Annotated in this window: 51 protein-coding genes and 2 tRNA genes (2 of these 53 running past the window's edge); 35 read left to right on the forward strand and 18 right to left on the reverse strand. The window is 33.0% G+C overall.

The features are described 5' to 3' along the window. The 4 genes from AXG55_RS10335 to AXG55_RS10350 form a co-directional block, all read left to right on the forward strand. Window positions 1–99: the 3' portion of an efflux RND transporter permease subunit gene (locus tag AXG55_RS10335; RefSeq protein WP_148698047.1), read on the forward strand. It extends 3108 nt beyond the left edge of the window; only the last 99 of its 3207 coding nucleotides appear in the window; the start codon falls outside the window, past its left edge; it ends in the stop codon at window positions 97–99. Beyond that, window positions 99–1211, forward strand: coding sequence for an efflux RND transporter periplasmic adaptor subunit (locus AXG55_RS10340; RefSeq protein ID WP_148698048.1), 1113 nt, complete (start codon window positions 99–101; stop codon window positions 1209–1211). Before AXG55_RS10335 ends, AXG55_RS10340 begins: the two co-directional genes overlap by 1 nt. Window positions 1212–1217: 6 nt before the next feature. Next, a complete protein-coding gene (locus AXG55_RS10345; protein WP_148698049.1) occupies window positions 1218–2633 on the forward strand; it encodes a TolC family protein in 1416 nt (471 codons plus the stop codon). Window positions 2634–2774: 141 nt separating this feature from the next. Next, window positions 2775–3251: a hypothetical protein gene (locus tag AXG55_RS10350; RefSeq protein WP_148698050.1), complete on the forward strand. Its 477-nt coding sequence runs from the start codon at window positions 2775–2777 to the stop codon at window positions 3249–3251. Between the two features lies 1 nt (window position 3252). On the opposite strand, the gene AXG55_RS10355 is transcribed toward AXG55_RS10350, so the two are convergent. Continuing rightward, a complete protein-coding gene (locus AXG55_RS10355) occupies window positions 3253–4068 on the reverse strand; it encodes an alpha/beta hydrolase (protein WP_148698051.1) in 816 nt (271 codons plus the stop codon). A gap of 135 nt (window positions 4069–4203) precedes the next feature. Between AXG55_RS10355 and AXG55_RS10360 the strand changes: the two genes are divergently transcribed. Then, window positions 4204–5118 (forward strand): class I SAM-dependent methyltransferase, encoded by a 915-nt coding sequence (locus tag AXG55_RS10360; RefSeq protein WP_233231148.1) that lies wholly within the window; start codon window positions 4204–4206, stop codon window positions 5116–5118. A 2-nt stretch (window positions 5119–5120) separates the two neighbouring features. On the opposite strand, the gene AXG55_RS10365 is transcribed toward AXG55_RS10360, so the two are convergent. Both AXG55_RS10365 and msrA read right to left on the reverse strand, forming a co-directional pair. Continuing rightward, entirely contained in the window at window positions 5121–6491 is a 1371-nt protein-coding gene (locus tag AXG55_RS10365; RefSeq protein ID WP_148698053.1) for a phenylacetate--CoA ligase family protein, read from the reverse strand. Between the two features lie 261 nt (window positions 6492–6752). After that, entirely contained in the window at window positions 6753–7241 is a 489-nt protein-coding gene (msrA, locus tag AXG55_RS10370) for a peptide-methionine (S)-S-oxide reductase MsrA (protein WP_148698054.1), read from the reverse strand. Window positions 7242–7608: 367 nt separating this feature from the next. Here msrA and AXG55_RS10375 point away from each other — a divergent pair, with 367 nt between their 5' ends. The 5 genes from AXG55_RS10375 (at window position 7609) to AXG55_RS10395 (ending at window position 13239) form a co-directional block, all read left to right on the forward strand. Continuing rightward, window positions 7609–8862: a LeuA family protein gene (locus AXG55_RS10375; RefSeq protein ID WP_148698055.1), complete on the forward strand. Its 1254-nt coding sequence runs from the start codon at window positions 7609–7611 to the stop codon at window positions 8860–8862. Window positions 8863–8890: 28 nt separating this feature from the next. After that, window positions 8891–10288 carry a 3-isopropylmalate dehydratase large subunit gene (leuC, locus tag AXG55_RS10380; RefSeq protein ID WP_148698056.1) on the forward strand — a complete coding sequence of 466 codons (1398 nt, stop codon included), beginning with the start codon at window positions 8891–8893 and terminating at the stop codon, window positions 10286–10288. Between the two features lie 18 nt (window positions 10289–10306). After that, window positions 10307–10915, forward strand: coding sequence for a 3-isopropylmalate dehydratase small subunit (gene leuD, locus AXG55_RS10385; protein WP_148698057.1), 609 nt, complete (start codon window positions 10307–10309; stop codon window positions 10913–10915). After that, window positions 10912–11988: a 3-isopropylmalate dehydrogenase gene (gene leuB, locus AXG55_RS10390; RefSeq protein WP_148698058.1), complete on the forward strand. Its 1077-nt coding sequence runs from the start codon at window positions 10912–10914 to the stop codon at window positions 11986–11988. Before leuD ends, leuB begins: the two co-directional genes overlap by 4 nt. Before the next feature lie 174 nt (window positions 11989–12162). Then, window positions 12163–13239 carry a DUF1254 domain-containing protein gene (locus AXG55_RS10395; protein ID WP_148698059.1) on the forward strand — a complete coding sequence of 359 codons (1077 nt, stop codon included), beginning with the start codon at window positions 12163–12165 and terminating at the stop codon, window positions 13237–13239. 86 nt (window positions 13240–13325) lie between these two features. On the opposite strand, the gene fliW is transcribed toward AXG55_RS10395, so the two are convergent. Beyond that, on the reverse strand, window positions 13326–13847 hold the full coding sequence (gene fliW / locus AXG55_RS10400; RefSeq protein ID WP_148698060.1) for a flagellar assembly protein FliW: 522 nt from the start codon (window positions 13845–13847) through the stop codon (window positions 13326–13328). Between the two features lie 541 nt (window positions 13848–14388). On the opposite strand from fliW, the gene AXG55_RS10405 reads away from it, so the two are divergent. The 6 genes from AXG55_RS10405 to AXG55_RS10430 all read left to right on the forward strand — a co-directional run bounded on the left by AXG55_RS10405 (window position 14389) and on the right by AXG55_RS10430 (window position 24875). Next, the gene (locus AXG55_RS10405) at window positions 14389–14745 is read left to right on the forward strand and encodes a hypothetical protein (protein WP_148698061.1); all 357 of its coding nucleotides are present in this window, start codon (window positions 14389–14391) and stop codon (window positions 14743–14745) included. Window positions 14746–14875: 130 nt separating this feature from the next. Beyond that, window positions 14876–16096 carry an MdtA/MuxA family multidrug efflux RND transporter periplasmic adaptor subunit gene (locus AXG55_RS10410; RefSeq protein ID WP_233231149.1) on the forward strand — a complete coding sequence of 407 codons (1221 nt, stop codon included), beginning with the start codon at window positions 14876–14878 and terminating at the stop codon, window positions 16094–16096. Then, a complete protein-coding gene (locus AXG55_RS10415; protein WP_148698063.1) occupies window positions 16093–19236 on the forward strand; it encodes a multidrug efflux RND transporter permease subunit in 3144 nt (1047 codons plus the stop codon). Before AXG55_RS10410 ends, AXG55_RS10415 begins: the two co-directional genes overlap by 4 nt. Further along, window positions 19233–22352 carry a multidrug efflux RND transporter permease subunit gene (locus AXG55_RS10420; protein WP_148698064.1) on the forward strand — a complete coding sequence of 1040 codons (3120 nt, stop codon included), beginning with the start codon at window positions 19233–19235 and terminating at the stop codon, window positions 22350–22352. The genes AXG55_RS10415 and AXG55_RS10420 overlap by 4 nt, the downstream gene beginning before the upstream one ends. Further along, window positions 22333–23763 (forward strand): efflux transporter outer membrane subunit, encoded by a 1431-nt coding sequence (locus AXG55_RS10425; RefSeq protein ID WP_233231150.1) that lies wholly within the window; start codon window positions 22333–22335, stop codon window positions 23761–23763. The genes AXG55_RS10420 and AXG55_RS10425 overlap by 20 nt, the downstream gene beginning before the upstream one ends. Before the next feature lie 89 nt (window positions 23764–23852). Then, window positions 23853–24875: a trypsin-like serine protease gene (locus AXG55_RS10430; protein ID WP_148698066.1), complete on the forward strand. Its 1023-nt coding sequence runs from the start codon at window positions 23853–23855 to the stop codon at window positions 24873–24875. 3 nt (window positions 24876–24878) lie between these two features. Here AXG55_RS10430 and AXG55_RS10435 read toward each other — a convergent pair whose 3' ends face one another. From AXG55_RS10435 to dapA, 6 genes are all read right to left on the reverse strand, one after another. Next, on the reverse strand, window positions 24879–26402 hold the full coding sequence (locus AXG55_RS10435) for an amidohydrolase family protein (protein WP_148698067.1): 1524 nt from the start codon (window positions 26400–26402) through the stop codon (window positions 24879–24881). A 161-nt stretch (window positions 26403–26563) separates the two neighbouring features. Continuing rightward, a complete protein-coding gene (locus AXG55_RS10440; RefSeq protein WP_233231151.1) occupies window positions 26564–26881 on the reverse strand; it encodes an AzlD domain-containing protein in 318 nt (105 codons plus the stop codon). Next, a complete protein-coding gene (locus tag AXG55_RS10445) occupies window positions 26868–27572 on the reverse strand; it encodes an AzlC family ABC transporter permease (RefSeq protein ID WP_148698069.1) in 705 nt (234 codons plus the stop codon). Before AXG55_RS10445 ends, AXG55_RS10440 begins: the two co-directional genes overlap by 14 nt. A 17-nt stretch (window positions 27573–27589) precedes the next feature. Further along, on the reverse strand, window positions 27590–28975 hold the full coding sequence (locus AXG55_RS10450; protein ID WP_148698070.1) for a class I SAM-dependent methyltransferase: 1386 nt from the start codon (window positions 28973–28975) through the stop codon (window positions 27590–27592). Between the two features lie 184 nt (window positions 28976–29159). Then, window positions 29160–30071 (reverse strand): adenylate kinase family protein, encoded by a 912-nt coding sequence (locus AXG55_RS10455; protein WP_148698071.1) that lies wholly within the window; start codon window positions 30069–30071, stop codon window positions 29160–29162. A gap of 12 nt (window positions 30072–30083) precedes the next feature. Continuing rightward, window positions 30084–31025: a 4-hydroxy-tetrahydrodipicolinate synthase gene (dapA, locus tag AXG55_RS10460; RefSeq protein ID WP_233231152.1), complete on the reverse strand. Its 942-nt coding sequence runs from the start codon at window positions 31023–31025 to the stop codon at window positions 30084–30086. 128 nt (window positions 31026–31153) lie between these two features. On the opposite strand from dapA, the gene AXG55_RS10465 reads away from it, so the two are divergent. Together AXG55_RS10465 and AXG55_RS10470 are read left to right on the forward strand one after the other, a co-directional pair. Continuing rightward, window positions 31154–31230: transfer RNA gene (locus AXG55_RS10465), tRNA-Ile, on the forward strand. Between the two features lie 293 nt (window positions 31231–31523). Further along, entirely contained in the window at window positions 31524–32570 is a 1047-nt protein-coding gene (locus tag AXG55_RS10470) for an NAD(P)H-dependent flavin oxidoreductase (protein WP_148698073.1), read from the forward strand. A gap of 70 nt (window positions 32571–32640) precedes the next feature. On the opposite strand, the gene AXG55_RS10475 is transcribed toward AXG55_RS10470, so the two are convergent. Further along, window positions 32641–33129: a glutathione peroxidase gene (locus tag AXG55_RS10475; protein WP_148698074.1), complete on the reverse strand. Its 489-nt coding sequence runs from the start codon at window positions 33127–33129 to the stop codon at window positions 32641–32643. 160 nt (window positions 33130–33289) lie between these two features. On the opposite strand from AXG55_RS10475, the gene AXG55_RS10480 reads away from it, so the two are divergent. Next, window positions 33290–33366 (forward strand) — tRNA-Val (locus AXG55_RS10480). Window positions 33367–33382: 16 nt separating this feature from the next. Further along, window positions 33383–34102 carry a ubiquinone/menaquinone biosynthesis methyltransferase gene (locus tag AXG55_RS10485; RefSeq protein ID WP_148698075.1) on the forward strand — a complete coding sequence of 240 codons (720 nt, stop codon included), beginning with the start codon at window positions 33383–33385 and terminating at the stop codon, window positions 34100–34102. On the opposite strand, the gene rfbB is transcribed toward AXG55_RS10485, so the two are convergent. Beyond that, entirely contained in the window at window positions 34081–35091 is a 1011-nt protein-coding gene (rfbB, locus tag AXG55_RS10490; RefSeq protein WP_148698076.1) for a dTDP-glucose 4,6-dehydratase, read from the reverse strand. The two genes, AXG55_RS10485 and rfbB, sit on opposite strands and share 22 nt — an antisense overlap. A gap of 42 nt (window positions 35092–35133) precedes the next feature. Further along, a complete protein-coding gene (gene rfbA / locus AXG55_RS10495; RefSeq protein WP_148698077.1) occupies window positions 35134–36006 on the reverse strand; it encodes a glucose-1-phosphate thymidylyltransferase RfbA in 873 nt (290 codons plus the stop codon). A gap of 178 nt (window positions 36007–36184) precedes the next feature. Between rfbA and groES the strand changes: the two genes are divergently transcribed. The 6 genes from groES to AXG55_RS10525 all read left to right on the forward strand — a co-directional run bounded on the left by groES (window position 36185) and on the right by AXG55_RS10525 (window position 41759). Then, window positions 36185–36481 carry a co-chaperone GroES gene (gene groES, locus AXG55_RS10500; protein WP_148698078.1) on the forward strand — a complete coding sequence of 99 codons (297 nt, stop codon included), beginning with the start codon at window positions 36185–36187 and terminating at the stop codon, window positions 36479–36481. Between the two features lie 59 nt (window positions 36482–36540). Further along, window positions 36541–38217: a chaperonin GroEL gene (groL, locus tag AXG55_RS10505; RefSeq protein ID WP_148698079.1), complete on the forward strand. Its 1677-nt coding sequence runs from the start codon at window positions 36541–36543 to the stop codon at window positions 38215–38217. 105 nt (window positions 38218–38322) lie between these two features. Further along, the gene (locus AXG55_RS10510; protein WP_233231153.1) at window positions 38323–39630 is read left to right on the forward strand and encodes an NCS2 family permease; all 1308 of its coding nucleotides are present in this window, start codon (window positions 38323–38325) and stop codon (window positions 39628–39630) included. A gap of 251 nt (window positions 39631–39881) precedes the next feature. After that, window positions 39882–40286 (forward strand): antitoxin Xre/MbcA/ParS toxin-binding domain-containing protein, encoded by a 405-nt coding sequence (locus tag AXG55_RS10515; protein WP_148698081.1) that lies wholly within the window; start codon window positions 39882–39884, stop codon window positions 40284–40286. Beyond that, entirely contained in the window at window positions 40283–41065 is a 783-nt protein-coding gene (locus tag AXG55_RS10520) for an RES family NAD+ phosphorylase (protein WP_148698082.1), read from the forward strand. The genes AXG55_RS10515 and AXG55_RS10520 overlap by 4 nt, the downstream gene beginning before the upstream one ends. Window positions 41066–41246: 181 nt before the next feature. Further along, window positions 41247–41759, forward strand: coding sequence for a hypothetical protein (locus AXG55_RS10525; RefSeq protein ID WP_233231154.1), 513 nt, complete (start codon window positions 41247–41249; stop codon window positions 41757–41759). Window positions 41760–41885: 126 nt separating this feature from the next. Here the strand turns inward: AXG55_RS10525 and AXG55_RS10530 are convergent, their stop codons facing one another. Beyond that, a complete protein-coding gene (locus AXG55_RS10530) occupies window positions 41886–42998 on the reverse strand; it encodes a glycosyltransferase family 9 protein (protein WP_233231155.1) in 1113 nt (370 codons plus the stop codon). Between the two features lie 254 nt (window positions 42999–43252). On the opposite strand from AXG55_RS10530, the gene fba reads away from it, so the two are divergent. Continuing rightward, a complete protein-coding gene (fba, locus tag AXG55_RS10535; RefSeq protein WP_148698085.1) occupies window positions 43253–44290 on the forward strand; it encodes a class II fructose-bisphosphate aldolase in 1038 nt (345 codons plus the stop codon). Beyond that, window positions 44283–44873, forward strand: a complete 591-nt coding sequence (locus tag AXG55_RS10540) for an NUDIX hydrolase (RefSeq protein ID WP_148698086.1) — start codon at window positions 44283–44285, stop codon at window positions 44871–44873. The genes fba and AXG55_RS10540 overlap by 8 nt, the downstream gene beginning before the upstream one ends. Here the strand turns inward: AXG55_RS10540 and AXG55_RS10545 are convergent. Continuing rightward, window positions 44857–46443 carry an HD domain-containing protein gene (locus AXG55_RS10545; RefSeq protein ID WP_148698087.1) on the reverse strand — a complete coding sequence of 529 codons (1587 nt, stop codon included), beginning with the start codon at window positions 46441–46443 and terminating at the stop codon, window positions 44857–44859. The two genes, AXG55_RS10540 and AXG55_RS10545, sit on opposite strands and share 17 nt — an antisense overlap. Window positions 46444–46596: 153 nt before the next feature. Between AXG55_RS10545 and AXG55_RS10550 the strand changes: the two genes are divergently transcribed. After that, window positions 46597–47424 carry an inositol monophosphatase family protein gene (locus tag AXG55_RS10550; RefSeq protein WP_148698088.1) on the forward strand — a complete coding sequence of 276 codons (828 nt, stop codon included), beginning with the start codon at window positions 46597–46599 and terminating at the stop codon, window positions 47422–47424. A 13-nt stretch (window positions 47425–47437) separates the two neighbouring features. On the opposite strand, the gene AXG55_RS10555 is transcribed toward AXG55_RS10550, so the two are convergent. After that, window positions 47438–49984 carry a penicillin-binding protein 1A gene (locus AXG55_RS10555; protein ID WP_233231156.1) on the reverse strand — a complete coding sequence of 849 codons (2547 nt, stop codon included), beginning with the start codon at window positions 49982–49984 and terminating at the stop codon, window positions 47438–47440. Window positions 49985–50232: 248 nt separating this feature from the next. On the opposite strand from AXG55_RS10555, the gene AXG55_RS10560 reads away from it, so the two are divergent. After that, complete coding sequence (locus AXG55_RS10560; protein ID WP_148698090.1) at window positions 50233–51243, forward strand: tetratricopeptide repeat protein; 1011 nt, start codon at window positions 50233–50235, stop codon at window positions 51241–51243. Window positions 51244–51245: 2 nt separating this feature from the next. Here the strand turns inward: AXG55_RS10560 and AXG55_RS10565 are convergent, their stop codons facing one another. Further along, window positions 51246–52151 (reverse strand): cation diffusion facilitator family transporter, encoded by a 906-nt coding sequence (locus AXG55_RS10565; protein ID WP_148698091.1) that lies wholly within the window; start codon window positions 52149–52151, stop codon window positions 51246–51248. Between the two features lie 200 nt (window positions 52152–52351). On the opposite strand from AXG55_RS10565, the gene AXG55_RS10570 reads away from it, so the two are divergent. From AXG55_RS10570 to AXG55_RS10590, 5 genes are all read left to right on the forward strand, one after another. Continuing rightward, window positions 52352–53398, forward strand: a complete 1047-nt coding sequence (locus AXG55_RS10570) for a Fe(3+) ABC transporter substrate-binding protein (protein WP_148698092.1) — start codon at window positions 52352–52354, stop codon at window positions 53396–53398. Window positions 53399–53427: 29 nt separating this feature from the next. After that, window positions 53428–54996, forward strand: a complete 1569-nt coding sequence (locus tag AXG55_RS10575; RefSeq protein WP_233231157.1) for an ABC transporter permease — start codon at window positions 53428–53430, stop codon at window positions 54994–54996. Next, complete coding sequence (locus AXG55_RS10580; RefSeq protein WP_148698094.1) at window positions 54986–56056, forward strand: ABC transporter ATP-binding protein; 1071 nt, start codon at window positions 54986–54988, stop codon at window positions 56054–56056. Before AXG55_RS10575 ends, AXG55_RS10580 begins: the two co-directional genes overlap by 11 nt. Before the next feature lie 287 nt (window positions 56057–56343). Further along, window positions 56344–56631 (forward strand): transposase, encoded by a 288-nt coding sequence (locus AXG55_RS10585; protein WP_148696238.1) that lies wholly within the window; start codon window positions 56344–56346, stop codon window positions 56629–56631. Between the two features lie 14 nt (window positions 56632–56645). Then, on the forward strand, window positions 56646–57482 hold the full coding sequence (locus AXG55_RS10590; RefSeq protein WP_148696237.1) for an IS3 family transposase: 837 nt from the start codon (window positions 56646–56648) through the stop codon (window positions 57480–57482). Window positions 57483–57577: 95 nt separating this feature from the next. On the opposite strand, the gene AXG55_RS14885 is transcribed toward AXG55_RS10590, so the two are convergent. Further along, a protein-coding gene (locus AXG55_RS14885; protein WP_233231158.1) for a hypothetical protein crosses the window boundary here: on the reverse strand, window positions 57578–57671 show its 3' portion. The gene runs 74 nt beyond the window's last position; only the last 94 of its 168 coding nucleotides appear in the window; the start codon falls outside the window, past its right edge; it ends in the stop codon at window positions 57578–57580.

The raw sequence follows: 57671 nt of genomic DNA on the forward strand, positions 1-57671 counted from the left end.
ACGTTAGTCATAGTCCCAATCATATACTCATTATTAAGAACGAAATTACCACAAAAATATCTACTAGATGAACGTTTGAGAAAGGATAAAGAAGGATAATGCCACTCTTCAATGCTCAAACTAAAATTAAAATAGTTTTTTTATCAATAATATTATTTTTTTTAATAATATTTATTGCAATTCTAGTTAATAAAAATTTATCTCTTAGAACATCTGAAGTCTCTAAAAAAGAAGAAATTGATAAGGGAATTCGAGTTAAAACCACAAAAATATCATTTTCTCCTGCTGAAAGAGAACTATATTTAAACGGAGAAACACGCCCCTATCAATCCGTTACGTTATACGCTAAGGTCAGTGGCTATCTGAAGAAAATTAATGTAGATAAAGGTGACATTGTAAAGCAAGGCCAGGTCATCGCCATTATAGAATCACCTGAAACAGATGAAGCCTATTTAGCAGCTTACGCAAACTACAAGAATAAAAGTTCTATTGCAAAAAGAACAATACAGCTTGAAAAAGAAGATTTAGTTTCAAAACAAGAATCGGAACAGGCTGTTTCCGATGCAAAAATTGCGGAATCGCAATTCCATGCTCAAAAAGTAATAAAAGGGTATGAAACAATACGAGCTCCCTTTCCGGGCACAATTACAGCTCGATTTGCCGATCAAGGTGCTTTAGTACAAAACGCAGAGAATTCACAAAGCAGCGCGCTCCCAATTGTTACCTTATCTGAAGTCAATAAACTCCGCGTTGATGTCTATATTGATCAACATGAAGCTCCCTATATTCAAAAAGATGATCCTATTCTAATCGAATTTAATGGAGTACAAAAAAAGAAAATCTTAGGTCATATTGATAGACTCTCAAATCAATTAGATACTAAAACAAAAATGATGCTCGTTGAAATTGATATTCCAAATGCAGATGGTGCATTAGTTGCAGGAAGTTTTGTACATGTAACAATTAAAATTAAAACTCCGGTTACCATGACACTCCCCGTTGAAGCATTAATTCTCCAAAAAGATAAATCTTTTGTTGGCGTGATATCACGTGAACAAAAGATTATTTACCGGCCTATTACAATTGAAAATAACGATGGGAAAATGATTTCAATAAATGGAGATTTAAAAGAAGACGAAGTCATTGCCTTAAATATTGGTTCAGACATTCCTGAAGGAAGCAAAGTTCAGCCTATATTAGACAAAAAGTGAGAGTGTGTGAATAAAAATTCTATTATAAGAAAATTAATAAATTTCACATTTTATTTTATGATGATACAAAATAATGTTTATTGTATAGAATTAACAGGTATTGATTTAGATAAAGACAAATCTAATTATAATCTTGACTTAAATTATTGTATTAAATTAGCAACTAAAAATGCAATTGATATTTTAAAGCAAAAGAGCAGCGTTGAGCTCAATGGGGCAGAAGTTTTAAAAAGTTATGCCAGTTTTTTGCCAAATTTAACTTCACAAGCAAGTTATAATTATACAACGGGAACTCTATATACAACAACGGCAACACCGGCATTTATTACAGGAGATGGCACTTTTTCAGCAATTACCATTTCCAGTGACTTTAATATCTTTAATGGATTTTCAGATTATGCAAGTTTAAATTCCTATTTACTTAAAAAAGATTCTTCCGAATTAACTCTTACAAGAGTAAAACAAAAAATTTCTTTAGATATAGCGCAAAGCTTCTTGCAAGTGATTTTAGATAATAAAATGATTGAAATTGCAAAACAAAATTTTGAAGAATCACAAGCAAGAGAAAAATTATTAGAAGCACAAAGTCGTGTGGGTTCCAAAAGTATTTCGGATTATTATTTGCAACAGGCTCAGACAAGTTCAGCTGATTCCTTTTTACAAACATCAGAAAATAAATTACGCAATGATGAATTGATTTTATTACAAAAATTAAGACTTGACATCAAAAAAAATTATAAATTTATTGAAATAAACCTAAATAATTTACAAGAAGATAAAAATTTTGAAAATGAAAGTCAACTTATAAAAGTTGCATTGAATAAAAGAATAGATTTAAAATCTATCAATAAATTAAAAAAATCTGCAGAATATGATGTACAGAATACTCAATCAGGATATTTACCAAAACTTGACTTTGTAGTAAGTACCACTTCAACAAGTTCCTACTTAAACACACAAACCGTTAACGGAATTAATGTTGTTCCCCCTTCACAAAGCCCTATAACTGATCAATTATCAAATCAAGTTAAATATTATATTGGAATAAATTTTACCTGGAATATTTTTGATCGCCTAGTTACCTATGCAAATGAAAGTCAATCTCGCACAATGGCTTATCAAATAAAATTAGATGAAGAAAATTTATACAATCAAATTATCGTTGATGCGAGAACAGCATTTGGCAACTATAAACTCGCCTTACAAAATCTTGATTCCTCCTATAAAGGTTTATTTGCATCCGAAAAAGCATACCAAGTCATGTCAGGTCGCTATAAAGTAGGATCGGCAAGTTTTGTCGATTTGAGTACAGCACAATCCACTCTTGTCCAAGCGCAGTCGACACGCGCACAGGCTCTCATCAATTTTAAGTTGCAAAATTGGAATGTTAAATATGCAACAGGTGAGCTCGAAGTACTTTGAATAAAATAAGTATTATAATTTTTTATAAATTTTTATTATTATTTAAAAAATAAAATATATTTTATTGCAATCAAGCAGAACTAATGATAATTATTTTTTCTAATTATATATTACTTTAAATTCCATGCAAAGGGGTTTGCTATGACTAAAATAAAATTTATTAAAATTATTTCGTCCTGCATTTTTACGATCATTTCATTGAACTCAAATGCAAGTTGTCCTGAAGTAACTCAATTGAGATATGCAAATGACAATTCTATTTATGCGCAATCAAATAAAGGCACATGGAGACAGCTTATAAATACCGAAACAGTAAACTCGAATCAAATTCAATTAGATCGTTTATTTGTTTTTTATATTTTAGGGAACGGCTATAATTCAATAATTAATTACAGTGCAAATATACATAATATTTATTGTGGATATAAAGATTTAAACAAGAATTATATTATCCTTAAATCACCAGAAAATCAACGCTACCGAATTTCAATGCATCAAGACCACTCAACTCAGGATTTTTGGAAACAGAGTAAGGAAAATGAATTTGTATGTTTAAAAGACGTCAGAAGATCAAATTACCAAACACTCTCTAATCAATGTGAATTTATGGCGAATTAATTTATTTACTTTTGCTAAAAAAACTATAAATAATATCTTCGACATGCTTAGGATGTTCCCAAAAACAAGAATGCCCTGTGTCATTAAAAAAGATACTAACATCATTAAAATACTCTCGAATATAGCTCTTGTGAAAACCAGGATCATTTTCACCAATAAGTAACTTAATTTTATCTTTATTTTTTTCTACACATTCTTTTGGACTAACTCCCTCGAAATTCATGATCGAATTCATAACATATTCACGCATAATCCCACTTGAACGAAGGACAGAATTTAATATTTTTTGAATATGAATTTTGGAATGGTCACAACTTTCTTGAATTCCACCAAAATCCAAATAGAATTGAGCTTCTTCAACAGTATAATTTTTTTTAAATAATAAATGAGTTGATTCATTAAAAATATATACATTTTCAAAATTATTTTCTTTATATGAAACAGGAGGATATCCATCTAGTATGATTTTTTGAACCCCTGAAAAATTTTCTAATAACTGTAAAGCTACGGCACCCCCCAATGACCATCCATAAATAAATAATTTTTTTATATCTAAAAAATTTAATAGCTCAATCAGCGAATCGGCAAAACCAGGAATAGAATACGCAATATGAGGATCAATTGCGTCATCGCTCTTACCATGGCCAAGGAAATCAATAGTAATAATGCGAAAGTCATTTTTTAAAGTTTCAATTTGTCTATAAAAAACATCTTTAGATAAAGAAAGACCATGAATAAAAAGAATTGTTACTTTATTGCTTTTATTATCACAGTATGATATTTTTCCGTAACGTGATTGGTAATCAATATTATGCATAAAATTATTTTCTCTAATATTATTGTTTTTTTTGCAAAAATTAATTCTAATTGCAGAAAAAAAAGTTTAATAAATATTTAAATAACTTTTTACTTATTTATCAAAAAAAATAAATTTAGTCAAATGGAGTCAAGAATGAAAAAAAATAGACCAAGCGATACCGCAATCATTATTTCTAAGAGCATAGCACTTGCATCTGGAAATCCACACTTAAAATCAATTGTTGATCCTAAAGCTTTAGAATTAAATTTTAAATTTTTAGAATCAGCTATAGGTTGGCAATCAAATCTGTTTAAAAGTTCTGGCCGATATTCTTTGACTAAATTTTTGTACAATTTTCTTGAATCAATCACATTACCTGGAATTCAACTACATTATTTGCTAAGAAAACTTCAAATTGAAAAGCTGGTTTTAGAAGCAGATAAAGCATTAAATGGATTAAAGCAAATTGTTATTATTGGAGGAGGAGCCGATTCATTAGGCATCCGTCTGGCGGAAGCAAAACAGAATATAAACGTATTTGAGATTGATCATCCCGCTACTCAAATAATTAAAAGTAAGGCATTTAAAAATTACGCAACCGATGGGATTAAAAACTTTTATTTAATGCCAGTAGACCTTTCAAAAATTGATTTGCAAGATGCTTTAATAAACACACATCATTTTAGTTTTAATAAAAAAACAGTATTTGTTGCTGAAGGGGTTTTTCCTTATCTTCCAATACATGTTGTAACGAAAACATTAAAAATAATGAATTTATTTCCTAATGAAAGTGCACAGTTTATATTTACATATTTATCACCGAATGATAATGGAAATTTAAAACTTTCAAATGAATCAAAAATTGTATCTTTTTGGCTTAAAATTAAAAAAGAACCTTATTTATGGGGATATCAATCAAAAGAAATTGATAATTTATTATTGGAATTGAATTTTAAACCTGGAAATCATTATATAACAGATTCTTTAAAAGATGATTATTTTAAACAAAACATATATAAGTATAAAGATATACCAAAGGGAGAAATTATCACATTTTCACGAAATTAAATTTAATAAATTATCAAAGAATTTTCATATTTAATAAAAGGGATTTTTCCATTTAATTCTGGCTGAATATCATTAACTTTTTCAATTTTAAATTTAACAGTTTGATCAATATTTAATTTTTTAAGATAATCTTCAAACGATTCTTTGCATTTTTGAATCCCCTCATCATCACCCACCAGTAATGTTTTAAAGCAATTATGACCTATATGCATTTGTGCTTTAATAATTCCTGAAGTAAAAATTGTAATTCCATAAAAGCTCAAATATGCTATTTCAATTTTATCACCACTATTATTTTTAAATTCTAAAGGCTTATAACTTCTTCCCTCTACGCCATTAAATATTTGTTCACCTTTTTCATTTATGTAATTTAAAGCACAGTCTCCAATATCATAACGAATAAACGGTTGTGTCCTGTTTATAAAATTTGTAACAATAACTCTACCTAATTTTCCCGCAGATGCTGGCTTATTATCATTATCGAGAATTTCAATGTGACATAAATTCGGGAAAATCATATATGGTTTTTCATTTCGTTTAAGCCCCATATTAAAACACTCTGAGGCATTATATGAATTTATCAATTTACATTTAAATATCTCTAAAATTAATTTTGTATTTTCATCTGATAGAACTTCACCCGATAAAATAATTAGCTTAGGATTAATTTTTAATTTCCCGTTTTTTTTATGACTTATAAGAGATACAAATATTCCTGGATAAGAAATAATTTGCTCAGGCATAAAATTATTTAATTGCTCAATTATATTATCAACTGAATCTAAAATAGATATTTCTTTTCTATTGTAAATTGATTGTGGACAATTTCTAAATATAGAAATACCTGCACCACGCCCATTTATTAATCCTATTAATGCAATTTTAATTTTTTTTCCAAATAAAAATTTAAATGACTTTGAACCGTAAATAAATGAGGTAAAAATAATTTTTCTAAAATCAATTAATGAATTTGAAACTGGAAATTTTGTACCGAGACTTCCTGATGTTGCATAGCATATATAATTATTTTTATATAACTCTGGCGATTTTTCGTCATAAATATATTTAAAAATTTCATCTTTATTTAAATCTTTTACGGTATACACTTCATTAATATTTTCTATTATTTCTTTTTTACTTATTACTGGAATTTTTTCAAAAGTAATAGTTGAAAGGTCATTCTCAAAAATACCATGATCATTATAAAATTTTCTATAAAAACTCGAATTAAAATAGGCATATTTACATATTTTTCTTAATTTATAAATTTTTATTTTATTCAATGCCCAATTTTTAATTTTTGGATTTATTTTTCCAACTAAATTAATAAATTCAATCAATATAATTTCAAAAAAAATGGAAATTAAATACATTTTTTAGGTCCCCGTAGTTCTGATATTTTTCTTTAATCATACTATAACATAAGCATAAGCAATCAAGCCGAATTAAGTCTTAATTTTAATATATTTATTTATTAAAAAATAGAATTATTAACAAAATTTTTTCATACTTTATTTATTTTTTAATATAAAATTTTGAATTAATCACATTTTTTATAAAATATTTAGAGAAATTAAAATATATTTTGATGAAAAAATATATAAAAAATATTACAAAATAAAATTAGAAAAGCTTCAATCTCTCAAATAATGACAAGTATATCCACCAGGATTTTTTTGTAAATACTTCTGATGATACTCTTCCGCAGAATAAAAATCTTTATAGGGAACAATTTCAGTTACAACAGGATTTTTCCATTTTCCCGATTTATCCACTTTATTTTTAATTTTTTCCGCTATCAATTTTTGCTCAGGGGAATGATAAAAAACGGAAGAACGATATTGAGAGCCCACATCATTGCCCTGCCTGTTTAAAGTTGTAGGATCGTGCAGTCGAAAAAAATATTCCAAAATATTTTCAAACGTGATGACCTTTGGATTGTAATGAATTTGAATCGCTTCGGCATGCCCTGTTGTCCCTGTTTTCACTTGAGCATATATGGGATTAGAGGATTGTCCACCACAATAGCCAACTTCTGTTTTATGAACTCCATTTAATTTCAAAATAAGTTCTTCAACTCCCCAAAAGCATCCACCGGCTAAAGTTGCTAACTCTGTATCCATAAATGTCCTCCCTATAAATAAAAGCAACAACGAGCATACCAAATATTGAAAAAATTCACAAAAATTTTCTTTACATAATATACTCAATATGATAATTCCTTTAAAATACCTGGTACCTTAGGATTGTTTCAACACTAAATCGAGGTAATATCTTATGACTTTGGTTACTCCTTACATAAAAAATTCATCGCATCTGTCTTTCAATGATCATAATATAATCTCAATTTTTTCTGCCCTACTTCTACTACTCCTAGCATAAATCAAAGTTTTTCATAACTTAAAATTTAATATCTAAATACATTATTTACTTTTAATTTGATTATAAATTTTACTTAAATTCTCGTATTACATTCATTTGGAGGTTGTCATGGTAAATCAACAAATAAAAATTTTTGATACAACGTTACGTGATGGACAACAATGTCCTGGAGCGGGTATGTCATTTGAAAATAATTTAAAATATGCACATATTGCTGCAAAAGCTCAAGTAGATATTTTAGAAATTGGTTTCCCAAGTGCGAGCAAACTTGATCATGCCATTGTCAATACGATTGCAAAAGAATTGTCAGATTATAAAGCGCCTCCCATTCTGACAGCATTATGCCAATTGAGAGAGAATCAAATGGAAATAACTTTACAGTCTTTAGCGCCTGCATTAAAAATTAAAAAAGCACGCTTACATACTTATTTTCCAGTTGATGTTCAATTAATGAATGCTTTAGGAGAGTATGGCAAAAATCATTCAAAAATACTTAAAGATATATTCCATCTCATTCATCAAATAAGCAAATCGGGTATTGAAATTCAATTTTCTCCAGAAGGTTACTCACGAATGGGAGAAAACTTTGATTTTGTAACAGATATCATTCGTGCTGTAATAGAAGGAGGAGCCACAATCATAAATTGCCCCGATACGATTGGGGGCGCATGCAAACTTCAAGGCGATGACTATTTTGTTGAGCACATGAAAAATCATGCTGCTATTATTGCTAAAGAATATCCTCACAAAAATATCATCTGGTCGACTCATTGCCATAATGATTTTGGGTTGGCTTTAGAAAACTCCATGAATGCCATTTTTTATGGGCCAGCAACTCAAGTTGAAGGATGCTTTAATGGAATTGGCGAAAGAGCAGGAAATGTTTCCTTAGAACAATGTATAATGTATATAAAAAAATTCGGTAAAAATTTTAAAAATAATTTGAGTTATTTTACAAATATGCGTTGTGAATTCATACAAGAAATATCAGATTTTATTTCTACAAACATGTTACAAAGACAATTCCACTGGCCCATAACAGGAGAAAATGCCGCAAGACATACATCAGGAGGGCATACAAATGCTATAATTAAAAATCCTCTCTGCTATCAACCCTTTGATCCCAAAGAAATTGGTAATGAGATCAGTTTCCAATTCGGCCCATTTAGTGGGAGCAATCATGCAAAAGAAATTATAGAAAAAAAAGGATATTCATGTTCTGAGCAAGAAAAAACAGAAATCGCCCAATTTATTAAAGACTTTTATGCCGATCGACGAAAAGGAATTACGGATTCTGAATTAATGAATGCATATTTCATTTATAGAAACTCAATTAACTCAGAAAATAAATCTAAAAATTAATTTAATCACAATTAAAAAAGGGAGATTTATGCAAAAAAATATTGTTGATAAAATATGGGAAAAGCATTTAATAAATCATTCTGAAGGAAATTTTTCAATTTGCGGCATCGATTTCAGCTTTTTACACGAAGTGACTTCAGCACAAGCATTTCAAAAGTTAGAAGATCGCGGGATTGCAATTATGAATCCAAAACAATTTATTGCAACCATTGATCACAGTATTCCGACACGCCCTAATCGCAATGAGATATTTGATTTGGCAGCAAAAAATCAGGTAGAATTACTACGTCATAATGCGCAAAAACATGACATTCCTTTTTTTGATTTTGATAGTGGACATCAAGGAATTGTGCATGCCATTGGACCTGAACTCGGTATAACACAGCCTGGTATGACAATTGTTTGCGGAGATTCACACACAGCAACTCATGGCGCTTTTGGTACTTTAGCATTTGGTATTGGAACCTCCGAATTGGCACACGTATTAGCAACAGGATGTTTACTTTTAAAAAAACCCAAAGTCATGAAAGTAGAATTTAAAGGACAAAAAGAAGAAGGTATATACGCTAAAGATCTCATTATGAAACTGATCTCTACCATTGGAATTGGCGGAGCTACCGGTTACGTTATCGAATACACAGGACAAGTCATAAAAAATATGTCAATGGAAGAACGTATGACAATTTGTAACATGAGTATTGAATGCGGCGCCAAAGCAGGTTTGATAAATCCCGATCAGACGACCTATGAATATTTAAAAGAACGCCCCTTTAGTCCTAAGATAGAACAATGGGAGAAGATTATTTCCTATTGGAATTCTTTTGTAAGCGATGAAAATTGTTTTTATGATAAAGAAATTATCATAGATATTTTTGCCATGCAGCCCATGGTCACATGGGGCACAAATCCGGCACAGGCAATAGAAATAAATTCCCTTATTCCCACTAAAATTCAAGTCTCGCCTGCTGAAGAAATAATGTATGAAAATGCAATTCAATATATGCAATTAAATGGTGGTGATAAAATAGAAGGAACCCCCATTGATTGGGCATTTATTGGATCATGCACAAATGGACGTATTGAAGATTTAAGAATTTGTGCAAAAATTTTGAAAGATAGAAAAGTGCACCCTTCTGTTACTCTTTATATTGTTCCTGCATCGGAAGGAGTTTTACAGCAAGCAAAAAAAGAGGGGCTTGATTTTATTTTTAAAAATGCGGGAGCTGATTTTAGAATGCCAGGTTGTTCCCTCTGTTTAGGCATGAATGATGATAAGGTACCAGCAGGTAAAAGATGTATAAGTTCTACCAATAGAAATTTTGTAGGCAGACAAGGAACGGGAAGCTACACCCATCTTGCTTCACCTGCTACAGTTGCGGCAAGCTCCATAAGAGGAAAAATCACTTCACCATTAGAATTTTTATAAATTAAAGGAACAATCATTATGAATAAAATCACAAAAATTTGTGGTAAATGTATTCCTCTTGAAATGAATGATGTCGATACGGACTTAATTATCCCAGCTCAATATCTCACATCTACTTCACAAAAAGGTTATGGAGAAAATCTCTTTAAACGACTTAAAGATCAATCACCTGAGTTTGTTTTTAACCAGCATAAATATTTAGGGGCATCTATTTTAATTACAAAAGAAAATTTTGGATGTGGTTCCTCCCGAGAACATGCTGTTTGGGCATTGCAGGAATATGGTATACAAGCTATTATTGCCAGCTCCTTTGCCGATATTTTTTCGGGTAACAGTTTAAAAAATAGATTGATTTTAATTCAAATGGATAAAGAAATAATAAATAAACTTATTTTAAATTCTAAAAAGAATGATTATTTTCTTGATATTCATATTGTGCATAATAAAATTTATTCCTCACTTGATGAAGACTTTTCTTTTGAAATGGACAATTATCAAAAATCATGTTTCATAAATGGATTTGATGAATTTGATTATTTGCTATCATTTAGAAATAAAATTGAAGAATTTAAACAACAGCAAATTAAAGATAACATTATTCCCAGTTATAATAGGAATCCGAAATGAAAAAAACAATTGCTATTCTACCAGGTGATGGCATTGGCCCTGAAATCATGTCACAAACACTTCGTATTTTAAAAAAAATTGAAAATAAATTCGATCATCAATTTCAATTGGTAGAAGGATATATCGGCGGTTCTGCCTTTGAAAAATACAACTCACATTTTCCTGAAATAACAAAAGTTATTTGCGCAAAATCCGATGCTATTTTATTTGGTTCCGTTGGCGGGCCTCTTGAAAAGGCAGAGTTTCCTAAATGGAAAGATTGTGAAAAAAACTCTATCCTCGCATTAAGAAAAACTTTTCATTTTAGTTCAAATATTCGACCTGCAAAGGTTTTTGCGGAACTTAAAGAGATTTGTCCTTTAAAAGACAGCATCATTGGTAATGGTATCGATATTGTCATCGTCCGAGAGTTATTAGGTGATATTTATTTTGGAGAGCATCTCACATATATTGAAAATCAATTAAGAAAAGCAAAAGACATTTGCGAATATGATGAAAAACAAATTTCAATTGTAGCTCATCAAGCATTTCGTATGGCGAGGAAAAGGAACAATAAAGTCACTTCTGTTGATAAGGCAAATGTCCTCGATACTTCCAAACTCTGGAGAAGCATTGTAAGTGAAGTGGGAAGAGACTATCCCGATGTTACTTTAGAGCACATGCTCGTAGATAATTGCGCTATGCAATTCTTTATTCAACCTACACAATTTGATGTGATTCTCACTTCGAATTTATTTGGCGATATTCTTTCCGATGCCGCCGCTGCTTTTCCGGGAAGTTTGGGCTTAATGCCGTCAGCCAGTTTCAATGAACAAGGATTTGCTCTTTACGAACCTAGTGGAGGATCTGCTCCCCATCTGGCCGGAAAAAATATCGCAAATCCTATAGCACAAATTCTCTCATTATCCCTACTTTTCAAACATTCTTTCGAACTCTTTGAAGAAGCAGATATTATTGAAAAAGCTGTTCAAAAAACTCTACAAGCAGGTTATCGGACAAAAGATATTTGTATTAAAGAAAATGAAGGTATTTCTACAACACAAATGACTGATATTATTTTAAGTCATATTTGATATTTCATCATATATAAATTCAGGTAACCATAAAAAAATTATTTAATTGGTTATGGCACAATAAATAAAATAACCCCTTTAAAATTGATATTTAAAAAATAAAAATGTATAGTATGCTTATTATTTAGAATCTTTTTTACATTTCAAATTAAATTTAAATATGGAGATTATATTATGAGAATTTATATGTTCAAAAAATTTATCAATTTTATATTTTTAATAACAATAAATACATTTTTAATATATCATTCTTACGCAATTCATTTCAATGAACTTTCAGAATCTCAAATTGAAAATATTGTTAAAAGATCATATCAATATGTAGCATTATATAATGTTATAAATAAAGTAGCCATGGCAACGGATAGTCCCATTTCAACAAAGGGATGGAACAAACTCTTTTTAGGAACAAAACTTGCAAATGATTCACTTCAAACCATTGCCCGCGCTAATAGCGATACTCTTTATTCAGTTGCTACATTGGATTTAAGAAACGATCCTATGATTCTTGAAATCCCTTTTATCAATTCCAAATATGTTTCCTTACAAACCTCATCATATGATAACTATATGAATATTATCTTCTCAAAACGTGATGATAATTATAAAAAATCGCAAAAAATTCTTTTTTATAGCGCACGAACAAAAAACTTTAATCCTATGAAAAAAATAAAAAATATTGACCAATATGTGGAATTAAGTGGAGATTTTGGGATAGCTCTTCTTCGTGTCCTGCCCCATTTTAAAAATCAGGAAAAATATCATAATATCGTTCAAAGTATCAATCAAATAAATTTAATATCACTATCAAATTACCTAAATAAAGGATTTCTCACTGCAAAAATAGTTGAATTTCCTCACTTTAGCAATACAGATATAGAAACATTTGGAAATAATTTTTTAGAAGTGATGCAATTTATTTTAAATCATACTACATTTCAACCTGAAAAATATCAACTTGATAAAGAATTACTCGAGTCTTATCAAGCCATAGGAATAGAACCAAAAAAAATTTGGAATCCCAAAAACTTTAGAGATGTTGATCTTCAAAAAGTTTCTCTAATTGCTCAAGAAATTAAAAACAATCAATTTGAAATTATAAGAACACCTGAACAAATTAAATTGTTTGTACCATATTTATTTTTACCAAAAGGATTTGCAAATTTAGATACGATGCTTTTGCAATCTGTGATGGAGCCACTTGGGCTGCCGCAGCTTGAGCAAAAAGACCTCTATTCAATAAGAATGTAAGAACCTGATTTAGAAAAAATGAAATCCAGGAAAATAATGATGGGGAGAGCGATTTTTATCACCCAATAAAATTAAGATAAATATTTTTATTTAGTAGTAGCTTCATTATCTACTTTATTCGCGATTTGCTGTTGAATTGCTTTTTTAAGATCATTTTGTGAATCGCGCTGTGAAAATTTCTTCATTTCTTCCATTATAAAATGCTTTGTTTGATATTGAGGATCTTTTAAGACAACTTGTTTTCCAACACGATTGCTCAAATTAAAAACTAAGGGTGCCTTCAAATTTGCACTCATTTTTTTAGGATCCATAGGAATTGTTACGATAACAGAAATGACAGCATCATTTGGATTTGTAAGTTTTAAAGTAGCAACTTCCTCTTCTGTCACTTCAACCATATAGTCGGGTCGAAAAGAAAGAGGACTTATAACAATAAATGCCATTGTGGGATCGGTAGTGGATTGCAGCCACTTAAAAGGAGAATCATTGTCATGATCAAGAAGTATAAATTGATTTAATTCTGGAAAACCAATAAGCCCATCTGGAAGAGAGATCATATCACCTTCATTGATTTCAACTTCTCCGAAGCGCGATGTATTTATTTTCAAGACAACCCCCTTATCATCACATCAAATCATGACCTCAATTCCAAGGTTAAGTGACAGCATTCAAATGTGCAATAAGAGCTGCCTTTTTTATTGACGTGTCAAAATATCTTGAGCTTAAGAGGCATCAAATGCATACTCTAAATTAAAATAGATTTTATATTGAGGTATGAGAGGAATATTACCCGGATTGAAATTAACATCGCTTGTTTGTCCATAGGGAGTTGCCATTTAATATCTGTATTCTAATTTTCCCAGCCATGAATTATTTATTTTATCTTCGAATTTTAAATGAAGTGATGTAATTTCAAAACTTGGATCATAATGAGTAAACTTAATTTAGAGTAAAATATATTTGTTTGAAAATCATCGCTATATCAAACATTTCCAAAACCTACGGAAATATTTGCCTCCCAATATTTCATATTTTCATCAGCAAATAAAGAAGTTTTATAAAAGATAATAAAACAAAATAAAGACTTATAATAAATCTTCCGATAATTCATATAAACCTGACATATGTTTGAGTTTTATGGAGTGTCATATGCCAGTAATAGAAGACCTCAAAATAAGAAAACAAGAATTAGAAGCAACGCTAGAAGCTTTGACCGAATTAATTCAACGTCGCAATGCATTTCTTGCTAATGTTGAAAGAATGGCATTTGATCGGGTTATAACTCATAAAAGAACATTGCTTAATTTAAGCAGCAAAGGCGATAAAATCAACTATATGCGCCGATCTACTAAATCAATCGATCTTGAAATGAAAAACTCAAGAAAATGCTTATTTATTTTGCACTCCAGGAGAAGGAATTTACTTCGCATACTTGATGAAATTGTTGAACGAATTGATGATTTGCAAAGTACCAATGATGATTTTGTACCAAAAGAGAGTGCTTAAGTAATAAATAATTACCTACTTTACAATTTATAAATCATAAATTAGTATAAAAATGTATATCTATCATTAGTCATAAACATTTTTGCATTGTATACTTATGTTTTACATGCAATTGAAGGCCTATAATAAAATGGATTTGCATAAACTTTTAAATCGCATGAAAGAACATGCATCGAACCATTTCAAAAGAGACTTAAAATTTATTATCATTATATTTTTATCTTTAACGGTATTTATTATTTCTATATTTATGATTTCTAAATATTCTCCATTAAAAATTATCAAACACACTCAATCCAAAAATTCAGAATTTAAAGATAAATCAAATTATAAATCACAAAATAAATTTCGTTTAAATTCTGTTGTTACAGCAACTGCTAAAATCAAAAATATTTCAGTTTATTTAACAGCTCTAGGTACAGTCACTCCTTTGGAAAGTGTCACAGTTAAAACTCAAATTAATGGACAATTATTAAATGTTTATTTTAATGAAGGACAGCTTGTTAAAGAAGGAGATCTCCTCGCAGAAATCGATTCAAGCAGTTATAAGGCGCAATACACTCAATACGAAGGACAACTTCTCAAAGATCAAGCATTACTTAATAATGCCCATCTTGATTTAAAACGTTATCAACTTTTATATCCATCGGGAGGAGTTTCAAAACAAACTCTAGATACACAAGCATGGCTTGTAAAGCAATACGAAGGAACTGTTCAGTCCGATAAAGGACAGCTCGATGCTGTAAAAGTAAATTTAAAATATTGTAAAATCACTTCGCCCATTTCTGGACTCGCTGGTTTACGTCAAGTAAATCCTGGAAATTATGCTCAAACCACAGATCCTAATGGCATTGTTTTTATAAATAAATTACAACCTATTTCTATTATTTTTTCCATTCCAGAAGATTATTTACCGAAAATATTAGACAGAATGAAAAATAAAGAAAAACTTCAGACACAGGCATATAATAGAGAACAGTCAAATATCATTGCCACTGGCGAATTGCTCACGACAGATAATCAAATTGATACAACAACAGGAACAATTAAATTAAGAGCACAATTTCAAAATGAAGCTTATAAATTATTTCCAAATCAATTTGTAAACATAAAACTCTTGATTGACACATTAAATAACGTAACAACTGTTCCCACAGCAGCTATTCAGCATGGCAGTCAAGGTGATTACGTTTTTGTCTTAAATGAAAATCACACTGTAAAATTCCAAAAAGTAACAACTGGAATTGCAGACGGAGAAGATACAGTCATTTTAAGTGGTGTAAAAGAAGGAAATCTTGTTGTCACGGAAGGAGCAGACCGTCTTACAGACGGAGCTGAGGTTTCTTCATGACTAATATTTCTGAACCTTTTATAAAGCGCCCCATTGCCACTTCGCTCTTTATGGTGGCTATTTTTCTCGTAGGAATTTTAGCTTATCAACTGCTTCCGGTATCCGCTCTGCCTGAAGTGGAATACCCCACTATTCAAGTTTCCACATTTTATCCCGGCGCAAATCCCGATGTAATAGCTTCCTCTATTACAGCTCCCTTAGAAAAACAATTTGGTCAAATGCCAGGTTTAAAACAAATGACTTCTTCAAGCTCGGGAGGTGTCTCTTTAATTACGTTGCAATTTAATTTAAAAATGAGTTTAGATGTTGCTGAGCAACAAGTTCAAGCGGCTATTAACACGGGCTCTAGTCTGTTACCTTCAGATCTTCCTAATCCACCTGTATATAATAAAGTCAATCCTGCAGATACACCTATTATAACCTTAGCGTTGACTTCTAAAACACTGCCACTTCCCCAAATAGAAGATTTAGCAGATACGCGATTGGCGCCAAAATTCTCTGAAATATCTGGAGTAGGGCTTGTTACGATCAGTGGGGGACAGCGACCTGCTGTTCGAATTCAAGCAAATACAACGACATTGGCTTCCTATGGTTTAAATTTAGATGATATACGTACCGCAGTGAGTAATGCAAATGTAAATACAGCGAAGGGAAACTTTGATGGCACAAGGCTTTCCTATACCATAAATGCCAATGATCAGCTGTTAACCAGTGAGGCTTACAAACCCCTAATTATTTCATTTAGAAATGGTGCACCGATTCGATTAAAAGATATTGCAGAAGTGGTTGACGGAGCTGAAAATTCAAAACAAGCCGCATGGATGAACGAGGAACCCGCTATTATTTTAAATATACAAAGGCAGCCGGGCTCTAATGTCATAGAAGTAGTTGATAGCATCAAAAAAGTTCTTCCAAAATTAAAGGCGACATTGCCCAGCAATATTGATGTCAAAATATTAAACGATAGAACAACGACTATTCGTTACTCCGTAAAAGATGCGCAATTTGAACTTATTCTTGCCGTTATTCTTGTCGTATTGGTTATTTTTGTATTTCTTAATAATTTACCTGCTACTTTTATTCCAAGCTTAGCTGTTCCTTTATCCTTAATTGGTACCTTTTCTGTCATGTATGAACTTGGCTACAGCTTAAATAATTTAACCATTATGGCTCTTACAATTGCAACAGGATTTGTGGTCGATGATGCGATTGTCATGATTGAAAATATTGCTCGATATATTGAAGAAGGAGAGTCTTCTTTAAATGCGGCTTTAAAAGGTGCTTCCCAAATTGGCTTTACAATTCTATCATTAACTGTTTCTTTAATTGCCGTACTTATCCCTTTGCTTTTTATGGGTGATATTGTAGGAAGATTATTTCGAGAATTTGCTGTTACTTTATCTGTTTCAATTTTAATTTCTGCAATTATTTCTTTAACTTTGACCCCCATGCTTTGTAAACAATTATTACGTCATAAAGATCCAACAAAAAAAGGTAAATTTGAAACCATCGTCCAAAATTTTATTGATGATGTTATTGATAAATATTCAGTTACATTAAGCTGGGTACTTAATCATCAAAAAATGACTCTTTATGTTGCTTTAGCAACACTTATTTTTACTGGATTTCTTTTTTATATTATTCCAAAAGGATTTTTCCCCATTCAAGATACAGGAGTCATTCAAGGCATAACAGAAGCACCACAGTCCATTTCATTTCCAGAAATGTCTAAAAAGCAACAAGAAGTTGCAAAAATAATATTACAAGATCCCGCCGTAGAAAATATTTCTTCATTTATAGGTATTGATGGAATTAATACCACACTAAATAGCGGTCGTATTTTAATTACTTTAAAACCAATTGAAGAACGAAATATCAGTGCATCTGAAGTTATTAGAAAAATACAAAAACAATTAAATAAAGTAGCAGGTATTACTCTTTTTATGCAACCTGTTCAAGATATCACAATTGATGACCGCATCAGTCGTACTCAATATCAATACAGCATCGGCTCACCTAGTGCGGCCGAAGTTGATAAATGGAGCACTTTATTATTAGATAAATTACGCAATGCTCCTGAACTAAGAGATGTTGCAAGTGATGTACAAAATCTGGGACTGCAAAGTAGAATTACAATTGATAGAAGCACTGCGTCACGTTTTGGAATAACACCTGCCACTATTGATTCCACTTTATACAGTGCGTTTGGACAGCGCCAAATATCAACAATGTTTACTCAAATCAATCAATATCATGTGATTTTAGAAGTCACCCCCGAATTAAATTTAACTCCGCAAACAGCACTTGATCATTTATTTATTCAATCTCCCTCAGGAACATCCATTCCTTTTTCGACGTTTGCGACAGTCTCACAAGATATTGGCCCTTTAGTCATCAACAGACAAGGACAATTCCCCGTTGCCACAATTTCTTTTAATTTGGCGTCAGGAAGATCTTTAGGTGACGCTGTGAAAGCAATTGAAAATGGAAAAGAGGAACTGGTTTTTCCAGAAAGTGTACAAACAAATTTTGAAGGTGCTGCAAAAAGTTTTCAAAGTTCCCTAGCGAATGAGGGATTTCTTATTTTTTCAGCCATTGTAGTCGTTTATATTGTTCTCGGTATTTTATATGAGAGTTATATACATCCCATAACAATATTATCTACATTACCGTCAGCTGGGATGGGTGCTCTTCTTGCATTAATAATAACCCGATCTGATTTTGATATTATTGCGCTTATTGGAATAATATTACTTATAGGTATTGTTAAGAAAAATGCTATTATGATGATCGACTTTGCTCTAGAAATGGAACGAAAGCACAATAAATCACCACATGATGCTATTTATGAAGCTTGTTTACTTAGATTTAGACCTATTTTAATGACAACATTGGCTTCTATGTTAGGCGCGATACCACTAGCTCTAGGCTCAGGTATGGGATCGGAGCTGCGCCGCCCCTTAGGAATTTCTATTATTGGTGGTTTAGCCGTCAGTCAGCTTTTAACATTATACACAACACCCGTTATTTACCTTGCATTCGATAGACTATCGCGTTACCTTAGTAACTTTTCATTTGAAAAAAATAAAGAAACTAAAAAAGAGGAAAAAAATCCAACCGCTGTGGAGGAGCCACAGTGAAAAGTCTTTCGACTCCCTTTATTGAAAGACCTATAGCAACTTCTCTTTTTGCCACAATAATTATTCTTGCGGGTATTCTTGCTTTTCGCTTTCTCCCCGTTTCACAACTCCCGCAAATTGAATTTCCCACAATTTTAGTACAGGCTTCACTGCCAGGTGCCAGTCCCGAAATTATGGCGAGCTCTGTCGCCACCCCCTTAGAAAGGCAGCTTGGAAAAATTGCTGGCATAGCAGAATTAACTTCAAGTAGTTCAACGGGATCAACAAGAGTTATCATTCAATTTGATTTAAGCAGAAATATCGATGGTGCCGCTCGGGATGTACAAGCAGCGATTAATGCATCACTCAGTCAATTGCCCACGGATTTACCTGGCAATCCCACATATCGAAAAGTGAATCCCGCCGATGCTCCCATTATGATTATTGCCTTGACTTCTCAAATTTATAGCAAAGGCCAAATATATGATGCTGCTTCCACAATATTGCAACAAAAAGTATCGCAAATTAATGGAGTGGGTCAGGTTGTTGTTGGAGGAAGCTCACTTCCCGGAGTGCGTGTCGAATTAAATCCCAATGCCTTAAATCACTACGGCATTTCCTTAGAAACAGTAAGAGCGGCAATACAAAGTGCAAATGCAAATAAGCCCAAAGGACACATCAGCGATCAATATAAAACATATGATATTATAACAAATGATCAAATATTTAAAGCTTATCAATATAAGCCACTTGTAGTTACTTATAGCAATGGCGCTCCTGTTACCTTAAATGATCTTGGTGATGTTGTTGACTCCGTTGAAGATATCCGAAATGCAGGATTGGCCGATGGAAAGCCTTCCGTATTGCTTATTATATTTAAACAACCTGGTGAAAATGTCATTGAAACCGTCGATCGCGTTAATGAAATGATGCCACATCTAAAAGCATCAATTCCCGCAGGCATTGATATGACTGTCGCAATGGATCGCACTCCCACAATCCGTGCATCTCTTCGTGATGTGGAAAAAACATTAGTCATATCTATTCTTCTTGTTATTCTTGTCGTTTTTTTATTTTTAAAAAATATGAGTGCCACGATTATACCAAGCATTGCTGTTCCTTTATCATTGCTTGGCACTTTTGGCATAATGTATTTTTTAGATTATAGCTTAGACAATTTATCCCTAATGGCACTCACTATTTCAACTGGATTTGTTGTAGATGATGCTATCGTTGTTCTTGAAAATATAACACGACATATTGAAGATGGTATGAATCCCAAACAAGCCGCTTTGCTAGGATCCAAGGAAGTTGGTTTTACAGTTCTTTCTATGAGCATTTCCTTAATTGCCGTTTTTATTCCTATTCTATTAATGGGCGGAATCGTCGGTCGGTTATTTCGTGAATTTGCAGTTACCTTATCCCTTGCTATTCTTGTTTCATTAGTTGTTTCCTTAACCATAACACCTACAATGTGCGCAAAAATGTTAAAATCGAAAAAAGATAATCATAAATCTATACATTCAGATGAAATTAAAGATAAAAATCGAATAAATTTCGCGGATAAATCAAAATATTTTTACGATAAATCCCTACAATGGGCATTAAATCATCCCAGATTTATGCTTTCCTTAACTTTACTTACCGTTGCATTAAGTGTTTTTTTATACATTGTTGTCCCTAAAGGATTTTTCCCACAACAAGATACGGGACGGATTATGGGATCGATTCAAGCTGATCAAAATATTTCTTTTCATAGCATGGAACAAAAATTTACACGCTTTGTAGAAATTATTAAAGCGGATCCTGCTGTTGCTCACGTAGTGGGATATACAGGTGGTGGTTCCATTAATTCAGGTAACGTCTATATAACTCTAAAGCCGGTAGAAGAAAGAAAAATATCTCCCGACTTGGTTATCAATCGTCTCCGCGGAAAAGTCTCAGAAATCACCGGCGCTAAAATATTTATGCAAGCAGCCCAAGATCTTGTTATCGGAGGTCGACAAGGGGGCGCTCAATTTCAATATGCCCTTGCAGCGGATAGTATCCCCGAACTGAATAATTGGGGACAAATTATTATGAATCGCGTAAATCTTTTACCAGGCATTGCGGATGTGAATTTTGATCAAAAGGATCATGGCTTAGAATCATTCGTGAATATTGATCATGATGCCGCCGCTCGATTTGGCATCACACCACTTTCTATAGACAATACGCTCTATGATGCTTTTGGCCAAAGACAGGTCTCAGTGATGTATAAATCTATGAACCAATATCATGTTGTTATGGAAGTGGCGCCTAAATATTGGCAAAGTCCAGAATTTCTCAATGATATTTATTTAAGTTCTTCAGAAAAAACTTTGGTACCTCTTTCTGCTATTGCAAAATATTCGGCAAATTCTTCTTTACTTTCCGTAAACCACCAGGATCAATTTCCCGCAACAACACTTTCCTTTAATTTACTTCCCGGAGTTGCTTTGGGAGATGCTGTTTCTCTTATTGAAAAAACAGTAAAAGAAATGAATTTACCTCCCTCTATACGCGCTTCATTTCAAGGTGCGGCAAAAGCATTTCAAGCATCTTTATCTACACAACCTTATTTAATTTTAGCTGCTATTATTACTGTCTATATTGTTTTAGGAATCTTATATGAAAGTTTAATTCATCCTGTTACTATTCTTTCTACAATTCCATCTGCAGGAGTAGGAGCTTTACTGGCATTAATTATAACAGGAACAGATTTATCACTCATTGCCCTCATTGGAATTATTTTACTTATTGGTATTGTAAAAAAGAATGCCATTATGATGATTGATTTTGCATTGCACGTGAAAAGAAATGAAAATAAATCCTCGCAGGAAGCCATTTACCAAGCAGCTTTGTTACGTTTCCGTCCCATTATGATGACAACAATGGCCGCTCTTTTAGGAGCTGTTCCTTTAGCATTTGGCAGTGGTGTGGGTTCAGAATTAAGAAAACCACTTGGCATATCCATCATAGGAGGTTTGATCGTAAGTCAATTTTTAACACTATATACTACACCAATTATTTACCTTTATTTTGAAAAAATTTCGAATTGGTATCAAAATAAAAGACAACAGCAAAATGGTAAAACTTATGAACAACCTGAAATTTAAAAATAACTTACTTTTTATATTGTTACTTATATCAATCGCATCGCTAACAGCATGCACTGTGGGGCCAGATTACAATAAAGTGACTTTTGAATTTCCTGAAAATTTTAAAGAAACAGCGGATAATAAATGGAAAAAAGCAGATCCTAAAGATGACCATGATAAAGGAAAATGGTGGGAAATTTTTCAAGATCCTGTGCTGAATAAATTAGAAGAACAACTCAATATCTCAAATCAAAATATTGCAGCAGCTATGTCGCAATACGATCAGGCTCAAGCCTTGCTGGGGCAATCTGTTTCCGGATATTTTCCCAATGTCTCAGGATCGGGAGGAGCAACACGACAGAGATCTAGCGCCACAAGTGTAAGCCCTGCAACAGAATCAACAGGAATGAATGGCACTCTCAGCGCAACCTGGGTTCCCGATCTTTGGGGCAGCGTCCGTCGAAATGTAGAAGCTTCTAAAGCTGGTGCCGAAGCCAGCGCAGCACAACTTGCCAATGTTAAGTTAACAGCCCAAGCATCACTCGCCCAATATTATTTTCAAATATTATCCGCAGATAATGATCAAAAACTCCTTGATGACACGACAGAAAACTATAAAAAAGAGTTAGAAATTGTAGAGCAAAGAAAAAGCGCTGGAACTGCTTCCGAATCGGATTATGCTCAAGCCGCGACTCAATACGAACAAGCTCAAGCACTGGCACTGGATAATAAAATCACGCGCGCTCAATATGAACATGCCATGGCTGTGTTACTTGGTAATACACCCTCGGAGTTTTACCTTGAAGCAAAACAGGCAAAATTAATTCCGCCCGATGTTCCTTTAGTGTTACCTTCAGAACTTCTGGAACGGCGCCCTGATGTCGCTCAAGCAGAACGTCTTGTGGAACAAGCGAATGCTCAAATTGGAGTTGCCATCGCTGCTTATTTTCCAAATTTTAATATTACTGCTAATGGAGGATATTCCTCCAGCACATTTGCAAATTTATTTAATTTACCAGCTCTTTTTTGGTCATTAGGAGGTAACTTAACAGAAACATTATTTGATGGAGGATTACGAGGAGCAAAAGTCGATGCCGCAAAAGCAAACTATAAAGCACTCGCAGCACAATATAAACAAACTGTTTTATCCGCATTTCAAAATGTAGAAGACAATCTTGCTGCTACTCGCATTTTAAAAGAGGAGGAAGAATTTCAAAAAAATGCAGCAGCTCATGCACAAACTGTTGAAAACTTAATCACCCATGGCTATGAGGTGGGAACAAACACATATAGCGATGTTATTAATGCTCAGACTACATCTTTTACAGCACAAAAAACCGTAAATGGTATTTCCGCAAAAAGAATGGCCAGTACAGTTAATTTAATCGCAGCACTTGGCGGCAGTTGGCAAAAAGAAGAAAAAAAATAAATTTCACAGCATAAAAAAAATTGATAAAAAGAAGATGGAATACATTTTTAGGTATATAGTTCTTTCTGATATTCTATTGGAGAGATTTTATGAAATTAATATTAATATTAATATTGATAATTATTAATATATTTATTTCGACTTTATTTATTGCATGTAATAATAGCAATTCATCTAATAATAATTACGGTGCTTACTCGGGTCCCGCCTCCTGTGTGAATAATAAAAGTTTGACTTTAGATGAAACCATTGTGGGAGGAAATCAAGTCACAAATAATAATACGACATTAACTGGAAATAATACTGTCGCCATTATTTTAAATAATCAAAATAACACTAAAACCATTGAATGCACGGGAACAATTGTGGCAAGCAATCTAATTTTAACGGCAGGCCATTGTTTTGATGAGGTTGGATCAAGTAACACTTCGCCAGGATGGGTCATATTTGCTGATACTTATGATTCTTTTAATATTAATAATTCTGCTTCCATTTCATGCTGGCAACGTCCTGGTGGATATATTCCTTGCTCTGTAAGCGACACCTATAATTGCATACTAAATGATATTACTTGGGTTAAAATTAATGGAAATATCAGTCGTTTTAATAATTATGTCACAACATCCATTTTAGCAAATCCTCAAACAATTTCAGCAAGAGAATCAAAATGGATGCTAGGATTTGGCAAGTTAAGCGATAACCCCCCAAGTAGGAATTCAAACAAATATATGGTTCAATCAAGTAGTTCTAATACTTATCCCGATACATTACCTTCAGGTGCAGCGAGAGCATTTGATTCCTATACTTTCTCGAATGCCTACGAAAATTATTTAACAGTCATTGGGCCTAATACAACACCACCTAAAGGAACATGCGAAGGGGATTCCGGTGGTCCTGTTTATGTTTTACGTAACGGAAATTACGTATTAGCGGCACTTACTCAAGGATCGAATAGCTTATTAACACCAAAACCAACAAATACAAGCCCCACCTATACTTTCGACTACACTAAATATGCTAGTTGTGATGATGGTTATGGAGTTTATACCACTGTCGGCAATTATATCAGCTGGATTCAATCGTCAAGCGGAGTTACTTTAAGTACTTATTAAATTTTAATAAGAAGAAATTTTTAATAAATCTAAGTTCTGAACAAAAGAAGATTTTTCAAATTGATAAAATAAATGATCGAGTTTTATTTTAAGTAGATCTTTATCTTCTTTTGCTGCAAATGATGTAGTAATAGAATTATATGACATTTGCTTTAATTCAGCATAGGAAATGTCTGTTTTTTTCAAGGCAATTGTGCATTCATTATTAATATCGATATCAAACATACCTTCATCATCGGTACTTAAACTCACAGGAAGACCCAAACGCAAATATTTTATAAAAGGATGTTGTTTTACGTTATCAATACTTGTTAAACGCAAATTACTAGAAATATTTATTTCTATAGGCATTTTATTTCTTGAAGCATATTCTAAAGCAATAATATCCTTTGATAAATTCACACCATGACCCATTCTTTCTACACCCATAATCATAGAATCTCTTGGATCTTCAATTAAACCTATTTCTCCAGAGTGCATGGTTCGATGTAATTTATTTGTACCATTTAATGAACCAAATAATGCAGAGCTGTATATAAATTGTCCTTTTTCTAATGAGGGATTATTCTCTTCATTATCTAAAAAATCAATCCCAACTAAATATTTATTTGAAGAACTATTTATAAATTTATTCCAATCATCATTTAAGTTTTTTATATCTTTTGTTCTTCTAAAAGCATTATTTAGACGTAAAGTAACGCCTGTTTGGTTTTCCAAATAACTTAACGTATCATAAAATTGAGGTTTTGCAGTTCCTGTAAATTCAATATAAATAACTCCCTCTTTAGCCGCTTTATTAACAAAAGCTAATAAAGATTGTTGATAACTTGAATTATCAGGTGTGGCAAAATTTAAAAAACTAAAAACAGAATTAAATCTTGGAAAAGGCTGTTTACCTGCAGGTAGAAATAAGAAGGATTGAAATTTATTTTGAGAGTTTTTTGTTAAATCTGAATATTTAGCTCCTTTTGGAAGATTTGAAAGCCATAATCTTTCAGAAGGATAAAGCATTTTATTGCCAGAAGAGTTATCAATATCATTAAAAATCGCATCAAATTCTAAGACGGGATTATTTTTTTGCAATAATATATTAGCTATATTCCTATCTAATGTCCCTGAGGGATGGACATGTAACATTCCCCCTTTAGGAAATTGTTCACAAAATTGTTTTTCAAGTTGTTTATGGCGCACTTTTGTTAAATCAATTATGGATTCATATTTAGCCTTAATTTTTGCTTTATAAATTCTTTTTTCTTGAAGTGTTTTTAAATAGAGCAAGTCATCGTCCGTAAAATCTTCTGAGGGACTAAGTGCAATTAACTTTTCCCAATCTTCCCTTGATATTAATTTTTCTTCTAAAGGAACATCACCCAAAGCTGCCTTCTGAAGTAAAAGTTCCCTCGCTTTATCATAATTTTTCCATTGTAATTCTAATTTCTTCTCTAAGTTTATATTTTTATCTATTGCATTTAAATTTTGAAATATTGAAAAATTTAGCACAAATAAAAAAATATATAATTTTTTCAAAATAATTCTCCATATATTTAAAAAATAATTCTTTTAATTATAAATAAAATATATTTGAAATTTTATATTTTATTCAAAAATAAAACAAATCAACACTTTAATAATTTGGATATTATTTATATTGTTTTAAATTTATTGTCAAGAAGAAATATAGATTACATTTAATTAGAAAATATGTAGAAAAAGGCGACTCCAATAAAAATAGAAAGTACCGCATTTTTTTTCCATATATATGTTATTACAACTGGAATTGCGGCAATAAAACTCGCATAAACAAACGAAGGATTCACATGTTCTTCAGACAGACCAGAAGAATAAAGAAACAATATCAACATAATTCCTGATGGCAATTTTTTTCCAAAATTTATCACAAATTCGTTTTGAATAATATTTTTCGGCAAAACAAAAGGCAAATAACGAAAAATAAAAGTAATTACTGTTATTACAAAAATAAGAAATAATAATTCAGTTAATAGCATGTTTTTTTCCATAAAATTTAAACCATTCGAGTATAAACATAGATATAAAATAAAGAAATACAGCAATTAATAAGTTTTTCTGAAAAAATAAGAACGAAATAAAGTAGCAAAAAAATCCGGAAATAACAGGAGTAAAGTATTTGGAACTTATCACGCCATCAATTGCCATAATAAGAAATAAAGCAGTCAAAGCATAAACTAAAAACTCAGTATTATACCCTGATAAAAATGAATAAGAAAAAACACCAATAAAAGTACCTAATATCCAATAAAAATGGCACAATAGAGAAACATAAAAACTATATTTATTATTGTATGATTTTGGATTATTAGAAAGAAGAGCATAGGATTCATCAGTCAACGAACCTATCATATATATCTTTAAAGCAGAGTGGCATTTAAATTTATCTAAAAATGAAAAACCATAAAAAACATGCCGTAAATTCACAATAGCTGTTAAGTAAACAATACTCCAAAATGAGCTATGTGCTAATAACATTGCTACCAAAATAAATTGAGAAGCACCCGCATAAATAAACATACTTATAAGTGGTGCAATAAACCAGGGATAAGCTAACTTTTGGCACACAATGCCAAATGAAAGGCCTATAGGAACATAACCTGCAAGAGCAGGAATGCTGTCTTTAAAAGCATCTTTAAATGAGTTTTCTATGTATTCGGAACGAGACATATTAAAATATCCTAAATTTAATTTTTCTTAAAGCAAACAATATGAGTACCTGATTGATATTTACAACCTGATGAAGTCGCATAAATTTTTTCATGATAATCGCATATAAAACCTATATCTTCAGCCATACATATTAAATTTTCTACATATGTTTTGCATTCTACGATATAATCTAATCCCGCAACAAGAGCTTGTAACTCTAAATAACACAGTCGATAATAACTTATAAATGTATTTGATAAAAACATTTTTTCATCAATTAAGTGATTTAATTTATTTAATAATTCTCGACACATTTTTTCAGAAATTTCAAGATTATCAGTTAATATATTCAATTTTATTTTTGGATATGTATTATTTGATAATCTTATTAGTTCTATTTCATCATCATAACAACTTATGGGTAGATTGAGAATATCTATGCTCAAACTCATGAGATCACAAATATAACCCATATGATGAGAGATTAAATTTTTCTTTCTTTCTAACACACTATGAAATGGTGAAATGAATTCATCAGAAATTATTAAATATCCCTCTTTATCTAGTATTTTATAAGCATGCTGCAATAAAAAATAAGTATTAAAATGATGCGATGAACCTACAGAAATAGCAAGTTTTAAGGGATAATCTGGATGATACTCTAAAAAACTTTTTTGAATGAGATTTATAAAATAATTATTTTTAAATCTATCTTTTAAATAAGAAAAAGCAACAGGACTTGGTTCAACCACATCAATTTTAGAATAAGAGGGTAATATCTCTAAAAGCATTTGCAAGGCTGTTCCAGGTCCCGTTCCAATATCTACGAACCGAGTACTGAGTAAATTATTTTTCTTTAAGTAATTAAAAATTCTTACCACTTGATAAGAGTATGCAGGATGAACCGCTTCAAAAAAATTGTACTCATTTACATTAATTTTTGATTCGAATAAATCTGAAATGATTATGCTATTATTTAGATCTCCCTGCAAAATAAAATTATCCTTAGAAATAAAGGTAGGAGTTGAAAATTCAAAATTTTTAAGACTTTTAATTTCAGAGCGCAGCGATTCTTTAATGTATAAATTATCATGCAAATTCAATAAAAAAAGATCATAATCTTTTGATATTTTCTCAAGATACCCTTTATTTTGATTTGAAAAAGAAATAATTTGAAATTCACTATGGCTTTCGCAAATATAATAATGAACTCCCCAATGATAATTTGATTTTATAAAAAAATTCCTTATATAATTTACAAAATCACTAAATTTAAAAAAAGAATCAATTATAATTAATTGTGAAAATGCTAAACCATTTTGAATCTCAATCCACTGACTTTCTAATATACATCCAATTTCTTTTAAATCTTTTAAATTTCTAATAAAAATCTTTTCTGACAAATTATTCTCAATTATCATATAAGAATTTCCTCTGAAATATTTATTGATATTCAATTTTATAAATAATCATTATAATGATGTAAATGACTTCATATTAATATCATTATTTTACTAATCTCGCAAATAATTAAATGAATTTAATTTTAAGATTCCAAAAAATGAGTTTAATAATTTGTTATATAAATTTAAATTTTAAATAAATTTACGTATTATGAGAGGAGAGTTGATCTAAAAGATCTTTAACAGTCATACGGGAAACACCTAAACTTCTTAATGATGATGCGACAACATTAAGTATTGATTTTTCTAAATCAAAAAATTTCTCTTTTCCTTTTTGACGATAAACAGGCTGGTGGGCATCAACAAGGGCAATGGCATCGGATCCTAATTCCGTTTTTAAATAATCAACACTGGGATGAACATTTTCAATATAAAATTGATACCTACTCAAAAGTGAGGGTTCATCATCATCAGCACGCCCTCGTTTAGTTGCGCGAGAAAGCATTTCTTGTTTACTTATACTTAAATGCAAAACTTTAATCACAGGGATATCGAATCTTTTCAGAAACTCAATAAGATGTTTCGCTGCTTTTACAGTTCGAGGATATCCATCAAGAATAAAAGGATTGGTACGAAATTCGGGGGAGTGCTCAATATGTGCCGCAATAAAATCCTGGGTCCATCTATTAGGAACAAGTAAACCATTCATGGTGCAAAACTCAAGCCAATCCAATTGGCTTGTAAACTTATCCATGTCTTGCCGTTTAAAATAAGCTTCCATTTCAGGAATGTAATTGAGAACTTTTTTTGAAAGTTCTTCCGAAGTATCGACACAATCAAAGATGTTCGATTTTGCAGAAATTTTATAATGATCTTCTAATAATTTTGCATAACTGATTTCATTTTTAGCACGCTGAAAGGTGGTACGTAATATTTCACCCATGGAAAGATGAGCTTCAGGGGGGATTGACATGACCTTTGATAAGGCCGAAGCGACCTCACCCTTTCCACAACTCGAAGGACCCGTCAGAATAAGAACTCCTGGCCCCCGGAGTGAAACGCGTTCCACTTTAATTTTTGATTCTAATTCATAGGCGACGCGATTGAGTGTCATAATAATTCCCTGTTACGTTAAAACTTGTATTTGATTTTTTTTCAATTGATCAAGAATACAGCTTAATAGCTCTTGTTCTTTGCCCTCTGCTGGATAAAGAGGCGCTCTCAAAGTCTTGCCACAAATACCTAAGTGTGACAACATCCACTTCACACCAATAGGATTGGGTACCGCGAAAATTCCATTATTTATGCAATATGTTGCCAAATGCAATCGCTGTAATTCCTTAAAATTCCCCTTCTGATAAGCTTCAAGAATTTGAATAAGTACTTTAGGAATAATATGAGAAGTCACCGATATAACGCCGCTGGCACCACATAAAAGAGCAGGTGCATATGTGGCATCGTCTCCTGATAAAATGAGTACATTTTGTTTATTTATTTGATCGAGAGCGTTTCTCATTTCAACAATGGCATTGACATTTCCCGCTGCTTCTTTAATGGCAACAACATTTTCATTTTCCAATACGATATTGGCGAGAGTCTGTGGCAATAAATTGATTCCCGTTCGACTGGGAACATTGTAAATACAAAGAGGCGTATCTTTAACAGCCTGAGCAACCTCATTATAATGCTTCACAAGACAGCTTTGGCTTGGCTTATTATAGTAGGGAGTAACAACCATCACCCCATTGGTTTTTTTTCCTTGGGCAGATTTTAATTGTGAATATTTAATTGATTTTTCGATGGTGGTCTTGGTATAATTCGTACCTGTTCCCACATAAATATGAAAGTTTTCTGTTTGATGCTCCAATGCCGCAAGCACAAGAGCTTCTGACTCCTGCTCACTTAAGGCGGCGTTTTCCCCGGTGGTGCCTAAAACAACAGCACCATGAATTCCCGCTTTTTTTTGATAGGCAAGAAGGGAATCAAACGCTTTAAAGTCAATCTCTCCTTTATCATGAAAGGGGGTTGCAATCGCTGTAATAACTCCAGAAAAAGGCTTGTGGCTCAAGAGGTTCTCCTTACAAGTAATAGATTCTGATCGCCTTGCAGGATAACGATCTTACAGAAACTTAGCAAGAATCTCTGAAGACAGTTGACCTCTTCTTTCGGATTTGCTAACCACTCAAATACAAAAGTGGGCCGGTAGCTAAATGGTTACGGCAGCTCGCTCATAACGAGACGATCTGGGGGTTCGAGTCCCTCTCGGCCCACCACTTTTCTAAATGCTTCTATGCGGTTCTTGTGCATGATCTTAATTTCCGAAAAAAATCAATAAAATAAAGTTACAAAAAAAAGTCAAATTCTAGATTTTAAAGGAATTTGACTCATCTCAGGTTACATTATCATCGGTATTGAAATATCAATTTTAAATAGAATTTTAATTTTAAAAAATTTATAATTAATATCTTCTTCGACTAATTATTTTTTCCCATTTTCAATTAATTTTCGGTATGAGCAGGATAACGCTCATTCTCAAATTGAATTTAAACTGCAAAGGTAAAATATAATGAAAAAAAATAAATTATTAGAACAACTCGACATTCAAATTCCCTTAATCGTTGCTCCCATGGCAGGAGGGCTTTCAACTCCAGAACTTGTAGCTTGTGCTGCTCAGGCGGGAGCCATTGGCTTTTTAGCCTGTTCTTATGACTCTCCCGAAAACATGGACGCACAAATAAAAAAAGTAAAACAACTTACTCATAAACACTTTGCTGTAAATCTTTTTACACAACATCCCGCACTTAACTTAACAGAACAACAAATTGAAAAAGCCATTGTAGCTACAAATCAATACCGAGAAGAATTAAAAATTCCTTCCTTAACAAAATTAAATCCACCTTACGCGCCCGATTTCGAGAAACAATTTGAAATAGTCCTCGCTAATATCCCTAAAGCTTTCAGTTTTACATTTGGTCTCATTAAAAAGGAACATATTAAAGAATGTAACAAAAAAAGAATTGTCACCATAGGAACTGCCACTCAGCTTAAGGAAGCTCTTTCCTTACAAGAATTAGGCGTGGATGCCCTTGTAGCACAAGGAGTGGAAGCAGGAGGACACCGCGGCTTTTTTGATCCCAATGAAAACGATCCCAATATTTCAACAGATAATCTTGTGAGTCAATTTATTAAAAAATTAAATATTCCTGTGATTGCTGCAGGAGGAATTATGAATCAAAAACATATTCAAAAAATTCTTTCCAAAGGGGCAAGTGCCGTGCAAATGGGAACGGCTTTTTTGCTTAGCAGTGAGGCGGGAACATCGGAGCCATATCGCAGAGCTCTGCGCGAGAAAAAGAGAGAAACCGAATTAACAAAAGTATTTTCAGGACGATATGCTAGGGGATTAAAAAATCGATTTATGACTGAAATGAAAGATAAAGTAACAGACTCTATTTTACCTTTTCCAGCGCAAAATGCTCTCACACGAGACATCCGCAGCAAAGCCGCTCAAATGGATCAAGAAGAATTTTTATCGCTATGGGCAGGTTCCAATGCCCATATGATCAAAGAACATTCTGCCCTTGAAATTATTTCGAAACTTAATTTTAAATAAATTTTTTAATAAGAAAATGAGTTAAATAAAATATATGACAAATATTTTACTATAAAAAATATCACCAGAATCAACTCAACAGTTCATCTAAATCTTTTGCAATTTCATCTGGCGTATTTGTGGGAGCATAGCGTTTTAAAACCTCTCCATTTTTACCAATTAAAAACTTTGTAAAATTCCATTTTATGAATTCCGTACCTAAAATTCCCTTACTATTTTTTTTCAGATATTTATAAAGTGGATGTGCATTGTTTCCATTAACATCTATTTTTGAAAACATAGGGAAAGAAACATTATATGTTAAACTGCAAAAACTTTTAATTTCATTTTCATCTCCAGGCTCTTGACCACCAAATTGATTACAGGGAAATCCTAAAATTTCAAAACCTTTGCCGTTATAATTTTTATATAATTTTTCAAGACCTTCATATTGAGGAGTAAAACCACACTTGCTTGCGGTATTGACTATTAATAATGCATTTCCTTTAAACTGTGAAAGTGTTTTTATATTTCCATTGATATCTTTTGCTTCAAAATCATAGATCGACTGATGTGGCATTGGATTCTCTCCTTAAAATCAAATTATTTCTAAGTTAACAGAGGAGCGTATACTAACATCCTATTTTTAACTGTCTAGAGATGAAAAAAAAAGTCAAAACGAGGAAACTAGACACTTTCTATTGACAATGTTAGCCTAGTTAGGTAAACGAATTTTCACTGCAGTCGTAGCTCAGTTGGTTAGAGCACCACGTTGACATCGTGGGGGTCAGAAGTTCGAGTCTTCTCGATTGCACCATCATTTGGTGTCCTCAATGGATTCTAAAAATTTCAATATTGTTGATGGCTTCAATACAATTGCACCCGCATACGATATTGCTCACGATGCTGTCACCTTAGGTCTGCACCGTATTTGGCGCAAATTTCTTTGCAAAGCCGCTATGAAGTTCACCCCAAAAAATACAAAACTCCTTGATATCGCGACAGGAACAGGCGAAGTCATCCTGGGTATTGTATCCCAACGACCCGATATTCATGTCACAGGAATCGATGCCTCCGAAGGAATGCTCAAAGTCGCTCAAGAGAAAATCAAAAAAAAAGCTTCCTTATTTCAAGAGAATATTGAATTAAAACTCGCCAATGCGCTCAACATTCCCTTCCCCGACAATACTTTCCATACCGTAACAGTTTGCTGGGGTATGCGAAACATACGCCCCCATTCTGCTGCTCTTCGTGAAATATTTCGCGTTTTAAAACCCGGTGGCAATGTGATTATTTTAGAAAACGGGCGCCCCGATTTCAAACTTTTTCGAAAGATATACAACCGTTACGCAAAAGCCGTCCCTGTTCTGGGCGAAAAACTATCTCTCATGAAACCAGCACAACTGGTTTACTCCGCATCTTTTGATAAATTTCCTAGCGGAAGCCAATTTGTTGCAGAATTATTTGATTCTGGCTTTATGAATGCGCAATTTAAAACTTTAGGCGCACAAATTGTGTTTCTTTATTCGGCTCAAAAACCCGTTTTTAGATAATAATTGACCGTGTCTTCCAAGCCTTTTTCCAAAATAAAATCAGGATGCCATCCTAAATTATTTTGAATTTTAGAATTATCGATTGCATAGCGCCAATCATGACCAGGTCTATCTGTTACAAATGAAATTAAATTTTCATATTTTTCATTTATGGGATTGAATTTATCCATTATTTTACAAATTAATTTTACCAATTCGATGTTACTTAATTCTGACTTTCCACCCACATTATAGGTTTCGCCTATTGTTCCTTTATTTAAAATACAATCAATGGCAGAGCAATGATCGGATACATATAACCAATCACGTATATTGCTTCCATCGCCATAAACAGGAATAGGTTTTCTTTCTAAACAGGAACGAATAACTGTGGGAATTAATTTTTCAGCATGCTGAAAAGGGCCATAATTATTTGAACAATTTGATGTTGAGGTTGGCAATTTATAAGTGTGAAAATAAGCTCTCACTAAATGATCGGAACCCGCTTTTGTGGCGGAATAAGGAGAATTAGGAGCGTAGGGTGTTGTTTCTTTAAAAGAAGGACATTCTTTTGTTAACGTCCCATAAACTTCATCGGTGGAAATATGATGAAAACGACATTGATTTTCACCCCATTTCATTTCCTGCAACCAAAACTGCCGTGCCGTTTCCAATAATTGAAATGTACCTAATAAATTCGTTTGAATAAATTCTGCGGGACCGACAATGGAACGATCGACATGACTTTCAGCTGCAAAATGGATGATTTTATTTATTTGATATTTTCTAAAAATATTATCAAGCAAATTTCTATCACAAATATCTCCCTGAACAAATTCGTGATGATGTTCATTTTTTAATGCTAATAAATTTTTTAAAGAACCTGCGTATGTTAATTTATCCAAACTCACAATTTTTATATTATCATACTTATCGAGCATATATCTTACAAAATTACTGCCAATAAAACCTGCCGCACCTGTAATTAAATAATTTTCTTTTATTTCCACAAAATCCCTCAAATAAATAATATAAATCTATTTAAAAATAACTTAAATAGTTTGTGCCAGTAATTTCATTAAATATTGTCCATAGCCACTTTTAATAGATGCAGAAGCTAACTTCTCTAACTGTAATGAAGAAATAAATCCTTTTCGCCAAGCAATTTCTTCAGGACAATTTATTTTTAATCCTAATCTTTCTTCCAAGACAGAAACATATAAGGAGGCATCAAGCAAAGAACGATGTGTGCCTGTGTCTAGCCAGGCAATTCCTCGCCCTAATTCTTCCACATACAGTTGATCGTATTCTAAATAAGTTTTTATCAAGTCGGTAATTTCAAGCTCACCACGATGGGATGGTTTTAATGTCTTTGCAATTTCAGATGCTCTATGGTCAAAGAAATACAATCCTGTAATGGCAATATTGGACTTCGGCAGTTTGGGCTTTTCTTCTATAGAAATAACCTTACCGCTTTTATTAAATTCGACAATTCCATAACGTTCGGGATCATTCACAGGATATCCAAAAATACTACAGCCGTTCAAATTTGCTCTCGTATTTTCTAGAGTTTGAATTAAGCCCTGCCCATGAAATATATTGTCACCTAAAATTAAGCACACGTTATCATGATTTATAAATCTCTCTCCAATAATAAGAGCTTGAGACAATCCATCAGGACTGCCCTGCTCTTCGTAGGACAGAGAAATGCCCCATTGTGAACCATCTCCTAACAATTGCTTAAAAGAAGGCAAATCTCGGGGTGTGGTAATAATTAAAATCTCAGTAATATTAGCCATCATCAATGTTGATAAAGGATAATAGATCATAGGTTTGTCATAAATTGGCATCAATTGTTTACTTATACAGTTTGTCGCGGGATACAGCCTGGTACCAGATCCCCCTGCTAAAATAATCCCCTTCATAAATCCTCCTGAAAAACTTTTATGGAAAGGGCTTACAACTCATTTACCCTTTTGTTGTGACAGTTTTTGCTCAAATTTTTTAGATAGATGCACACCTCTTGACATGACTCCATTGACGCTTAGCCTATAGCTAATGCCTCTCAGGGGCAAATACCAAACTTCTCAATAGGAGATATTTATGAGCAAATCCATTCGTCCTCTTAATGATCGCATTCTTTTAAAACGCATTGAAGCAGAGCAAAAAACATCTGGCGGTATTCTTATACCAGATAATGCAAAAGAAAAACCAATTGAAGGAAAAGTTATTGCTGTTGGCAATGGAAAAGTTCTTGAAAATGGCTCCCGCGTGGTACCTTCTATTAAAACGGGCGACAAAGTCTTGTTTGGTAAATGGAGCGGCAATGAAGTGAAAATAGACGGAGAAGAATATCTTCTTATTAAGGAAGAAGAAATCCTTGCTGTTGTTGAAGCTTAAATCTCATAAAATTTGTTGTAAATTCAAATAAATGTCTATTTTTATAAAGGAAAAACAAAATGGCTGTTAAAATTATTTCTTTTAATGAAAACGCTCAAAAAAAGATTCTTTCTGGTGTAAATACCCTTGCAAACGCCGTTAAAGTGACTCTCGGACCCAAAGGCCGCAACGTTCTTATTGAAAAAAGCTACGGCGCTCCGCTTATTACAAAAGACGGTGTTACCGTTGCTAAAGAAATTGAACTCGAAGACAAATTTGAAAACATGGGCGCTCAAATGGTGAAAGAAGTCGCTTCTAAAACCAATGACGACTCAGGTGACGGAACAACAACAGCAACAGTCCTTGCTCAAGCAATTTACCGCGAAGGCTTTAAAATGCTTGCTGCGGGCCATGCCCCTGTAGAACTCAAACGCGGTATTGATAAAGCTGTTGAAACTGTCGTTGCAAATCTTAAGAAAATCGCGCGCCCTGTGAATGGCACCAAAGAAATTGCACAAGTGGCAACTATTTCTTCAAACAACGACTCCACCATCGGTAACATGATTGCCGAAGCTATGGAAAAAGTAGGGCAAGACGGTGTTATTACTGTTGAAGAAGCGAAAGGCCTCGAAACTTATGTCGACGTCGTTGAAGGTATGCAATTTGACCGCGGTTACCTTTCTCCTTACATGGTGACAGATCAAGAACGCCTTGAAGTTGTTTTTGAAAATCCTTACATCCTTCTTTTTGATAAGAAAATCTCAGGCATGAAGGACATGGTTCCACTTCTTGAAGGAATTGCACGCAGCGGCCGTCCTCTTCTCATCATTGCAGAAGATGTAGAAGGCGAAGCTTTAGCAACTCTCGTACTCAATAAGCTTTCTGGAACAATCAAAGTGTGTGCCGTCAAAGCTCCTGGCTTTGGTGATCGCCGCAAAGCCATGCTTGACGACATTGCTGTTCTTACAAAAGGAACTGTGGTTTCTGAAGAAATCGGCATGCAATTAGAAACAACTATCATCGAAGATCTCGGTCAAGCTGATAAGGTTGTTGTCGACAAAGACAATACAATTATTACAGGTGGTAAGGGATCTGAAGCGAGCATTAAAGCACGTATTGCTGAAATCAGAGGCCAAATTGAAAAAACAACTTCTGACTATGACCGTGAAAAACTTCAAGAACGCCTTGCTAAACTTGCCGGCGGTGTTGCCGTTATTCGCTTAGGCGCTGCGACTGAAGTTGAACTTAAGGAAAAGAAAGATCGCATTGAAGATGCCCTCAATGCAACACGCGCTGCGGTAGCGGAAGGCATTATTGCCGGCGGTGGCGTTGCTCTCGCACGCTCTTCCTTAGAACTTGCTAAATTAAAAGGTGATAACGCGGAACAACAAGCAGGTATTGAACTTGTTCGTCGCGCCCTTGAAGAACCTGTTCGCATTATTGCAAGCAACGGCGGTCATGAAGCAAGCGTTGTTGTTGATAAAATTTTATCAAACAGCTCCATCAGCTTTGGCTTTAACGCATTGACTGACACTTATGAAGATCTCATTCAAGCGGGCGTTATCGACCCTGTTAAAGTAACTCGCTGCGCACTTCAAAACGCAAGCTCTGTGGCAAGTCTCTTATTGACAACCAACGCCATGATTTCCGAAAAACCTAAGAAAGAAGGAGCGGCTGCGGGCGGCATGCCTGGCATGGGCGGCATGGGTGGTATGCCTGGAATGGGCGGCATGGGTGGTATGGACTACGATATGTAATCACCAGGAAAGCTTTTCCTAGTTGCCTTTTTACAAGAGTCCTCTTAAAAAATAGGCTCCAACACGATAATGTGTTTTGGAGCATTTTTTTTTAGGAATAAAAAGATGAATACAAAAAAAAGTAAGCTTTCTCAGGAAGTTATTGCAGGTCTTACCACCTTTTTCACAATGTCATACATTGTCATCGTGAATCCCCAAGTCATGTCCTCACCAGGCACAGGAATGTCTCTCACAGGATCTCTCACAGCCACGGTGCTTATTTCTTTTTTGATGAGCTTCATAGCGGGAATTTATATAAAACTCCCCTATGCTCTCGCTCCGGGAATGGGATTAAATGTATTTATAGCTTATTCGCTTATTATTGGTGAAAAAATTCCTTGGCCTACTGCGTTAGGCCTTATTTTTTGGTCAAGTGTTTTATTTATTGTTGTTTCCATATTTCCTATTCGGCAAAAAATTGTAGAAGCTCTACCCAATAATATGAAACACGCTATGTCCTGTGGTATTGGTTTATTTCTTGCCTTTATTGGATTAAAAAACTTGGGGTTAATAGTATCTCACCCCGCAACTTATGTCGCACTCGGAGATATTAATTTTACAATTGCTTTAGGAATTCTTGGATTTGGCATTGCCTTTATCTTGTACCACAAGAAGAAACCCTACGCTTTTCTTATGTCAATCGTAATAGTTACTTTAATCGCTATCTTTACAAAACAAATTCAACTTCCTGAAAGTATTTTCTCACTTCCCGATTTCAAATCACATTTTTTTCAACTCGATTTAATTGGCTCTCTGAAATGGAGCTTTATTCCCGTCATTCTCGCTATATTTATCACTAATTTATTTGACTCTCTTTCCTCAATTATTGGTTTATCTACCAGTGCTGGATTTATTGATAAAAATGGAAATCCTCTGCAATTAAAACAAACTCTTTTAGTAGATTCCTTTGGATCTTTATTTTCAAGCCTTTTTGGAACTGCTCCCGCTACAGTGTTTATTGAAAGTTCTGCAGGTATTCAAGCGGGAGGAAAAACAGGCATCAGCTCCATAGTAACCGCATTTTGTTTTTTACCTTGTTTATTTATTGCTCCCTTAATTACAATTATTCCTGCTTATGCCACGACTCCTGTTCTCATCTTTGTTGGAATTTTAATGTGCCAAACTCTAAAACACATTCATGCCGATAAAATGGATGATATTATTCCTATCTTCTTAACAATTATTTTAATGCCTTTGACATTCTCAATAACCCAAGGCGTGCTCTGGGGAATTGTCAGTTACGTTATTTTCAAAGTGATTGTTGGCAAAATTAAAATGATCAGTCCCGTCTTGTGGATACTCGCAATTATCTGTTTCTTAGCACTCGTTACAGAACATAGTACTTTAATAAAATATTTAATGACGTTTAATTAAAGTGTGATTAAAAGATAATAATTTTTCTTAGTTGTTTAGAAAAAAATGGCCTGAGCTTGGTTAGAAAGTTTACTCTTTTAGGTCTCTCTGAAATTTTAAAATCCTAATGAAATCAAGTATAAGAGTTGCTACTAAATTCTTCGCCCGCCGACAATTTGTATGTATTCATACAAATTCATATAAAAACCCTTTATTTTTAAGATAAAATGCCGTATGATAACATACATGGATATAACCCTGGAGGTGCCGCCATGGACGGTATAAATATTAATAAAAAAACTGAAGTTTCAGAGGAGATGGTATTAGGAAAAGCCTTTTGGAAGATAGCTCATCTTTATGGCTTTAACAGAGAACAACAAGCTGGTTTACTTGGGTTACCTAACTACAGGCAACGACTTATTAAGCTTGAAAAAGAGCAGCTTATTCCAAAGGATGTTGATAAAAAAAATAGAGTAGGGCTATTGCTTGGAATTCATAAAAATCTAAGAATATTATTCCCTTATAATCGAGAAATTGTTTATAGCTGGATGAGTCATCCGGAAGAAGTTCTTGGCGGCTTAGTTCCCATTGATTTCATTCTTGAAGACCCCGCACTTTCGTATGAGCGTTTGGCATTTGTAAGAAGAAGGCTTGATTATATTAGGTGTGCTGGATGAGTGAAATATTAGATGGAATATTTGATTTAAAAATGGAATTTGAAGGCACTGCCTATCGCAATATTTACACAATTTATCAATCTCAAGACTTGTTTGATGACTTATGCACAGATTCAGATCAGATTGCTGTATTGCAAAAATATGAAAACATAACGAGCGGAGTTTTACACGAATCACACCAAAAACACAGGTTGTTTGATTATAGCAAGCTCCACACATCATCCCTAACAGGAGCATTTGATCCCCCTTATACCTTTGGCCGCTTCGGAGACGGTAACGGCTATGGTGTATGGTATTCAGCTATGGAGGAGAAAACTTCAATTTATGAGGCATTTTACCACCAATGGCAACTCGCTAAAGAGCAATTTAAAAATAACCCAAAAACAAACCTCATAACAATTGATCGAAAGATGTTCTCATGCGAACTGAAAAGTAATTATGTTCTTGACTTTCGAAGTCAATTCGCACTTTACGATAACCTCACATCAAATAAATACGATTTTTGTAATGAGCTAGGAAAAAGAGCAAGAGAGATGGGGGTTCAAATGATGATTGTTCCTTCTGCAAGAAATATAGGGGGACTGTGCTCCCCTGTTTTTTTACCTGAGGTGATTAAAAATGAAAGAGCAGTTTATTTTTTAAAATTTTACTTTCACAAGAGCGGCAAAGCTGAGATTGAGCGCATATCAAACAAAAAAGAATCATTTCACTTCCCGCCAAATTGGGGAACCGACGAACCGATCCAAACGCAAAAAGAAGAGCAAAATAATTTCAATTAAAAGATTTTTCAATATAGATTCAGATCTTCATTTTTTCGATATACTACAGTAGGATTTTAATCCAATTAATCACGCCTCTTAGTTTTTTATGATAATTTTAATATATTTGTTGAAAATTGAAAATATATTACATATAGACACTTTTGGATTGTTTTTTTATATAAAATATGTAGGTGTGTTGATGAAAAATATGTTTTTGAAATTTATCTTCATGTCAATTTTATTTACTCTTTCCACCTATACTGACAATGAGATTCAAGATTATGTATTTTATGTTATTCATGATAGTGAACAAAGCAAAAACATAGATGGAATACTTGTCAATGTTGTCGCCAATATTCAATGTAACACTTATGAAAAAACTCTTTCAATAAAAAATTTTAATATTCAGGAAGAAGGGGATAATAATTATCTGGATATTCCTGTAAAAAAAGGAGAAAATTGCCAATTAAATATAACACAATTTGAATTTAAACAACCGAACGAAGTCTCAAGTATTAAATACAGTGCAAAAGCAGGAGAAAAATTTAGCATACCCTTAAACTATGATCATCCTATTAAAATAAATACACAGATAGAATATTCTTTTGAATCAACACCAGTTGATGGCGAAGTTTATAAAATGGATTTAAAAGCTGTGACAGTTGATAACCCTGTTAAATTGTTTCCTGAGCTTTTCATTACTTATCCATAACATTTATAATTGCTAGCTTAATTTATGCAGTTAATTTAAAAAAGTAACCGATTTTATTCTCTTTTCATCACTCTGATTTAAAATACTATTTACAAAATCTATAAATATATTGTCAATTTTAAAAATTCACTCTACCAAAAACTTTTGAGCAGTATCAAACACTAAATTAACAGACAAACTATTATATGCAATACTCTCATTCTGATTTGCATTTTTCTTTTTAGAAATAAAAAACTTTTTAGGATGAAAATTGACGTCATTATTTTTTAAACAATATGATTTTTCTCCTAATGCGCCCCAACGTTCAGGAGAAGCAATTCCCATTAATGTGAGTGTTGGGGTGTGAGTTCCTGCGGCGATAAACTGCATAGAACTGGTATTTGTGATTAATAAAGATGACAGCTTAACTTCATCTACTAAGCTTAAAATATTTTGAGGTTGCAAAATGGGAAAATCATTTTTAGCGACTTCTTTTAACCATTCTGTTTCAAAGGGTGAGCCAATAATTTTAACTTCAGTCATTTCATTTTTTAATTTAAAAGCGAGTTCCCTAAAGTTTTTGCTTGCCCAAGCTTTTTCTCGAATACTTGCCGTAGGATTAATTAATATCACTTTTTTATTTTGATTCTTGTAAAAACTCTGTTTGTAATCATGGGGAAACCATTTTAGAGGGGGTAATCCCTTTTTTTTCCAATATTCTTTCCGCTCCCTAATATAATTATAATTCAAAGGAGCAATAATATCTAAATATCTATCTCTTTCATGAATTTCTTTAGATTTATCCCGCGTTGAAAAATGGGTAAATAAAATTTTTGCGGTATTTTTTTTATGCGCTCCCACTCGCATGGGAATTTTTGAAAAAAAAGATTTTAAGGCAAATCTTAAACTCTCACTTCTAAAATCAATTGTAATGTGAAAGTCTTTTAAAAACAGATTAAAAGAAGGTGCTGAAAAGGGGATTTCATTCCATGTATTGTAATCAATATTTGCTTTCCATAACTTTAATTTGCTAAAATTTTTATCTTTAATTTCTAAAATTGAATTAATTTGCGGCCACTGAAGAGGGTTTAATATTTCTTTCCAAAGCCCCGATCCAATGACTGTAACACTTGAATTGGAAAAGAGTTGGCAAAGTTCAAAGAGAGCGGCCGTCGCAACCAAAAGATCACCCAAGGCACCTGTATGATAAATGGCTATCCGATGTTTTTTGCTAAAAAATAAATCGTCTAGAGCCTGCAATGATGTTCCTTTCTCAATTCGTTTATTTTTAATAATTATCATAAATACATGTAATTAAAGAGCTTTTTAACTCTAGTACATTTCCCTTTTCATGACAATCGCAAGGACAAAATTGTTATCAAAATTACAAATAGGAATTAAAATGATTTTTATTAATTTGTTATATTACTAGATTTGCCCGCACTCTTTGCAAGAAACTATCAGCTGGTGTATGAGGTGATCGTGTTTGTATTCACCCGACAAGGAGGCTTAAAATGGCACTCATTTCTCTTAGACAACTTCTCGATCATGCTGCTGAAAATAATTATGGCGTTGCCGCTTTTAATGTAAATAACCTAGAACAAGTTCAGGCTATCATGGAAGCCGCAAAAGAAACAAATAGCCCTGTTATTCTCCAAGCGAGTCGCGGAGCACGTTCTTACACAAATGACATATTTTTAAGACACCTTATCCTTGGTGCTGTTGAACTTTATCCAGAAATTCCTGTGGTAATGCATCAGGATCACGGCAATAGTATGCAAACTTGCTTATCAGCTATTCGTAATGGCTTCACCAGCGTAATGATGGATGGAAGTCTCAAAGAAGATGCGAAAACACCTTCAGATTTTGAATACAATGTAAAAATCACCGCCGATGTCGTGCGCATTGCACACGCCATGGGAATTTCCGTTGAAGGCGAACTCGGCTGTCTAGGCTCCCTTGAAACAGGAAAAGGTGAAAAAGAAGATGGTCATGGTTTTGAAGGCACACTTTCCCACTCGCAACTTTTAACAGACCCACAAGAAGCTGCACAATTTGTAGAACTCACAAAAGTAGATGCCCTCGCTATTGCTATTGGCACAAGCCATGGTGCTTATAAATTCACCAAAAAACCCGACGGCAAAACTCTAGCCATGGACCGCATCCGTGAAATCCACAGACGCCTTCCCAATACGCACTTGGTTATGCACGGATCGAGTTCTGTTCCACAGGATCTGCAAGCGGAATTCCGTAAATACGGCGGCGAAATGAAAGAAACTTGGGGCGTTCCTGTAGAAGAAATTCAAGAAGGTATTAAAAACGGTGTACGTAAAATTAACGTCGATACCGACAACCGCTTAGCCATGACAACAGCCATTCGCAAATTACTCGCATCAAATCCTTCTGAATTTGATTTGAGAAAATTTATGACACCAGCACGCGATGCCATGAAAAAACTATGCGCACAACGCATGGTTGAATTTGGTCAAGCGGGACAAGCTTCAAAAATCAAACCTATGCCTTTAGACTCCATGGCAAAACGCTATGTTTAGTCATGACGACAAAGAGCTCGAACCTTTTCTTTTAAGTGATGAAAAAACCGTATTTCAATGCAGTATTTTTGCAGTTAAAGAAAAAAAAGCAGAAACTCAAGACAAGCAACACAGTTTAAATATTTACACTTTGGACTGTGCTAATTGGGTGAACGTTGTTCCTGTCACGGCTTCAGGACAAATTGTTCTCATTGAGCAGCATCGTTTTGGCACAAATAATTTTACCTTAGAAGTGCCCGGAGGTGCTGTTAATTTTGGTGAAAACGATGCCACCATGGCAGCTCTGCGCGAATTAGAAGAAGAAACGGGTCTGACCAGTCAGCGACTGCTGGGACTCTCGGGCTATTCCCCAAATGCGGCCATTCAGAGCAATAAAGTAACATATTTTATTGCCTTTGATGTCCAACCTCTGCAAACTAAAGCTGAACATGACGACCCATTTGAAAATATTAAATTACATTTTATGAATATCAAAGAAGCGGTAGAATTAGCCAGAACAGGGCGCATTTCAAATGTTATTTCTGCTTTTGCTCTTTTACTGGCAGAACCTTATTTAAATGCAAAATTTAAGCAACCTCAGTAATTTCGGTACGACGTATCACCGTCACGCGAATTTGTCCGGGGTACTCGACTTCTTCTTCGAGTTTTTTTGCAATCCCTTCTGCTAAACCTGTAATATCTTTTTGCTTTACTCTACTATTATCAACAAAAACATGAACTTCTCTACCAGCATGCATAATCGCGGAACCTGTCACACCCTGTTCTTGAAAACTGTTGATAACACCTGAAATACCGTCAATGCGTCTGTGATAACCTTCTTCCATATCCACGCGGGCACCAGGACGTGCTCCTGACATGGCATCGGCTGCTTTTAAAATATAAGCGTAAGGCGTTTCCACAATTTTATCGTCGTGGTGAGCTAAAACGGTATCAACAATATCTTCTTTTTCACCAAATCGCGTTGCATAATCACCGCTAATAACAGCGTGACTGCCTTCTATTTTATAATCTAAAACTTTGCCAATATCGTGTAAAATTCCTGCTCGTTTTGCGGTCACAGCATTCACTCCAATTTCATCGGCAATCATACCTGCCAAACGAGCGACTTCTATAGAATGAAAATATTGATTTTGCCTGTGACTTGTCCTGTAGTTTAAAGAGCCAATAAGCTTTAAAATTTCCGGATGTACATTGGGAAAAATGCCGAGATTTTTAATAGCATCTTCTCCTAATTTCAAAATATATCTATCTAAAAAGCGACGGTGTTTATCAAAAATACCTTTGATTTTATCTTCATGATAAATATCTTTTGCAATCATTTCTTCTAAAGTCAGACGGATCATTTCTTTATCAACACCTAAACCACTGGATATTTTTAACATGGAAGGCATTTCGTCATTAATGGTTAAAACACTAATAGAAGATTCCGTACCTGCAATAAGGGAAGAAATAATGGGTGATTCTTCATGAAAGTATTTTTCTAATGTGTCTTTAGAGTTTACAGGAACGATAAAAGAAGATTTTGGCCAAATAAAACTAGGTTGATATCTTAAATAAATAGAATTTAATGAATTTCTTGCTAATTTTTGCGATTCAGATTTTAGCATTTCAGAATTATCCATGAGCCACTTCGTAATGCCTAATTTTTCAGCAGCAATAAGTTCTTCTGACATATCACGAAATAATTCCGATTTATTCTTACCTATTTTATGTTCCAAATTATTTTGATAATTTTTATGAATTTCTTGGCATTGATTCTCAAGTTCTTTTGATTTTTGAATAGAACTTTCAACAATAATTTTCTTTTTATTAAATTCTTCCTCTCTCTTTTCAAGTTCATTCGCGAATTTATCTACTTCGGATTGTCTCTCATTTAATTCCTGTTCATAAATTTCATTATGACTCATAATCATTTCACGTTCATTATCCAGTTGAACGGCTTCCGATTGATATTGTTCTTTTGTCGCAATTAATGCTTCTTCTAATATCATTTTTCTTTGGGCTTCGGCACTTTTTAAAATGGCTTCAACGTTTTCTTTTACAGGAATTTCACCTAAACTCCCTAAAGAGCGACGAGCAAAGGCCTTTGCAAGAATGACCCCACCAGACATTCCCAGGGCGGCTCCCAATATGGAATAAACTAACCAATGCATTTTAAAACCTTCATATTTTAATTACTTTTTAGTTATGAAATAAGCAGTTCAATAAAACTGCTCTTCCTGAGTTTTTCTCAATAGAACAACTCCTCATAAAAGGGTATCACGGATATTTTCAGAGAGAAACAACAAAGAATTAGGAGATATTTTATGCCTGAGCAACTTCCAAATCGAGATTTTTTAGAGCAAATGATTCGAAAAGCAGGAGCTCTGACTTTGCAGTATTTTCAAAAAAGCTTTCAATTTAAAGAAAAAGGAGACAATCAAGGTATTGTTACCGATGCCGATTTTGCTTCAGAAAACCTTATAAAACAGGAAATTCATAGTTTATTTCCCGATCACGATATTTTAGCTGAAGAGTCAGGGCATAGTAAATACGCGTCTTCTGCTTCGCAGAGTAAGATTCCCTTATGGATTATCGATCCTCTCGATGGCACTACGAATTTTTCAAAAGGCAATCCCTACTACTGTATCTCCGTCGCCTTTGGCGCGTGTCTCAAAGGTCGATTTCACGCTCAATTAGGCGCTATTTATCAACCCACGACAAATCGCCTTTATATTGCGGAAAAGGGAAAAGGATCTTTTTTAAATGGGAATAAAATGTCTATTTCTAAATTAACATCATTGCATTTAGCAAGTATAGCAACGGGATTTAGTTCCAATAAAGGTAAAAACTTAATTCCTGTTTCAAAAACCATTGCAGAAATTCAAAATAGAACCTTAGGACTTCGTATCAATGGTGCAGCAGCATTGGATTTAGCCCATTTGGCAGAAGGTATTTTTGACGGATTTTACGAACACCCTCTGGCTCCCTGGGATATGGCCGCAGGATCTCTTCTCATCGAGGAGGCGGGAGGAAAAGTAACAAATTTCTATGGCGAAGAATTTTGTCCCTTAAATGATAGAGGTATAATCTCATCTAATGAGTATTTATTTAATGAATTATTCAATATAATAAAAGACAATTATGAATTATAATTTTGTAACTTAATCAAATTTTTTTATGAACTTTCTTTTTAGGCAATACAGGAGAAGATTTCTCATCAGCATTATCATTATTATCTGGAGTTATACTTAATTCTAAATGATTATCTAAACTGTTAGAGTGATCATCTAAAGCATTTCTTGAATACACTCCTCCTGGTTCTGTACCATCTATGACATATACAGACACGGCATCTCTTGAAGTACTGTATTCTCCTGTTTCCTTATCAATTCTAATTTCATGAATTCCAGGAGGCTTTGGCCAGCTTTGTTGAGCATAAATCCGCACTGCGGTTTGCATAATATTTTTCCAAATAGGCACAGCCATGACCGATCCGGTTCCACCACCACCTAGAGTTTTGGAATTGTCATCATAACCAACCCAAACACCGCCTACCAATTGAGAAGCAATACCTAAGAACCAAGCATCTGAACTTTGATTTGTGGTTCCTGTTTTTCCGGCAACATAGGGCGATACCCCTAAGGCTCCTTGCCCTGTACCCATATTTACAACATGTCTCATCATATTTAAAGTAACATATGCAGATTGGGGAGAAATCAATTGCAACGAAGAAGGCTCTTCTGTCTTATCTATTGTTTTTCCAGGTAAATAAGGAGCATCTTGTACATTTTCTGGCACAACTTCCAAAGGATATATTTTTCCATCTTTCGAGGAATAAATAATTTTACCATTTCTATCAACTATTTCTTGAATATAATAGGCTAGCGTCATTTGACCTTGATTTGGAAAAACAGAATAAGCTTGCACCATTTTAAGAAGTGAAGCAGAGCCTGATCCTAATGCAATACTTAAATCAGAATAAGGCCAGTTAAATCCAAAACGACTGAGTTGTTTCGTTATTTTTAAAGAACCTATAGTTTGATACAAAAAGATACTAGGAATATTTAAACTCTGTGCAAGACATTGTAAAAGAGTTGTACGACCTGTTTCTTTACCACCATAGTTTTCTGGTTTCCATCCATCAAAATCAATTTTAGGACTATCAATTTTTGAAGCTGGACTAAAACCGGAATCAATAGCGTAGGAATAATATAAAGGTTTTACACTGCTTCCAACTTGTCTTTCTGCTTGTGTTGCCCGATTAAATTGGCTTTGTAAAAAGTGTTCACCACCTACCATAGCTAATATTTCACCATTTCGTGTGTCCATTACCAATGCGGCTGCTTCAATTCCAACAGAGTCTGCTAGTGTGTATCTTAATATATTATCCTTCACGGGTGCTTCAAAATGTTTTGCATAATTAATTAAATTAGGTAAGAAGTTTTTATCGTTTATAATTCTGGAATGTATTTTCTTATTCACTTTTAAAACATGAATTTCATCGCCAACTTTTAAAATATTATTGACATCAGGTTCCACATCTTCAATATCTCTCTCCGATTTTATGGCCCAACTTATTTCTTCTACAGGAATTACTCCCAAACCTCTTTGCGTAACAATACCTACGGCACGCAAAGTATCATCAATGGAGACAACAACTGCACGTTCATATTCTGTTTCTTTAATAGGTAAGTTTACAAGAGTTTTAATATAGTCACGAAATCCATTGCCATGGCGTTTAATAGAGCCCTTATAACTTCTTCGCGATTGATATAAATCAGCAAATGCCTGAACAGAAGTGAGCGCAGCATTTTGAATACGGGAATTTAATGTTGTATAAATAGTTAAACCACTTGTTCCTAAATTATCTATATCAAGTTGATTCTGAAGTTGTTTCTTTATCTCAGCAATAAAGTAAGGAGCTATTTTATTATTTGGCGATTCTGCTTTATAAGCCACAACTTTTTCAGTCATTGCCCTATCATATTGATTTTTAGTAATGAATCCTAATTTATGCATACGTTCTAATACATAGGCTTGTCTTGATTTTGCAGCTGTAAAATTATCAGTGGGATCATATGTCGAAGGAGCAGGAGTAAGCCCAGCAATCATAGCAGATTCACCTAATGTTAAATTCATATTTGCTTTATGAAAATAATTTTGAGCTGCCGCTTCAACACCATAAGCTCCATTTCCTAAATAAATGGTATTTAAATACAATTCTAATATTTTATCTTTAGGAAAGGACTCTTCTATTTCTCTTGCCACAATAATATCTTTTATTTTACGAACAATAGTTCTTTCTTTTGATAAGAGGACATTCTTAGCAAGTTGTTGAGTTATGGTACTTCCACCCTGTTTTTGATTTGAAAATGTTATAAAATGGAAAGAAGCTCTTAAAAATCCTTTCCAATCAAAACCATGATGATTATAAAAATCAGAATCTTCCGCGGCAATAAAAGCATTTTTAATAAAGGGAGAAATTTCATTAATAAGAACGGGATAGCGTCTTTCTTCAAAAATTTCAGCAATTTTAACACCGTCTTGACTGTAAATTAAGGTTGGTAAAGCCGGCTCATAATTGGTCAGTTTTTCTAAATTAGGCAAAGATTTTTTAATTCTATAAAATCCATAAATTAAAAAAACAACCACCAATAGGCCTATAAACGCAAAGATAAGTTTTTTTCTATTTTGGAAAATAAAATCAACCACCTTACCTTCTCCCTCAAATCTCTCTAGCTCTCTTAATGTAGACCCCTCTATTTCGGCAGCCCTATATAAGAAATGAGGAGGGATTTTAAAGACAAAGTTAACATTATGTAATTAAAGACTTAATTAATCATTTCAATCACAAATGCTTCATGTTAAGGATGAATAGCAAACACCTTGATGATGAACTAAGCATCTTATCAAGGGTAAAAAGAACGGAATAGAGCTAAAAGAATGAGGTATTTATTACAATGACAAATCATGACGAGCACAAAAAAAATACTAAAAATCATGAACATATGCACAATTCACAAGAACATGGCGAACACGGCGACCATCATCACCACGAGCACGGTGAACACTGCAATCATCACCACGAGCACGGTGAACACGGCAATCATCACCACGAGCACGGTGAACACGGCAATCATCACCACGAGCACGGTGAACACGGCAACCATCACCACGAGCACGGTGAACACTGCAATCATCACCACCATGAACATATAAATTATCAAAGACATCAATATACCGAGCAAGAATTAAGCAATTTTAATTCCCAAGGTTTAGAAAATTTATTTCAATCCATAAACACTCTACTTGAAGAAGAAAACTATGGAAAAGCAGTTCCTGTTCTTGAACTTGTTTTAAGTAAAATAGAAAATAGTTCTGACAAAAACATTGAAAATGATAATTATGTTTTTGACATCAAAAATCATTTAGCACTTTCCTATGGAATTATTGGAGAACATGACAAGTCTTTACCTTTATGGAAAGAAATTATTTCTCAAATTGAAGCTCAAGACGACACAGAAGAAACATTAGAAGCTTATTACAATGCAGCTTTATCAGCCGAACAGGCTAAAAATAATACATTATTTATTGATTATTTAAATAAAGGATTAACCATAGCTGTTGCAAATGATTTAAAACATTGGGAAGCAACTTTTGAACATGAAATTGGTGTTTCCTTATTTGATGCAAATGACCTACAGGCTGCCGAGAAGAAATTTATAAAAGCAATCGAAATTCTAGAAAAAATTAATGAAGAAGAAGGCTTGGTTTCTTCATATTATCAATTAGCATTCACCTTAGAAAAACAACAAAATATTAAAAAAGCAAGAGAATTTTACGAAAAGGCTTTAAAACTTTCTAAGGAAGAAAGCATTCGTGAGTTTGTAGAATATGAGCGTTCTTTAATTGAAGAAAGACTTGCACATATAAATAATGATCAACTTCAAAGCAAACTTTTAAATTTTTAATATTATTCATTATGATGAGCCTCGTTCGCTTGCTCGCAAGGCTCAATTTCAAATTGAATTGTAGAATGAGTAATTTGAAAATCATCATCCAACATTTTTCTTAATTTCTTTAAAATAAAATGTTGTTCATAATGATTTGTTTTTGCATAAATAATATGAACAGATAAGCTAATTTTATTTTGAGCAATTGCCCAAACATGAAGATCATGCAAACCAATTATCCCCGATATTGATAAAATGGCATTTTTTATCTCTTCTAATTGAATTCCATCAGGAACTCCTTCAAGTAAAATATTAATACTGTCTTTAAATAAAATCCAAGATCGAGGAATAATCCATAAACCAATAGCAACAGCAATTGCAGAATCCACCCATTGCCAATGAGTTAATTTTATAATAATGGCAGCGATAATAACACCAAAAGAAGAAATCATGTCACTTAATATTTCTAAATAAGCACCTTTTATATTTAAGCTTTCATTTTTATCATGACTTAAAATTTTAAGGCAAATGACATTAATGATGAGTCCAGTAATAGATACAAAAAGCATGACATAAGTATTAATTTCAACTTTATTTTTATCAATGAGTCTTAAATAAGACTCATATAAAATATAAATCGACATAAGCATAAGTAAAATAGCATTAAATGCAGGAGCAAGAACCTCAAAACGATAATATCCAAAAGTTCTTTTTTTATCTGCAGGCTTTTTTGATATTTTAATTGAAATGAGTGCGACTGCGATAGCAACCACATCAGTTAGCATATGAGCTGCATCAGATAAAAGAGCGAGGCTTTTTGATAAAATTCCCGCCGCAATTTCAACTCCAAAAAAACTAATCGTTAATAATAATGCCAAAATAAGGGGAAATTCTTTGGAATGAGAATGATTGTGATTTCCTGACATAAATGCCCCTCTGTTCTATAAGCTTTTATGTTCGGCTCTTCATTTTGATATTTAAGCAATATATTTCAACATTCTTAGATATATATAAAAAAATTGATTTATATTTGATAATGATAATTATTTTCAATATACATAATAACGATTTGCGGTCGACGCAGTTTTAAAAGCACTCCATTTAAAAACATAAAGAAGGGTCACCTATGAAAATTTCACGCAGAGTTTTTAGAAATGTCTTTGTCTCTTTCTTGTTTACAGGTTTTTTTGCATCAATAGCAGGAGCTTCTGATAAAGAAAATGTGGTCAATCTCTATACATCACGCCATTATGGAGTTGATCATGAGCTATTCCAAAAGTTTGAAAAAGAAACAGGTATTAAAGTTAACGAAATTCAAATTAAAGAAGCTGCTCAACTCATAGAAAGAGTAAAAAGTGAAGGTAAAAAAAGTCCTGCCGATGTTATCATCACTGTTGACATCGGAAATGCCTGGAAAGCGGAGCAAGCTGAGTTATATCAATCGATAAGCACTCCGACATTAAAAAATTCCGTACCTGCTAATTTAATAGGCCCCGATCAAAAATGGTACGCTCTTACCTTACGGGGACGCGCTATTGTTTATGATAAAACCAGAGTAAAAGAAAATGAAATTCAAAACTATGAAGATCTCGCCAAAGAGCAATTTAAAGGTCGCATTTTAGCAAGAACATCTAATCATGTGTATAATCAATCCCTTGTTGCCTCATTACTCAGTGCTCATGGAGCTGAGAAAACTGAAAATTGGACCAAAATTATAACTGAAAATTTAGCGCGTAAACCAGAAGGTGGCGATATCGATCAAATGAAAGCCATTGCACAAAACAAAGGTGATATTGCCATTGTAAATACCTACTATTATGCGCGTCTATTAAAATCAGAAGATCCCGAAGATCAAAAAGTTGTAAAAAATTTAGCGATTGTATTTCCAAACCAAAAAAACAGGGGCATGCATATTAATGCCAGTATTGGAGGCATAACAAAATATGCACCGCATAAAGAAAATGCAATTAAATTCATGGAATTTATGGTGAGTAAAAAGGCACAAGAAATACTCGCACAAATGAATAATGAATATCCTGTGAGAAACGATGTGGAATGGACTCATGTTCTTAAAAACATGGGAAAACCAAAATTTGATACGTTAAATCTTTCTAAAATTGGTGAAAACACTCCTAAAGCCATAGTTATTTTAGACAAAGTAGGGTGGCGCTAATTTCCTAATTATTATTTGAGGTTTTGGGTTTGAAGATTTTTTTAATTTTATTTCTTTCCGTATTTATCATTCCCATTGCATCTATTTTTATTTATCTTTTGTCACCAGACAGGGAAGTCTGGAGACATTTGTATTCTACAGTACTTGGTACATATATTAGTAATACCATTTTTTTATCAGCATCTGTTTGTTTTGTTACTTTATTATTAGGTGTGTCATTAGCATGGCTCATTTCTTATTATCAATTTCCTCTTAAAAAAATATTTGAATGGGCATTATTACTTCCTTTTTCTTTTCCTGCATATATTTTAGCTTATGTATATTATTCTCAAAAGGATAAATTTATTGATTTAAACTCATATGCTGCTGCTATCATCATTATGAGTCTTGCCTTTTATCCCTATGTTTATTTATTTAGCAAACAAGCCTTTTCTGAAATTTCACCTTCAATTATTTATGCTTCTAAGTTATTTCATAATTCACCTTTAAAAACATTTTGGAAAATCATATTACCCCTGTCACAGCCTGCTATTTTTTCAGGAACGTTGCTTGTCTGTATGGAAGTTATGGGAGATTTTGGAACTGTGGACTTTTTTTCTATTGATACCTTAGCAACAGGTATTTATAGAACATGGTTTGGCTTGGGAAGTATGAATGGAGCCATTCAAATCGTATTCATTCTTTTTTCATTTATAACCAGCGCTGTCTTATTAGATTTATATTTTAAAAAAAAGAAACGATTTTATCAAAATCAACTTCCTTATAAACAAAAAATAGAAAGAAAACTCACTGGTATTTATGGATATTTGGCAAGTATTTTCTGCTTTATTCCTATTACATGTGCATTTATTCTCCCGGTATTTATTCTTTTATACAATGTCTATCAATTAGGGGTGAAAGCTTTTGATAAAGAATTTTTAGAGATTTCAGTAAGATCTTTCCTGCTTTCTTTAAGTGCCTCTGTATTTTGTATTTTATTAGGATTTATCTTTGCTACTATTAAAAAATTTAAAAGAGAAAAATCCATTAAGATTATGGCAGAAAGTATTTCTCTTGGTTATGCTATTCCAGGATCGGTTTTGGCCATCACAGTATTATACACTTTAAAAATATTTGATGATTTATTTTCTAATATATATTTTTTTATTTTTCAGAAAGAATATCCTGCGCTCATTTTAAGTGGAACTATATTCGCATTATTTTATGCCTATTCTATAAAGTTTACTTCCGTATCTTTTCACAGCATTCAATCAAGTATGACAAAAATATCCCCCTCTTTATTTTGGGCATCCCGTATTTTAGGATATTCCACAATAACTACAACATTTAAAATATATTTTCCTATATTAAAAAATTCATTATTAATTTCATTTATTTTAATATTTGTAGATATTATTAAAGAATTACCTGCCACAATGGTACTACGACCTTTTAATTTTGAAACCATTGCCATAAAAACTTATAATCTTGCCTCTGATGAACGCTTAAAAGAAGCTTCACCCGTTGCTTTACTGATTGTTTTTTTAGGAATTATACCCGTATATATTTTATCAAAATATAATCTCAATACCAAAAAAGAAACAAAAAATGCTGACTGATAAAATTAAAGACAATAATAATATAATATTAAATATAAAAAATATTTTTCATAAATATAATAATATAAATATTCTTAAAAATATTTCTTTTCATATTAAGAAAGGCGAAATTATTAGTATTTTAGGGTCTTCAGGTTGCGGTAAATCAACATTATTACGTGTTATTTCAGGAATTGAGCCCCTATCTAAAGGGCAAATATTTATTGAAAATGAAGAAGTTGCTGGTAAATCTATTCACATTGCTCCCGAAAAAAGAGGAGTAGGGCTTGTTTTCCAAGATCTTGCTTTATTTCCTCACATTAAGATTCAGAAAAATATCGAATATGGGCTCTCGCATTTAAATAAATTAGAAAAAAAAGCACGTGTTTTTGAAATGCTTACCCTTGTAAAAATGGAAAGTTTTCATGACACATATCCTCACTTATTATCCGGTGGTCAACAACAACGCGTCGCTTTAGCAAGGTCTCTCGCTCCTTTACCAAAAATCTTGTTACTTGATGAACCTTTTTCAGGTTTAGATATGAATTTAAGAAGAACTCTTTGTCTTGAAGTCAGAAATATTTTAAAGCAAAGTCAAATGACATCATTATTCGTTACCCATGATGCAACAGAAGCTCTCATGTTTTCAGATAAAATCATTATATTAAATAATGGTGAAATAGAGCAATTTGATACACCTCAAAAAATATATCATCATCCTAAAAACTCCTTTGTTGCCTCATTTTTTGGAATGATAAATAAAGTTATAGTAACAAATATTCTCGTTAAAAAATTTCCAATTCTGAATAAAAATATTTTTCAAATTCAAGATAATAAAAATTTATATCTTTACTTTCGTCCCGAAGCCATTTCTATTCAATCACAAACTGATGAAAATAATATTTGTTTTAACGCTCAAATTATTTCTATTCAATATTTTGGTTCCTATGTCTTAGCAAAATTAATAACCGAGGAGTTTGGTAATATTATTGCTCAATTTTCATCACAAGAAGATCTTAAAATAGGAAATCGTATTTCACTAGAAATAAAGAATAATCTTTTATTTTATTTTCCAGACTAGTATTTAAATACATTTAAAAATTCTTTTAAGGAAAAAATAACTGTTTGACTTAAAATCTTCATCTCTTCAGTAGATTCTTTTTTAGGACAGACAACGACGCCTGCCATTTGTAAATCAAGACCAAATTACAAATATTTACTTCCACTTTCATAATAAAGGATATTGGGATGATTTGTATTGTTAAAAATTTGGAATATGTTTGTACCTCCCGAAATCATGGTGTAAAGTGATTCCTTTTAGTGGACAATATGCTATGAACTTAGGCGTTCATATAGAAGGGTTGTCCCATGGTAAAGAAGAAATCAGTTAAAAGTCAATATTCTCTTGAGTTTAAAAACCAAGTCCTTGAAGTCTTAGAAAATAGCCCTAAAAGCATGGCTCAGATAGCTAGGGAGTTTGAGGTTTCCTACCCCACTCTGAATAGCTGGAAGCGTTCTATTGGCGAAAAGGAAAATTCAAATATAAAGAAAAACTCTGACGAATTGAAAAAGCTAAAGCGAGAATACGAGCTTTTAAAAAAGGAAAATGAAATCCTAAAAAAGGCGGCAAGCTTCTTTGCAAAGCAACTCGATTAAAATACGAGTTTATATTGCTAGAGAAGCTTAATTATCCTATTCTTTTACTTTGCAAAGTAATGTGCGTTTCTAAAAGTGGATTTTATAAATGGCTTGAGTGTAAAGATAAAAATCATCAATTTGAGTTTAGCCTTGAAGAAGAAATAAAAAAAATACATACTTCTTCAAGGGGTACATATGGAAGACGGCGAATTTTATCAACACTTAAAAAGTCATTTATTAAAGTTGGAAAAAAACGAATATCCAAGATTATGAAGAAACTAAATCTGAATGGGGTCGGCAAACCTAAATTTAAAACAACAACAAAGGTTGATAGGCAAGCGATACATTTTCCGAATTTAATTTCAGGGGATTTTACTTCCTATAAGCCCAACGAACTTTGGACCAGCGATATTACTTATATTCCAACGAAAGAGGGCTGGGTTTATTTGTGCATAATATTGGATACTTTTTCAAGAGCAATAATTGGTTGGAGCATGCAAGATAATCTAAAAAGAGAAATTGTTTTGAATTCACTAAACATGGCATACAAAAAAAGATCTCATTTTCCAAATGGAATAATTTTTCATAGTGACAAAGGATCACAATATTCAAGTAAAGAAGTTAGAAAATATTTAAAATTAAATCATTTTCATCAAAGCATGAGCAATAGCTGCTATGAGAATTCTATTACAGAAACATTTTTTTCCACTCTAAAAAAAGAATTGGTACATCGATGCAATTTTCTTACTAGAAAAGAAGCAAAATCTTCGATTATAGAATATATTGAGGTGTTTTATAATCGAATTCGTGCGCACTCTGCCCTTGATTATCTTGCACCATTAGAGTATGAAAAAAATTATGAAATTTAACCGTCCACTTTTCGGGGATCACACCAGTGCCATCTATGATAAACCATTTGTCACTCCAATTTTTATACTTAATTTTCTCTGCAAAATTATTAAAATCAAATATATCTAAAGATGCTAAAATTCACATATAAAGCATTATTTTCCTGTGGTTCAAAAAACATAAATTTTTTCCAAATATCAATACTTTCA

The organism is Silvanigrella aquatica, from assembly GCF_001907975.1.
In the GTDB taxonomy this organism is placed as follows: Bacteria; Bdellovibrionota_B; Oligoflexia; order Silvanigrellales; family Silvanigrellaceae; genus Silvanigrella; species Silvanigrella aquatica.

Excerpts from the sequence above, each read along its gene's own strand:
- AXG55_RS10340 (WP_148698048.1), top strand. The coding sequence starts at position 99 with ATGCCACTCTTCAATGCTCAAACTAAAATTAAAATAGTTTTTTTATCA.
- AXG55_RS10350 (WP_148698050.1), top strand. The coding sequence starts at position 2,775 with ATGACTAAAATAAAATTTATTAAAATTATTTCGTCCTGCATTTTTACG.
- AXG55_RS10355 (WP_148698051.1), bottom strand. The coding sequence starts at position 4,068 with ATGCATAATATTGATTACCAATCACGTTACGGAAAAATATCATACTGT.
- AXG55_RS10360 (WP_233231148.1), top strand. The coding sequence starts at position 4,204 with ATGAAAAAAAATAGACCAAGCGATACCGCAATCATTATTTCTAAGAGC.
- AXG55_RS10365 (WP_148698053.1), bottom strand. The coding sequence starts at position 6,491 with ATGTATTTAATTTCCATTTTTTTTGAAATTATATTGATTGAATTTATT.
- msrA (WP_148698054.1), bottom strand. The coding sequence starts at position 7,241 with ATGGATACAGAGTTAGCAACTTTAGCCGGTGGATGCTTTTGGGGAGTT.
- AXG55_RS10375 (WP_148698055.1), top strand. The coding sequence starts at position 7,609 with ATGGTAAATCAACAAATAAAAATTTTTGATACAACGTTACGTGATGGA.
- leuC (WP_148698056.1), top strand. The coding sequence starts at position 8,891 with ATGCAAAAAAATATTGTTGATAAAATATGGGAAAAGCATTTAATAAAT.
- leuD (WP_148698057.1), top strand. The coding sequence starts at position 10,307 with ATGAATAAAATCACAAAAATTTGTGGTAAATGTATTCCTCTTGAAATG.
- leuB (WP_148698058.1), top strand. The coding sequence starts at position 10,912 with ATGAAAAAAACAATTGCTATTCTACCAGGTGATGGCATTGGCCCTGAA.
- AXG55_RS10395 (WP_148698059.1), top strand. The coding sequence starts at position 12,163 with ATGAGAATTTATATGTTCAAAAAATTTATCAATTTTATATTTTTAATA.
- AXG55_RS10405 (WP_148698061.1), top strand. The coding sequence starts at position 14,389 with ATGCCAGTAATAGAAGACCTCAAAATAAGAAAACAAGAATTAGAAGCA.
- AXG55_RS10410 (WP_233231149.1), top strand. The coding sequence starts at position 14,876 with ATGGATTTGCATAAACTTTTAAATCGCATGAAAGAACATGCATCGAAC.
- AXG55_RS10415 (WP_148698063.1), top strand. The coding sequence starts at position 16,093 with ATGACTAATATTTCTGAACCTTTTATAAAGCGCCCCATTGCCACTTCG.
- AXG55_RS10425 (WP_233231150.1), top strand. The coding sequence starts at position 22,333 with ATGAACAACCTGAAATTTAAAAATAACTTACTTTTTATATTGTTACTT.
- AXG55_RS10430 (WP_148698066.1), top strand. The coding sequence starts at position 23,853 with ATGAAATTAATATTAATATTAATATTGATAATTATTAATATATTTATT.
- AXG55_RS10440 (WP_233231151.1), bottom strand. The coding sequence starts at position 26,881 with ATGCTATTAACTGAATTATTATTTCTTATTTTTGTAATAACAGTAATT.
- AXG55_RS10445 (WP_148698069.1), bottom strand. The coding sequence starts at position 27,572 with ATGTCTCGTTCCGAATACATAGAAAACTCATTTAAAGATGCTTTTAAA.
- AXG55_RS10450 (WP_148698070.1), bottom strand. The coding sequence starts at position 28,975 with ATGATAATTGAGAATAATTTGTCAGAAAAGATTTTTATTAGAAATTTA.
- AXG55_RS10455 (WP_148698071.1), bottom strand. The coding sequence starts at position 30,071 with ATGACACTCAATCGCGTCGCCTATGAATTAGAATCAAAAATTAAAGTG.
- AXG55_RS10470 (WP_148698073.1), top strand. The coding sequence starts at position 31,524 with ATGAAAAAAAATAAATTATTAGAACAACTCGACATTCAAATTCCCTTA.
- AXG55_RS10475 (WP_148698074.1), bottom strand. The coding sequence starts at position 33,129 with ATGCCACATCAGTCGATCTATGATTTTGAAGCAAAAGATATCAATGGA.
- AXG55_RS10485 (WP_148698075.1), top strand. The coding sequence starts at position 33,383 with ATGGATTCTAAAAATTTCAATATTGTTGATGGCTTCAATACAATTGCA.
- rfbA (WP_148698077.1), bottom strand. The coding sequence starts at position 36,006 with ATGAAGGGGATTATTTTAGCAGGGGGATCTGGTACCAGGCTGTATCCC.
- groES (WP_148698078.1), top strand. The coding sequence starts at position 36,185 with ATGAGCAAATCCATTCGTCCTCTTAATGATCGCATTCTTTTAAAACGC.
- groL (WP_148698079.1), top strand. The coding sequence starts at position 36,541 with ATGGCTGTTAAAATTATTTCTTTTAATGAAAACGCTCAAAAAAAGATT.
- AXG55_RS10510 (WP_233231153.1), top strand. The coding sequence starts at position 38,323 with ATGAATACAAAAAAAAGTAAGCTTTCTCAGGAAGTTATTGCAGGTCTT.
- AXG55_RS10515 (WP_148698081.1), top strand. The coding sequence starts at position 39,882 with ATGGACGGTATAAATATTAATAAAAAAACTGAAGTTTCAGAGGAGATG.
- AXG55_RS10520 (WP_148698082.1), top strand. The coding sequence starts at position 40,283 with ATGAGTGAAATATTAGATGGAATATTTGATTTAAAAATGGAATTTGAA.
- AXG55_RS10525 (WP_233231154.1), top strand. The coding sequence starts at position 41,247 with ATGAAAAATATGTTTTTGAAATTTATCTTCATGTCAATTTTATTTACT.
- fba (WP_148698085.1), top strand. The coding sequence starts at position 43,253 with ATGGCACTCATTTCTCTTAGACAACTTCTCGATCATGCTGCTGAAAAT.
- AXG55_RS10540 (WP_148698086.1), top strand. The coding sequence starts at position 44,283 with ATGTTTAGTCATGACGACAAAGAGCTCGAACCTTTTCTTTTAAGTGAT.
- AXG55_RS10545 (WP_148698087.1), bottom strand. The coding sequence starts at position 46,443 with ATGCATTGGTTAGTTTATTCCATATTGGGAGCCGCCCTGGGAATGTCT.
- AXG55_RS10550 (WP_148698088.1), top strand. The coding sequence starts at position 46,597 with ATGCCTGAGCAACTTCCAAATCGAGATTTTTTAGAGCAAATGATTCGA.
- AXG55_RS10560 (WP_148698090.1), top strand. The coding sequence starts at position 50,233 with ATGACAAATCATGACGAGCACAAAAAAAATACTAAAAATCATGAACAT.
- AXG55_RS10565 (WP_148698091.1), bottom strand. The coding sequence starts at position 52,151 with ATGTCAGGAAATCACAATCATTCTCATTCCAAAGAATTTCCCCTTATT.
- AXG55_RS10570 (WP_148698092.1), top strand. The coding sequence starts at position 52,352 with ATGAAAATTTCACGCAGAGTTTTTAGAAATGTCTTTGTCTCTTTCTTG.
- AXG55_RS10580 (WP_148698094.1), top strand. The coding sequence starts at position 54,986 with ATGCTGACTGATAAAATTAAAGACAATAATAATATAATATTAAATATA.
- AXG55_RS10585 (WP_148696238.1), top strand. The coding sequence starts at position 56,344 with ATGGTAAAGAAGAAATCAGTTAAAAGTCAATATTCTCTTGAGTTTAAA.